The 57,004-nt window shown below is 45.4% G+C and carries 51 protein-coding genes, 28 tRNA genes and 1 pseudogene (1 of these 80 cut by a window edge); 20 read left to right on the forward strand and 60 right to left on the reverse strand.

Translation table 11 applies throughout. From position 1 onward, the window contains the following. The first annotated feature begins 252 nt into the window (after positions 1-252). Positions 253-1,587, forward strand: a complete 1,335-nt coding sequence (locus QT992_RS18255) for a hemolysin family protein (protein ID WP_333336933.1) — start codon at positions 253-255, stop codon at positions 1,585-1,587. Positions 1,588-1,857: 270 nt separating this feature from the next. Here the strand turns inward: QT992_RS18255 and QT992_RS18260 are convergent, their stop codons facing one another. The 13 genes from QT992_RS18260 to QT992_RS18320 form a co-directional block, all read right to left on the reverse strand. Next, entirely contained in the window at positions 1,858-3,189 is a 1,332-nt protein-coding gene (locus tag QT992_RS18260) for a hypothetical protein (protein WP_333336935.1), read from the reverse strand. Positions 3,190-3,195: 6 nt separating this feature from the next. Further along, entirely contained in the window at positions 3,196-4,521 is a 1,326-nt protein-coding gene (locus QT992_RS18265) for a hypothetical protein (RefSeq protein ID WP_333336937.1), read from the reverse strand. Between the two features lie 13 nt (positions 4,522-4,534). Next, entirely contained in the window at positions 4,535-5,770 is a 1,236-nt protein-coding gene (locus tag QT992_RS18270; RefSeq protein ID WP_333377422.1) for an SGNH/GDSL hydrolase family protein, read from the reverse strand. A gap of 4 nt (positions 5,771-5,774) precedes the next feature. Next, complete coding sequence (locus QT992_RS18275) at positions 5,775-5,939, reverse strand: DUF5989 family protein (protein ID WP_190657062.1); 165 nt, start codon at positions 5,937-5,939, stop codon at positions 5,775-5,777. Further along, entirely contained in the window at positions 5,940-6,347 is a 408-nt protein-coding gene (locus QT992_RS18280; protein ID WP_333317110.1) for an SxtJ family membrane protein, read from the reverse strand. Positions 6,348-6,552: 205 nt separating this feature from the next. Then, positions 6,553-8,529 carry a carbamoyltransferase gene (locus QT992_RS18285; protein ID WP_333377424.1) on the reverse strand — a complete coding sequence of 659 codons (1,977 nt, stop codon included), beginning with the start codon at positions 8,527-8,529 and terminating at the stop codon, positions 6,553-6,555. 169 nt (positions 8,530-8,698) lie between these two features. Then, positions 8,699-9,184, reverse strand: coding sequence for a hypothetical protein (locus tag QT992_RS18290; protein WP_333377426.1), 486 nt, complete (start codon positions 9,182-9,184; stop codon positions 8,699-8,701). A 321-nt stretch (positions 9,185-9,505) separates the two neighbouring features. After that, a complete protein-coding gene (locus QT992_RS18295) occupies positions 9,506-10,426 on the reverse strand; it encodes an NAD(+) kinase (RefSeq protein WP_333317104.1) in 921 nt (306 codons plus the stop codon). A 463-nt stretch (positions 10,427-10,889) separates the two neighbouring features. Continuing rightward, on the reverse strand, positions 10,890-12,704 hold the full coding sequence (locus tag QT992_RS18300; protein ID WP_333336946.1) for a hypothetical protein: 1,815 nt from the start codon (positions 12,702-12,704) through the stop codon (positions 10,890-10,892). Between the two features lie 85 nt (positions 12,705-12,789). Further along, positions 12,790-17,172, reverse strand: a complete 4,383-nt coding sequence (gene cobN, locus QT992_RS18305) for a cobaltochelatase subunit CobN (protein ID WP_333377428.1) — start codon at positions 17,170-17,172, stop codon at positions 12,790-12,792. Between the two features lie 345 nt (positions 17,173-17,517). Beyond that, positions 17,518-18,378, reverse strand: a complete 861-nt coding sequence (locus QT992_RS18310) for an EamA family transporter (protein ID WP_333377430.1) — start codon at positions 18,376-18,378, stop codon at positions 17,518-17,520. Next, positions 18,375-19,112 carry an ABC transporter ATP-binding protein gene (locus QT992_RS18315; RefSeq protein ID WP_333377432.1) on the reverse strand — a complete coding sequence of 246 codons (738 nt, stop codon included), beginning with the start codon at positions 19,110-19,112 and terminating at the stop codon, positions 18,375-18,377. Before QT992_RS18315 ends, QT992_RS18310 begins: the two co-directional genes overlap by 4 nt. 152 nt (positions 19,113-19,264) lie before the next feature. After that, entirely contained in the window at positions 19,265-20,077 is an 813-nt protein-coding gene (locus QT992_RS18320) for an ABC transporter ATP-binding protein (RefSeq protein ID WP_333377434.1), read from the reverse strand. Positions 20,078-20,248: 171 nt separating this feature from the next. On the opposite strand from QT992_RS18320, the pseudogene QT992_RS33645 reads away from it, so the two are divergent. The 7 genes and pseudogenes from QT992_RS33645 to QT992_RS18350 form a co-directional block, all read left to right on the forward strand. After that, positions 20,249-20,428, forward strand: a pseudogene (locus QT992_RS33645) (DUF4258 domain-containing protein); the annotation flags it as partial. Positions 20,429-20,432: 4 nt separating this feature from the next. After that, complete coding sequence (locus QT992_RS18325) at positions 20,433-20,681, forward strand: type II toxin-antitoxin system MqsA family antitoxin (protein WP_333317091.1); 249 nt, start codon at positions 20,433-20,435, stop codon at positions 20,679-20,681. A 191-nt stretch (positions 20,682-20,872) separates the two neighbouring features. Continuing rightward, positions 20,873-21,739 (forward strand): HEAT repeat domain-containing protein, encoded by an 867-nt coding sequence (locus tag QT992_RS18330; RefSeq protein WP_333377437.1) that lies wholly within the window; start codon positions 20,873-20,875, stop codon positions 21,737-21,739. A 46-nt stretch (positions 21,740-21,785) separates the two neighbouring features. Further along, a complete protein-coding gene (locus QT992_RS18335) occupies positions 21,786-22,226 on the forward strand; it encodes a hypothetical protein (RefSeq protein WP_333377439.1) in 441 nt (146 codons plus the stop codon). Positions 22,227-22,442: 216 nt separating this feature from the next. Then, a complete protein-coding gene (locus QT992_RS18340; RefSeq protein ID WP_333377441.1) occupies positions 22,443-22,631 on the forward strand; it encodes a hypothetical protein in 189 nt (62 codons plus the stop codon). A gap of 4 nt (positions 22,632-22,635) precedes the next feature. Beyond that, positions 22,636-23,409: a Uma2 family endonuclease gene (locus QT992_RS18345; RefSeq protein ID WP_333317087.1), complete on the forward strand. Its 774-nt coding sequence runs from the start codon at positions 22,636-22,638 to the stop codon at positions 23,407-23,409. A 72-nt stretch (positions 23,410-23,481) separates the two neighbouring features. After that, positions 23,482-25,350: a tetratricopeptide repeat protein gene (locus QT992_RS18350; RefSeq protein WP_333336955.1), complete on the forward strand. Its 1,869-nt coding sequence runs from the start codon at positions 23,482-23,484 to the stop codon at positions 25,348-25,350. 340 nt (positions 25,351-25,690) lie between these two features. On the opposite strand, the gene QT992_RS18355 is transcribed toward QT992_RS18350, so the two are convergent. Beyond that, on the reverse strand, positions 25,691-26,326 hold the full coding sequence (locus tag QT992_RS18355; protein WP_333336957.1) for a L,D-transpeptidase: 636 nt from the start codon (positions 26,324-26,326) through the stop codon (positions 25,691-25,693). 670 nt (positions 26,327-26,996) lie between these two features. Here QT992_RS18355 and QT992_RS18360 point away from each other — a divergent pair. Together QT992_RS18360 and QT992_RS18365 are read left to right on the forward strand one after the other, a co-directional pair. Then, positions 26,997-27,497, forward strand: a complete 501-nt coding sequence (locus tag QT992_RS18360; protein WP_333317081.1) for an autotransporter — start codon at positions 26,997-26,999, stop codon at positions 27,495-27,497. Between the two features lie 233 nt (positions 27,498-27,730). After that, the gene (locus QT992_RS18365) at positions 27,731-29,164 is read left to right on the forward strand and encodes a sorbosone dehydrogenase family protein (protein WP_333336959.1); all 1,434 of its coding nucleotides are present in this window, start codon (positions 27,731-27,733) and stop codon (positions 29,162-29,164) included. A 65-nt stretch (positions 29,165-29,229) separates the two neighbouring features. Here the strand turns inward: QT992_RS18365 and QT992_RS18370 are convergent, their stop codons facing one another. The 6 genes from QT992_RS18370 to QT992_RS18395 all read right to left on the reverse strand — a co-directional run bounded on the left by QT992_RS18370 (position 29,230) and on the right by QT992_RS18395 (position 33,012). Beyond that, on the reverse strand, positions 29,230-29,685 hold the full coding sequence (locus QT992_RS18370) for a DUF6575 domain-containing protein (protein WP_333317077.1): 456 nt from the start codon (positions 29,683-29,685) through the stop codon (positions 29,230-29,232). 11 nt (positions 29,686-29,696) lie between these two features. Beyond that, positions 29,697-30,128, reverse strand: a complete 432-nt coding sequence (locus tag QT992_RS18375; RefSeq protein WP_333317075.1) for a hypothetical protein — start codon at positions 30,126-30,128, stop codon at positions 29,697-29,699. Between the two features lie 174 nt (positions 30,129-30,302). Continuing rightward, on the reverse strand, positions 30,303-30,869 hold the full coding sequence (locus QT992_RS18380; protein ID WP_333336961.1) for a DUF924 family protein: 567 nt from the start codon (positions 30,867-30,869) through the stop codon (positions 30,303-30,305). Between the two features lie 143 nt (positions 30,870-31,012). Next, positions 31,013-31,369: a peptidoglycan-binding domain-containing protein gene (locus tag QT992_RS18385; RefSeq protein ID WP_333317070.1), complete on the reverse strand. Its 357-nt coding sequence runs from the start codon at positions 31,367-31,369 to the stop codon at positions 31,013-31,015. Between the two features lie 129 nt (positions 31,370-31,498). Then, complete coding sequence (locus tag QT992_RS18390; protein ID WP_333317068.1) at positions 31,499-32,137, reverse strand: ThiF family adenylyltransferase; 639 nt, start codon at positions 32,135-32,137, stop codon at positions 31,499-31,501. A gap of 47 nt (positions 32,138-32,184) precedes the next feature. Next, positions 32,185-33,012, reverse strand: coding sequence for a hypothetical protein (locus QT992_RS18395; protein ID WP_333317066.1), 828 nt, complete (start codon positions 33,010-33,012; stop codon positions 32,185-32,187). A gap of 150 nt (positions 33,013-33,162) precedes the next feature. Between QT992_RS18395 and QT992_RS18400 the strand changes: the two genes are divergently transcribed. Beyond that, on the forward strand, positions 33,163-33,555 hold the full coding sequence (locus QT992_RS18400; RefSeq protein WP_333317064.1) for a DUF4189 domain-containing protein: 393 nt from the start codon (positions 33,163-33,165) through the stop codon (positions 33,553-33,555). Between the two features lie 135 nt (positions 33,556-33,690). Here QT992_RS18400 and QT992_RS18405 read toward each other — a convergent pair whose 3' ends face one another. Then, a complete protein-coding gene (locus QT992_RS18405; RefSeq protein ID WP_332983160.1) occupies positions 33,691-34,038 on the reverse strand; it encodes a hypothetical protein in 348 nt (115 codons plus the stop codon). Between the two features lie 457 nt (positions 34,039-34,495). Here QT992_RS18405 and QT992_RS18410 point away from each other — a divergent pair, with 457 nt between their 5' ends. Then, positions 34,496-34,750, forward strand: coding sequence for a DUF433 domain-containing protein (locus QT992_RS18410; RefSeq protein ID WP_333336964.1), 255 nt, complete (start codon positions 34,496-34,498; stop codon positions 34,748-34,750). Positions 34,751-34,823: 73 nt separating this feature from the next. On the opposite strand, the gene QT992_RS18415 is transcribed toward QT992_RS18410, so the two are convergent. From QT992_RS18415 to QT992_RS18455, 9 genes are all read right to left on the reverse strand, one after another. Further along, entirely contained in the window at positions 34,824-36,017 is a 1,194-nt protein-coding gene (locus tag QT992_RS18415) for a hypothetical protein (protein ID WP_333336966.1), read from the reverse strand. Between the two features lie 63 nt (positions 36,018-36,080). Next, on the reverse strand, positions 36,081-37,520 hold the full coding sequence (locus tag QT992_RS18420) for a hypothetical protein (protein WP_333377454.1): 1,440 nt from the start codon (positions 37,518-37,520) through the stop codon (positions 36,081-36,083). 166 nt (positions 37,521-37,686) lie between these two features. Beyond that, positions 37,687-38,193: a hypothetical protein gene (locus QT992_RS18425; RefSeq protein WP_333377444.1), complete on the reverse strand. Its 507-nt coding sequence runs from the start codon at positions 38,191-38,193 to the stop codon at positions 37,687-37,689. A gap of 301 nt (positions 38,194-38,494) precedes the next feature. Further along, a tRNA-OTHER gene (locus QT992_RS18430) sits at positions 38,495-38,643 on the reverse strand. Further along, positions 38,603-38,803: a hypothetical protein gene (locus QT992_RS18435; protein WP_333184028.1), complete on the reverse strand. Its 201-nt coding sequence runs from the start codon at positions 38,801-38,803 to the stop codon at positions 38,603-38,605. Before QT992_RS18435 ends, QT992_RS18430 begins: the two co-directional genes overlap by 41 nt. A 124-nt stretch (positions 38,804-38,927) precedes the next feature. Next, on the reverse strand, positions 38,928-39,128 hold the full coding sequence (locus QT992_RS18440; protein ID WP_333336969.1) for a radical SAM protein: 201 nt from the start codon (positions 39,126-39,128) through the stop codon (positions 38,928-38,930). 179 nt (positions 39,129-39,307) lie between these two features. After that, positions 39,308-39,508 (reverse strand): hypothetical protein, encoded by a 201-nt coding sequence (locus QT992_RS18445; RefSeq protein WP_333317054.1) that lies wholly within the window; start codon positions 39,506-39,508, stop codon positions 39,308-39,310. Positions 39,509-39,556: 48 nt separating this feature from the next. After that, positions 39,557-40,519: a GNAT family N-acetyltransferase gene (locus QT992_RS18450; RefSeq protein ID WP_333377446.1), complete on the reverse strand. Its 963-nt coding sequence runs from the start codon at positions 40,517-40,519 to the stop codon at positions 39,557-39,559. Between the two features lie 227 nt (positions 40,520-40,746). Next, positions 40,747-40,820, reverse strand: a tRNA-Lys gene (locus QT992_RS18455). Between the two features lie 276 nt (positions 40,821-41,096). Here QT992_RS18455 and QT992_RS18460 point away from each other — a divergent pair. Then, complete coding sequence (locus QT992_RS18460) at positions 41,097-41,261, forward strand: ribbon-helix-helix domain-containing protein (protein WP_333145292.1); 165 nt, start codon at positions 41,097-41,099, stop codon at positions 41,259-41,261. Positions 41,262-41,338: 77 nt separating this feature from the next. Further along, positions 41,339-41,569: a hypothetical protein gene (locus QT992_RS18465; RefSeq protein ID WP_333033740.1), complete on the forward strand. Its 231-nt coding sequence runs from the start codon at positions 41,339-41,341 to the stop codon at positions 41,567-41,569. A gap of 544 nt (positions 41,570-42,113) precedes the next feature. On the opposite strand, the gene QT992_RS18470 is transcribed toward QT992_RS18465, so the two are convergent. The 27 genes from QT992_RS18470 to QT992_RS18600 form a co-directional block, all read right to left on the reverse strand. Next, positions 42,114-42,198, reverse strand: a tRNA-OTHER gene (locus QT992_RS18470). 100 nt (positions 42,199-42,298) lie between these two features. Further along, positions 42,299-43,132, reverse strand: coding sequence for an HNH endonuclease signature motif containing protein (locus QT992_RS18475; protein WP_333336972.1), 834 nt, complete (start codon positions 43,130-43,132; stop codon positions 42,299-42,301). A 103-nt stretch (positions 43,133-43,235) separates the two neighbouring features. Next, positions 43,236-43,308: transfer RNA gene (locus QT992_RS18480), tRNA-Ala, on the reverse strand. Between the two features lie 61 nt (positions 43,309-43,369). Then, a tRNA-Ala gene (locus tag QT992_RS18485) sits at positions 43,370-43,446 on the reverse strand. Positions 43,447-43,453: 7 nt separating this feature from the next. Continuing rightward, a tRNA-Arg gene (locus QT992_RS18490) sits at positions 43,454-43,527 on the reverse strand. Between the two features lie 354 nt (positions 43,528-43,881). Further along, a tRNA-Arg gene (locus QT992_RS18495) sits at positions 43,882-43,954 on the reverse strand. Between the two features lie 6 nt (positions 43,955-43,960). Then, positions 43,961-44,031, reverse strand: a tRNA-Val gene (locus QT992_RS18500). A 5-nt stretch (positions 44,032-44,036) separates the two neighbouring features. Next, a tRNA-Gly gene (locus tag QT992_RS18505) sits at positions 44,037-44,108 on the reverse strand. Between the two features lie 179 nt (positions 44,109-44,287). Continuing rightward, positions 44,288-44,358: transfer RNA gene (locus QT992_RS18510), tRNA-Gly, on the reverse strand. 5 nt (positions 44,359-44,363) lie between these two features. Further along, positions 44,364-44,440, reverse strand: a tRNA-Thr gene (locus tag QT992_RS18515). A 700-nt stretch (positions 44,441-45,140) separates the two neighbouring features. Then, positions 45,141-45,214, reverse strand: a tRNA-Leu gene (locus QT992_RS18520). A gap of 138 nt (positions 45,215-45,352) precedes the next feature. Next, positions 45,353-45,425 (reverse strand) — tRNA-Pro (locus QT992_RS18525). A gap of 4 nt (positions 45,426-45,429) precedes the next feature. Continuing rightward, a tRNA-Leu gene (locus QT992_RS18530) sits at positions 45,430-45,510 on the reverse strand. Between the two features lie 23 nt (positions 45,511-45,533). Beyond that, positions 45,534-45,610 (reverse strand) — tRNA-Leu (locus QT992_RS18535). Positions 45,611-45,639: 29 nt separating this feature from the next. Further along, positions 45,640-45,713: transfer RNA gene (locus tag QT992_RS18540), tRNA-Gln, on the reverse strand. 5 nt (positions 45,714-45,718) lie between these two features. Then, a tRNA-Gln gene (locus tag QT992_RS18545) sits at positions 45,719-45,797 on the reverse strand. Between the two features lie 10 nt (positions 45,798-45,807). Next, positions 45,808-45,882 (reverse strand) — tRNA-Asn (locus QT992_RS18550). A gap of 6 nt (positions 45,883-45,888) precedes the next feature. Beyond that, positions 45,889-45,961: transfer RNA gene (locus QT992_RS18555), tRNA-Phe, on the reverse strand. 4 nt (positions 45,962-45,965) lie between these two features. After that, positions 45,966-46,052: transfer RNA gene (locus QT992_RS18560), tRNA-Ser, on the reverse strand. 8 nt (positions 46,053-46,060) lie between these two features. Next, positions 46,061-46,134: transfer RNA gene (locus QT992_RS18565), tRNA-Tyr, on the reverse strand. 34 nt (positions 46,135-46,168) lie between these two features. Continuing rightward, a tRNA-Tyr gene (locus tag QT992_RS18570) sits at positions 46,169-46,250 on the reverse strand. Positions 46,251-46,263: 13 nt separating this feature from the next. After that, positions 46,264-46,338 (reverse strand) — tRNA-Lys (locus QT992_RS18575). Positions 46,339-46,343: 5 nt separating this feature from the next. Next, positions 46,344-46,417 (reverse strand) — tRNA-Glu (locus QT992_RS18580). A 6-nt stretch (positions 46,418-46,423) separates the two neighbouring features. Next, positions 46,424-46,498 (reverse strand) — tRNA-Trp (locus QT992_RS18585). Between the two features lie 3 nt (positions 46,499-46,501). Then, positions 46,502-46,576 (reverse strand) — tRNA-Met (locus tag QT992_RS18590). 102 nt (positions 46,577-46,678) lie between these two features. Further along, positions 46,679-46,752: transfer RNA gene (locus QT992_RS18595), tRNA-Cys, on the reverse strand. A 208-nt stretch (positions 46,753-46,960) separates the two neighbouring features. Then, a tRNA-Asp gene (locus QT992_RS18600) sits at positions 46,961-47,034 on the reverse strand. A 497-nt stretch (positions 47,035-47,531) separates the two neighbouring features. Between QT992_RS18600 and QT992_RS18605 the strand changes: the two genes are divergently transcribed. Next, positions 47,532-48,356 (forward strand): biotin--[acetyl-CoA-carboxylase] ligase, encoded by an 825-nt coding sequence (locus QT992_RS18605; protein WP_333317046.1) that lies wholly within the window; start codon positions 47,532-47,534, stop codon positions 48,354-48,356. 347 nt (positions 48,357-48,703) lie between these two features. Here the strand turns inward: QT992_RS18605 and QT992_RS18610 are convergent, their stop codons facing one another. Both QT992_RS18610 and pdxA read right to left on the reverse strand, forming a co-directional pair. Beyond that, positions 48,704-52,315: an OmpA family protein gene (locus tag QT992_RS18610; protein ID WP_333336976.1), complete on the reverse strand. Its 3,612-nt coding sequence runs from the start codon at positions 52,313-52,315 to the stop codon at positions 48,704-48,706. Positions 52,316-52,435: 120 nt separating this feature from the next. Then, positions 52,436-53,533 (reverse strand): 4-hydroxythreonine-4-phosphate dehydrogenase PdxA, encoded by a 1,098-nt coding sequence (gene pdxA, locus QT992_RS18615; protein ID WP_333317042.1) that lies wholly within the window; start codon positions 53,531-53,533, stop codon positions 52,436-52,438. Positions 53,534-53,603: 70 nt separating this feature from the next. On the opposite strand from pdxA, the gene petM reads away from it, so the two are divergent. The 5 genes from petM to QT992_RS18640 all read left to right on the forward strand — a co-directional run bounded on the left by petM (position 53,604) and on the right by QT992_RS18640 (position 56,424). Next, the gene (gene petM, locus QT992_RS18620; RefSeq protein ID WP_172189541.1) at positions 53,604-53,708 is read left to right on the forward strand and encodes a cytochrome b6-f complex subunit PetM; all 105 of its coding nucleotides are present in this window, start codon (positions 53,604-53,606) and stop codon (positions 53,706-53,708) included. 197 nt (positions 53,709-53,905) lie between these two features. Beyond that, complete coding sequence (locus tag QT992_RS18625; protein WP_333317041.1) at positions 53,906-54,883, forward strand: NmrA family NAD(P)-binding protein; 978 nt, start codon at positions 53,906-53,908, stop codon at positions 54,881-54,883. A 1-nt stretch (position 54,884) separates the two neighbouring features. Continuing rightward, positions 54,885-55,802, forward strand: coding sequence for an NAD(+) kinase (locus QT992_RS18630; RefSeq protein ID WP_333317039.1), 918 nt, complete (start codon positions 54,885-54,887; stop codon positions 55,800-55,802). A gap of 216 nt (positions 55,803-56,018) precedes the next feature. Further along, entirely contained in the window at positions 56,019-56,237 is a 219-nt protein-coding gene (locus QT992_RS18635; protein ID WP_333053554.1) for a hypothetical protein, read from the forward strand. After that, complete coding sequence (locus QT992_RS18640) at positions 56,230-56,424, forward strand: hypothetical protein (RefSeq protein WP_333317037.1); 195 nt, start codon at positions 56,230-56,232, stop codon at positions 56,422-56,424. Before QT992_RS18635 ends, QT992_RS18640 begins: the two co-directional genes overlap by 8 nt. Positions 56,425-56,774: 350 nt before the next feature. On the opposite strand, the gene QT992_RS18645 is transcribed toward QT992_RS18640, so the two are convergent. Then, a protein-coding gene (locus tag QT992_RS18645; protein ID WP_333316797.1) for a DUF2281 domain-containing protein crosses the window boundary here: on the reverse strand, positions 56,775-57,004 show its 3' portion. Its footprint extends 10 nt past the window's final position; only the last 230 of its 240 coding nucleotides appear in the window; the start codon falls outside the window, past its right edge; the stop codon is at positions 56,775-56,777.

Consider the following 57,004-nt stretch of genomic DNA (forward strand, 5'->3'; position numbering starts at 1 on the left):
CCGACCCCGAAAGGGGATTTAATTCAATGTAAAGCCGTCCTATAAGGACGGGGCTTCAGACCCAGTTTTTTGGTGACTGCACCCAAAGACGGATACCCTGCCACGTACTCAAGTTGTGAAGATCGAAGAATTTTAGACATTAGGGAAATCCCCCAGATACTGGCGGCGTCGTCAATCTAAAATCTAAAATCTAAAATCTAAAATCGACTAACCGGGCACAGCGCTTCGCCGTTACTACCGAAAATTTTAGAAATGTCCCCAAGTACCGATATTCTGATTGTTCTCCTGCTAATTTTCCTCAATGGCTTGTTTGTGATGTCAGAGATGGCCATCATCTCTGTACGGAAGGTGAGACTGCAACAGATGGCCAACCAAGGTTCAGCCAATGCCCGCGTAGCCTTGGATCTGGCTAATGCCCCCAATCAGTTCTTGCCGACAGTTCAAATCGGGATTACGATGCTGGCCATTCTGTCGGGCGCTTTCGGAGAAACGACGATTTCTAGAAGGGTAGAGCCTTTGTTGCGGCTGATTCCTGCCCTCGCGCCCTACTCTAAGACGATCGCCTCAGTAGTAGCAGTTTTAACCATCACTTATCTGACCTTAATTATCGGCGAACTCGTGCCGAAGCGGCTGGCACTCAACAACCCGGAGCCGATCGCCTCAAGCGTAGCAATTCCCATGCGAATGCTCTCAAAAATTGGCGCTCCTGCGGTTTATCTGTTAAGTCATTCCACTGACTTAGTGATGCGACTGATGAGGATATCGCCCTCGACAGAACCGCAAGTTACAGAAGAGGAAATTAAAGTTTTAATCGAGCAAGGAACAGAAGCCGGAACCTTTGAAGAAGCCGAACAAGATATGGTGGAAAGAGTGTTTCGTTTGGGCGATCGGCGAGTCAGCGCCTTAATGACCCCGCGTCCCGATCTTACCTGGCTCGACCTCGACGACTCAGTGGAAGAAAACCGCCAAAAAATGCTCGGCAGCGGTCATTCTCGGTTTCCCGTGTGTCAGGGAGGGCTCGACAACGTTGTCGGTTTAGTACACGTTACTGATATGCTGTCTCGGAATTTAACTGGTCAACCGCTAGATTTAAGCGCTTCTTTACGACGACCGTTATTTGTACCGGAAAGCACGCGGGGTTTAAAAGTATTAGAACTTTTCAAACAATCTAGCAATCAAATTGCTTTGGTAGTAGACGAATACGGCGTCATTCAAGGATTGGTTACAGTCAACGACATTTTAGTCGAACTCGTTGGCGACTTTCCCTCGATTGAAGATGCTGACGAGCCGGAAGCCGTGCAGCGTGAAGACGGTTCTTGGCTGTTAGACGGAATGCTAGCAGTCGAAGATTTTTTTGAGCTGTTTGGAATCGAAGAGTCAGCCGAACACAAAGGAAGTTACCACACAATGGGCGGTTTTGTGATTACCAATTTGGGCAAAATTCCCACAGCAGCCGAGCATTTTGAGTGGAACGGTTTGCGCGTGGAAGTAGTCGATATGGACGGGAATCGAGTTGATAAGATATTGGTAATGCCGATCGACTCAGCGGGCGATCGCTCCCCCAGCCAGCCAAAAACCCAAAACTAAAAACCATGTAATTTTAATCCATCGACATAATACCCGTAGGGGCGGGTTCACCAACCCTCATCGCCGGAAACAAACAATCTCAAAAACCCGCCCCCACCCAACGATAAATCATCACCTACATTTAGGAATTAAATATAAATATCAGGTTGATGTGAATTATTGGTGAGTGGGGCGGGTTTTTATATATTGTTGGTTATCGTTATATATTGTTGGTGAACCCGCCCCTACGAGTTAGCAAATTGTACAATAACGAATCAACCAGACATAATATCACTTCTTGTTTTTTCTTTCATCCTTCCGCAAAGCTTCCAGAATAGAACGGCCCACATAATTGCTAAAAACTACCTCTCCAGCTTGATTGTAGTGGCAGCAGCTATCTACATAAACAGCATCTTTAGTCTTGTCAAAAACATTGACAGCATTCACTAGATTGATATTATTTTTTTCCAATGTAGGAAACTTCTTGAAAAGAGCCGGATATCCAATTTGCACAGCTTTAGCATAAGGAGTATCCTTGTTAAAAGCAATCTGCTTTTCGGCTTCACCAAACACCCTTTTCGTCTGATAATATTGATTAGGCTGAAGAACATGAAAATAAGGCACCTTACTAGCAGACAGCACTTTTTGCATAAAAATTGAACTTTTCGCCCAATTCTGGGCCATTTGTTCAAAAGCAGCATCATCTTTTATAACAGAATTGTTAAGATTGATATAAACCACGCTGCCGCCGTCATCTTTTTTTTGTTTAGTCCGTTCTTTTTCAAACTTAATGACATCTGTTTTATAATTATTCACTAAATTTTGAACGTAAACAGAAGTCAAAGCATCGCACGCAGCTAAAGAGCAGTTTTGCAAACGTTCCAAACCCTGACTAATCCTAGCTTTATTTTCTTGGATTCTGATAGTTGCTTTCATCGCTTTTGTAGAAAGGCTATTATTCGCCAAGCTAGTCAGCGGCAAAATATGCTGAATACTTGGCATCGCCAAATCGACTTGATTTTTATTGTTTAAGTTAGAAAGTGCTACTTCATTAAAACCATCTATATTGACGACCATATCCAGTTCTTGCCCTAAAGCCAAAAAATAGTTTAAAATTAATAATTGCTGGGGTTGTTTGTAGCCTCCGGTAGCAAAAGACAAAATTACAAATTCTTTATCTTTCAAACCAGGAAGCTGCTTGAGGTATTGAGGTAAAATTTTATTTTGAACTTCAAATACTGCATAATTAGAAGCCACAGAACCGCCAAAAACTCCGATAATAAATTGATTTTTCTGGTTTTTTTTCAAAGGGTAATCGTAAGGAGAGATAAATCCGTAATTGTTAATTTTAAAACCAGGGCGAAAATCGGGGCCTGGTTGTTGAATAAAGCCGAAAAAAGGATGAAACCTTTCAACAATAGACTGATTCAGCCGCACTCCTTCTAAATTAATTCCTAAATCCGACTTATTTTGCACCTTTTCTCTAGTATAGAAAAATTGCTTGTGCTTGACAAAATACCATCCCAATGAACCGAGTTCCAGGAAAACCAGTAAAAGCGCTAAGTTAATCAAAGTTATCTTGAGAACTTCTTGTCCCTTTTTGAGAAATTTTAAATCTTTCATAAACCTCTATTTCGACTCCCTGACTACTTTAATAATAGAACTGGAAACATAATTTGCAAATACTTCGTCTCCGACTGAATTATAGTGGCAGCACGCATCTTTGTAAACAGTCTCTTTGGTATTGTCTAAAATATTCACTGCACTAAAAATATTAACCCCAGCTTTTTGCAAATCATCGACTTTGGACAACAACACCGGATAACCTTTTTTCACCCCTTCAATGTAAGGACTCTTCTGGTCGATCGCGATTTCGTTTTCCTTGGCGGTAAACGCTCGCTTAGTGGGATAATACTGGTTGGGCTGGATAAAGTGAAAATACTTAATCTTTCTACTGGATAAAATTTGATTCATCCCGATCGACGATTGGTACCAGATCGATGCCATTTTGTCAAAAGCAGCGGCATCCTGCAAAACAGAGTCAGCTTTGGGAATGTACACTATACTGCTATTTGCCGTGTCTGGGTTGGATGGTTTGACTTGCGAATCGTACTTGACAACTGCTTGCTGGTAATTGTTGACTAATTGTTTCACCTGTAGGGAGGTGACAGCGTGACACAAAGCAAGTTGACAAGTTTGCAATTTGTCAATACCTGCTTTCAATTGTTTTTTGTTTTCGTTAATTTGCACGATCGAGCTCATCGCTTCCGGCGACAAGTTGTTGTTCGCTAAACCAGTCAGAGGCTGTATGTGCTGAACGCTGGGCATTCCTATTTCAACTTGAGCTTTGTTGTTTAAATTTGACAGTGCTACTTCGTTAAAACCGTCAATATTGATGACTAAATCTAATTCTTGACCCAAAGCCAGAAAGTAATTTAAAATTAATAATTGTTGGGGCTGTTTGTAGCCGCCATTGCCAAAATTTAAAACAATAATTTCTTTGTTGGCAAATTCTGGATAAGTCTTCAATTTGTTAGACAATCGGCGATTTACGTATTCAGAAACTGCAAAATTATTCGCCACTGAACCCCCAAAAACTCCGATAATAACTTGATTTTTATTGGTTTTAACAAAGGGATATTCGTAGAGGGAAAAAAAGCCGTGTTTGTTGACTTTTAACTTTAATTTTTCATTGGTGAAAGCACCTTGTTTTAGGACGTAGCCAAAAAGTGGGTGCAGTCTTTCTACGATAGATTCATCAAGTCTAATGCCGAGCCTTTCAATATCTTCTACTACTTTTTCTTTGGTTTTAGTTCTGGTATAAAAAAACTGCTTTTGGTTGACAAAATAAAAAGCTAGCGATAAAGCTTCCAGACAAATAAAGGCGATCGCCAAATTAGCCGCGATTATAATTAATATATTTTTGCCTTTTTCGAGCGCCGTTGAATCTTTCATGAAATTTGACTAATTACGGTTGTTTTTTGGGAAGTAGAGACTGCTTCAATTGTTGGCACAAATTTCGGTTAATCAGGATACTGGCCAGCCGGTGTCCGAGTTCATTCCAGTGACCCCCACAGGGTACAGAATTCTCAAAACCGTGGGCGCAGACTTGATATTTTTCCGTGTAACTTTGGATCTGTTCGGATAAATTCAGTACCCGAAAACCCTCGCGCGCGCCCAATTTTTCCAGTCGCCTATCGGGATAAAACAAATCCTGAATGTTGTTCTTTCTCATAAAATTTTTTCGCCTCTCGGCATCGGGTCTAACTTGGATCGGATCGCCGATCGTCACAACCAAGAAATCAGCCTTTTTCTGCACGACTTCATTCCGCATCGTCACAATCAAACCCTCTGTCACCCTCCAAGCCTCTTGCCAAGCTGCATTCTGAGGTTCCTTGAGGTTTTGGGTACTTAAAGCGGTAAAATCCTCAGATAACTCGCGCTTTTTCCTTTCTAAGTCTACTTTTTTAATAACCTGCAAAATGCGCGAATTGTTGACGATCAAACTGGGCATTCGGTCTACGAAGGAAACTGCTCTTTCGTTGCGATCGATCGGCGCCCGATTGCGAAAAGACATATCCGGTACTAATTTGCCACTAGCATCATAAGCAAAAAATGGTCGGTAAAGGTCATATTCCAATTGCGGCGAATTGTTAATCACATCATTCCCAATAAAAAAAGCAAGAATTACAATATCAGGATTGTAATCCCACACTTTTTTTCGCAGCATTATCAATGCTTGAGCTGTACTGTAGCCCTGCACCCCGAAATTCATGACCTCAACATTTTTCCGTCCCTTAACAGCTTCGCAGTTGCCTAACTTTCGTTCCAATTTTGACCAGAAAGTTTGTTCGACAGGTACGTGAATTGCTTCGGTGAAAGAATCGCCCAAAACCGCAACGCGCAAAGTATTTGGAGGTTTTGCTTTTGTATGTTCACGATCATCGCGCAAACCCTCGCTATTCACCTGCACAAAACTCGCACCTTCCTCATTCCACTCCCCCGACGCACCAGGTTTCAGCTTCCAGCCCAAATTCGGATCGGCAGTGTGAAAACCAGTCGGCGCCGAGTCTGCGAAATCTCCTATTTTGGGATAGCCTTCAATCCTCGCTACCCGCAATCCAATTTCACCAATTACCACCCCCATCAATAAACCGCCGAGTGTCAAACCCAAATTGACACCCAAATTTTTCAACTTGCTCATTATTTCAAAACAGCGTGTAAATAAATGGAGCAATCACAGAACCCTGACTCAATACAATCAAAGCTCCCAAAAAGACTAAAGTCACAATGAGCGGCAACAGCCAATACTTTTGGCGTTCTTTCATAAACGCCCACAAATCTTTGAGAAAATCTAAAGTTGCTTCAAACACTTAGAAAGGACGCTCCATACTAACTTTTGTTCGGGCTTTACTTGGGACGCGGTAAGTATCCATTTTAGGATTGAGTTTTCGGCGCATTGCATCTTCGCCGAAAATGTTTTTGATCACTCCCATCGGCCAAATTATCAGGTAAAAAACTATCCCTAGGACGATCGGCGTTTCGATTTTGTTAAGAATAAGTCCAAAGCGCATCCACGCGTGATAAACGGGATTCAGCGATTTCGGCGCCACCAATGCTAGCAGCACCATCACTCCGCAGATTGCCCAAGGCCACCAAGGTAGAGAATGCCGCCGCAGTAAAGGTACTGCTAAACCGAACAGCACTGCAATCAAGCCGCCAATTAGCAGCCCGAAATCGCGCAAGCCTTTTTTGTCGAGTTTTTTAATTTCGTCGCTCATTAGTCAGTTGTCAGTTGTTAGTTGTCAGTTGTTAGTTGTCAGTTGTTAGTTGTTAGTTGTCAGTTGTTAGTTGTCAGTTGTTAGTTGTCAGTTTTTACTTGCCTGCGTTTGCTAATAAGCAATAACCAGTAAACAAGAATTATTAATAACCACTGTCAACTGTCAACTGTCAACTGTCAACTGTCAACTGTCAACTGTCAACTGACTAATCTAGTTCAAATTCATTTTTCCAAGCATCATCTTGTTTCCAAGGAATTTGTTCGGACTTGGGAAGCAAGTAATTTTCCAAAACCAGATAGTCCATTTCGGTTCGCATGAAACAGCGGTAAGCATCCTCTGGAGTGCAAACAATGGGTTCGCCTCGCACGTTGAAAGAAGTATTTACCACAATAGAACAGCCCGATCGCTTTTCAAAATGGCTGATTAAGTCATAGTAGCGAGGATTGGTTTCTTTGTGAACAGTTTGAATGCGAGCCGAGTAATCGACGTGGGTAACAGCCGGAATCTCGGAACGCGGAATGTTGAGCTTTTCAATGCCAAACAACTGCTCTTGTTCCGCAGTCATGGGAATGCGGAGACTGGATTTGACAGGTGCTACTAATAGCATATAAGGGCTAGAATGGTCAATCTCGAAATAATCCGCAACTCGCTCGGCTAAGATTGACGGCGCAAAAGGTCGAAAAGATTCCCGATATTTAATTTTCAGGTTCATCACGGACTGCATTTTAGCACTGCGGGGATCGCCCACGATCGATCGACCGCCCAGAGCCCGCGGCCCAAATTCCATCCGCCCTTGGAACCATCCCACCACATTTCCCTGTTCCAAAATTTCCGCCAACTGCGGCATTAATTCGGCATCATCCAATCGGTGATAGCTGGCTTTGACAGCATCCAAATATTCGAGAATTTCTGCGTCAGTAAACCTCGGCCCCAAATATGAGCCCCGCATTTGATCGTGACAAGTTAAATGAGCAACAGACTTCGCCACAGTTGCTACTGCTTGGTTGGCAGTGAGAACTTCAGTCCTCTCCTCAACCGCTGCGTTTGTAGTGACAAGCTCAGTTTTGAGGGATTCTATACTATTTGCTGTCGAGTTCGCGCTCACAGTGCGAGTTTGTTCGCAATACTGATACCAAATCGCCAAAGCCGCGCCCAAAGCACCGCCAGCATCTCCCGCCGCCGGCTGAATCCAAATATCTTTGAAAATACCTTCCCGCAAGAGTCTGCCGTTAGCAACACAGTTGAGAGCAACGCCGCCGGCCATACAAAGATAATCGACATCCAATTCTTTTTTAACTGTTCTGCACAGCCGCAAAACAACTTCTTCGGTAACAACTTGAATGGAAGCTGCAATGTCCATTTCTCGCTGAGTCAATTTTCCTTCAGCTTGACGCGGCGGCCCTTCAAATAGTTCGTCAAACTTCTTGTTTGTCATGGTTAAGCCAACTGTATAGTTGAAATAATCCATGTTCAAACGAAAAGTTCCGTCATCTTTGAGGTCGATTAAATAGTTGAGAATCTTGTCTACATACTTGGGTTCGCCATAAGGAGCTAAACCCATGAGTTTGTATTCCCCAGAGTTGACTTTGAAGCCGGTGTAATAGGTGAAAGCTGAATAAAGCAAACCCAAGGAGTGGGGAAAATCGATTTCCCACTGAGGTGTAAGTTGGTTCCCGTCTCCCAACCAAACCGAGGTTGTGGCCCACTCGCCCACGCCGTCGAGGCACAAAACGGCTGCTTTTTGAAACGGGCTGGGGAAAAATGCGGATGCTGCGTGGGATTGGTGGTGTTCGGTAAATAGCAGAGATGGCAGTTTATTCGTTTTGCAGTTTGCTATTGCTGCCAAATCTCTTTTGAGCATGGTTTTGAGGTAAAGCTTTTCTTTGAGCCATATCGGCATGGCGGCTAGGAAAGAGCGAAAACCTTGGGGTGCGTAGGCTAAATAGGTTTCGAGAAGGCGCTCGAATTTGACTAAAGGTTTGTCGTAAAAAACTATTCGATCGAGTTCCCGCAAATCTATGTTCGCTTCTTTCAAGCAATAAGCGATCGCATTCTTAGGGAATCTGGCGTCATGCTTTTTGCGGGAAAATCTTTCTTCCTGCGCTGCTGCTATAATTTCTCCGTCGCGAATTAAGGCTGCGGCGCTGTCGTGATAATACGCCGAGATTCCAAGTATGTTCATCGCTCTCCTCACAAATCGCAATGCGTTTGCTTTTGACTATTTAGAATAGCTAACGATTATAGCTGCTTCAGGGCTGATTGGGAATTGAATTTTGCGATCGCCTCTAATTTTACCTGGATCGATGTCGGTGGGCCGCCCTCGGACGATCGGCTGTTAGAGAGCATTTAAGCTAGCGCCGGCGTATCCTGCGCCCCCAAGCTCTGAAGTAAGTTACTACCGGGAATTGATAAAATTCACCTATCAACCACAGCACAATGCCTAAATGGGACAAAAAAGCTAAGCCTGTCCAAGCTAGGGGCAGCCACGACAACCGGCTGCCGGGAACCGGGGGAAAATAGTAAGCTGAAAGTCCCAGCAAGGTGGTGGGAAGGAAAATTAGACCCAAAGCCGCTGCCAAGTAGGGCCATCCGAATTCTACGCCTTCGAGGTGGGCTCCTATCCACTGTTTACCATTCCAGTGCCAGCTTACGGGCGGTTGGCGATCGGCCATTTGGAGCGATTGTCTTTCAACGCTTGCGGTATAAATGTGCTGGCAGAAGTTGCAAGCTAGGGCGTCCATCAGTGCTAGGGTGGAAATTTGACCGGTGCGGCACACGGGACAGGGATATGTATCTTGAGGGTTGAAAGGTCGGGTTGATTTTTTGGAAATCTGCATAGATCAGGCTGTTTGTCAAGATATTGAGCGATCTTAACAAAGTACAGAGATTATGGGTTGGGTAAGGTGGGTTTTGCCTGTAAAATAGCATCCTGTAGGGGCGGGTTTTACGAATAATATTTAATGACCGCAAACCATCTATATAAACCCGCCCCCACACAACTAATAACCCATATCAACCTTTCTTTCGGTCGAAGCATAAAAATGTAAATTGCGATTTATCGCCTTGTGGGGGCGGGTTTATGAGATTATTGATTTTAGGCGATTATTGTTGGTAAAACCCGCCCCTACAGATTAATAATTAATGGTGGATGATTGGGATTAATTGCGGTGATTGTTGCTGTACCGAATTCTGGCTCCTGCCCAGTGAAGTTTTTCCCTCAAAGTGTTGAAATAAGAATAGTTTTCCCGCAAAATGATAAACTTGGCTTCGCAGTCTGCCCTCCGCACGTCTACGCGCTGTCCTGGCCAAATTGCAGTACCCAAAATGCCGTCTGTCCAGAGTTTGGTACTGAGTTCGTAATCTGCTAAAGGCCAAATGCTGACGACTGAACCGGGCGGGAGTACGATCGCCCGACTAGATAAACTCAAAGGGCAAATCGGAGTAACTGCGATCGCCTCCATTCCAGAGTGCATTATCGGCCCGTTGGCAGATGCGGTGTAGCAAGTCGAACCGGTGGGTGTTGCCACAATTAAACCGTCGCCTTGATATTGATCGACTACTTCGCCGTCAACTTCCATTTCTAGAATACAGCTCGGCATTCGATCGGCTGAAGCAGGTTTGACACACATTTCATTTAGTGCCAAAAATCGATCGCTTTGGGGTTCGAGATTGGTTCTGTTTCCCTCAAAAACTGTTGCCTGCAACATCATCCGCGTCTGCACAGCATACCTGTCTTCCAAAAGTCTGTCCCATATCTCCTCAGTATTTTGGAAATCATCAAAAGACTCGGTTAAAAAACCCAGATGTCCCCCCACATTGGCTGCCAAAATCGGGATGCCGTCAGCAGCCAAATTCCGCGCCGCAGCTAGGGCCGTACCGTCGCCGCCCAGCACCACCGCTAAATCAATGGGGCTGTTACTAGAAGCTAAAAACACCGGATACGGGTTATCTTTGGGGCCACTCGGCCCCATTAAAACCTGACACCCGCGACTTTCTAATTGGCGGGCACACTGTTCTGCCCACCGCTGGCTGAGGGTATCTCTGGCTTTGTGGGCGATAATTACTTGTTTTAGTTGCACAACCTATCGATTTTAGATTTTAGATTTTAGATTTTAGATTATTAGATTTTAGACTGAATTGCCGCGACCGGGACGATCGCAGTGCACATCGATTTGAGATTTTCGATTTGGGATTTTAGATGATTAGATTTTAAACTGAAGTGCCGCGACCGGGACGATCGCAGTGCACATCGATTTGAGATTTTCGATGTGGGATTTTAGATGATTAGATTTTAAACGCAAGTGCCGCGACCGGGACGATCGCACTGTACTCGGAAAAATATTATTCCGATGCCACAGGGCATCTCCCCTCGGAGACTCTCCCTCTGGTTTATAGCAATTCCAAAAAGTCCTCCCATTTTGGGAAAGCTGCAAACCCTTATCTCATCAGTCATTTCCCATACTTTAATCGAAAATCGAAAATCGAAATCAGTCATTCCCAATTCTTTAATCGAAAATCGAAAATCGAAAATCGAAAATGGTTTTACCCCTCGGTGCGGCTGGATTTGGGCCGCGGCCAGATAATGCTGGAATCGGCCGCGAGTAGGCTAGAAACTGCGCTCGCCCCAAAGCGGTTGAGGTGGCTGGGGTCCAAAAAATAGTCGTTGCGGCCCGGCCACCGCTGCGACAAGTCGCGGAAAGCGAAGCCTTTTTGCCGCGAGAGTTGCTGCATTCGCTGCCGGAACTGCTGTTCTGCCCGCAGGCGAGTTCCGTCTAAGTAGTCGTCGGTGAGGGGCAAATTGACGAAAATCAGGGGAATTTTTCGAGCTTTGGTAAATGCTACAACTGAATTAAAGGCTGCTGCTTGTTTGCCTCCGAGGTTGAAGTTTTCGTAGTCGCGATCGTACTGGCCTGAAACGTAAGCGCGTTGTCGATAATAAGTGTTGGGATTGTACTTGCCCGACATAGCCATGAATCCGTTGGAGTCGATCGAATCTGCCAATTGGTTAAGTTGTCTGATGGCTACTGTTGTCGGCCGCGAGACTGGAATCACTTGTGGTTTTTGGGTGGCTGCATCCGCTGCGATCGGTTTTAACTCATATCTTGCAGCATTCTCAGCAACGGGCAAGATGCCCGTTCCACTAGAGAGGGATTTGATTGTGGGGAGTAGGGGTTGGGTGTTAGCAACGGGCAAGATGCCCGTTCCACTAGATAGGAATTTGATTTTGGGGAGTAGGGGTTGGGTGTTAGCAACGGGCAAGATGCCCGTTCCACTAGAGAGGGATTTGATTTTGGGGAGTAGGGGTTGGGCATCTTGCCCGCCTGCTGCATTCTCAGCAACGGGCAAGATGCCCGTTCCACTGGACAGGAATTTGATTGTGGGGTGGGCCCCAGATCCCGTCCTGAAAGGTCGATCGACAGATGCCAATGCTTTGCGGAAAGTATTTTTAGCGCAGGGCTGCGGGAATCTGTAACACTGGGGAATCACATTTGGTTCATCCGACGGCAGTTCGGGGCGAACGCCTGCGGCTATAAGTTGGCTGCCTTCAGAATCGACGATCGAATTAAAAGTGCGATCGTCCCGGCCGCTGTTAAATGCGCGCACACCATCCGCCCAGACAATCATTTGAGGCAAATGATCCGGCTTCAAAAGCCGCCGCAGTTGAAAGTCAACTACTTGTGCAGTTGCGCCGTTGACTGAAAAGTTAAATACTTTTAAGCCCGGACGGCCCCTTTGGGCCAAAGATTGTTTTAGCTGTTTGGGATCTACGCCCTGCAATGCGCGGGAACTGCCGACAATCAAAACATCTGGTGGGCCGACTGCGGCAACGTAGGATAGGTAAAGTTCGAGTTGTTCGTTGAGTAAATCGCTGCTGAAGCTGACTGTACTGGCTTGCGATCGGGTTGCGCTCGCTTGCTGTTGGGAATAAACCAGGTTTCTCATGTACTCCACCACTTTTTTCTCAGCAAAAGCCCGCCTGGGACTGCCGGGGGGAACCGCTTGCATCCAGGCGACGGCCTGCACCCACAGGGCTGCTACTTCGTCCCAGTCTTCTTTTGAATTGGCTGATTGAGCCAAATTAGAAGCTTGGGTGGCAAAGTTAACTGACTCCGTGAAGGCGTCGTTTTGCGCGCAAGAGGGAAGGCTGAGGGATTTTCTGGTTTTGTTGCGGTTTTGAGCTAACAGAGACGTTGGGGACTGCGCTAGGACGGCGGATTCCTCGATCGAACCCGATGGCGCTGCGGTGTTGGGCGGCTTCGTTGACGAACATCCCAAAGTTACGGCTAATACAGCGGCGGCGGCGCAGGTACGTTTGAGGATGCTGGTGCTGATGCTAGCAATGTAGCGGCGAATCATAAAGCTTTCAGCGATCGCGAAACATTACTAGATATTATCGCAAGCGGCCATTCCTCGGCAGCCGCGATGGTGACGTTTTGAGTATTTATGTATGGGATTCGATGACTGCTTCGGCTTGCAGGGCGATCGACCTCAATTTATCCAATGTATCCTGGTTCGCACTCTGCCACAACCCCCGCTGACGAGCTTCTAGCAATCTTTCCGCCATATCTCGCAGTGCCCAAGGATTGTTTTCTTGAATAAATGTTTGCACTTTTTCATCAAAAATGTAAGCCTCTGCGATTCCTTCATACATAAAATCCTCTACACAATTTGCCGTAGCATCGTAAGCAAACAAAAAATCAACAGTTGCTGCAATTTCAAAAGCACCTTTATAACCGTGTCGCATCGCACCTTCTATCCATTTGGGATTCACAGCCCTGCTGCGATAAACCCGCGCAATTTCTTCTCGCAGTTGCCGCACTTTCGGATTTTCAGGAATCGAGTTGTCGCCGAAATAGGTTTCAGGATTTTTGCCTTGCAAATTGCGGATTGCGGCCGTCATTCCGCCTTGGAATTGATAATAATCGTCGGAGTCGAGGATGTCGTGTTCGCGGTTGTCTTGGTTTTGCAGAACTATTTGCATTTGGCCGAGGCGTTGTTCAAATGCTTCGGGTGCAGAACATCCCCATTCACCCCCCCTAGCCCCCCCTTGTAAAGGGGGGGGACAAGAGTTGGAATTAGCCCCTCCTTGTAAAGGAGAGAAATTAGATTGAGCCCCCCCTTGATAAGGGGGGGTTGGGGGGGTATTCTCTGGTTGTAAAGGAGAAGAATTAGATTTAGCCCCCCCTTGATAAGGGGGGGTTGGGGGGGTACTTGTATAGGCGTAACTGCTCCAATTAATGTAAGCTTTTGCTAAATCGCTGTCGTCTGTCCAGTTTTGAGCTTCAATTATGCCTTGAAGTCCTGCGCCGTAAGCACCTGGTTTTGAGCCAAAGACTCGAAATTGCGATCGCCCTTGCGCCTCTTCCTGACTCAAACCTGTAGATTCCCAATACAAAATCTCTTCCTTAACTTGTGCGGCTAAAGGGTTGTCTTCTGCAGATTCGTCTAAATCTGCCACAGCTTTTACCGCACTATCAAACAAATCAATTAAATTAAAAAAAGCATCGCGGAAAAAGCCAGAAATTCGCAAAGTAACATCAACGCGCGGTCGCCCCAAAACAGAAACTGGCAAGATTTCAAAATCTACAACCCGGCGCGAAGGGCCATCCCAAACTGGTTGAACTCCTATCAGCGCCAAGGCTTCGGCGATGTCGTCTCCCCCCGTCCGCATGGTGGATGTTCCCCACACTGACAAACCCAAAGTTTTCGGATATTCGCCGTTTTCTTGGGTGTACCTTTCGATTAAAGTTTCAGCAGCAACTCTGCCAACTCTCCAGGCGGTTTCTGTGGGAATGGCGCGGATATCCACTGAGTAAAAATTGCGGCCGGTGGGCAATACATCTGGTCTGCCGCGAGTGGGCGCGCCGGATGCGCCGCTGGGTATGTGCCTCCCATCTAGTCCGCGCAAAAGGTTGGTAATTTCTTGGTTTGTTTGGAGGAGTGATGGTAAAAGATAGTTATTGATCCAGTCTAATTCTTGTTGGGTGGATTCTCCTATTTGGATATTTTTTACCGCAGATGAACGCGGATTAACCCGAAGGTTTTCGATTAAGTTATCTACTAATTCAGCGGCTTTTTCTTCGAGTTCGGCTGTTAAATCGCCTGCTGTGCGCTGCTGAATTATCGACGTTGGATCGCAGGTTAAGGGGTCGAAATCGTAGCCTGAGTCTTCTGCTAGGGCGCGGGTTAAGCCCGATCGCCCGTTGGTGGGATGGCGGGCGATCGCAATTATCAAATCTCTCAACTGTCTACCTTCGGGACACTGCCCGAAAATGTGCAATCCGTCGCGAATTTGGGATTCTTTGAGTTCGCAAAGATAGCCGTCTGTGCGGGTAATAAATTCTGTAAATTCCGATTTATTTAGTTGTATTCCTAAGTCTTTATCTAAGTTTTCTTTGTTGGTGAGGGCGAGAATGCGATCGCGAATCATGGGCAATCTGGACGGATCTAAACTTTGGGCTTCGCAATACTCATCAATTAAGGTTTCCAACTGCTGCAAAGGCCCGTAGAGTTCGGCGCGAGTCATCGGCGGTGTCAGGTGGTCGATAATCACGGCTTGCGATCGTCTTTTTGCTTGGGAACCTTCCCCCGGATCGTTGACAATGAATGGATAAAAATTCGGCATCGCGCCTAACGCTACTTCTGGATAACATTTGTTAGACAATGCTATACTTTTACCGGGAAGCCATTCTAAATTGCCGTGTTTTCCAGCATGAATTATAGCGTCAATTCCCAACTTTTCGCGCAGCCAGTAATAGTAAGCTAGATAATTGTGAGTTGGTTCTAAGTCGGGTGCATGATAGTTCAAACTAGGGTCAATTTCATATCCCCGCGATGGTTGAATTCCTACAAATACATTACCGAACTGAATCCCCGGAATCGGAAAAGACGTATTGTTACTTATAAAGTCTTGTGCATAGCTTCCCGGAATCCCCCATCTTTTACAAATCCCATCTTGCACTTCCTGCGGCAAACTAGCAAAATATTCTTCATATTCTGCCAAATCCAAAGATTGATGAACAGGCCGCAATTCGCGTCCTTCCGGGTCATTTGTCACGCCCGAAGTCAGGAGTTCAATTAACTCGTTGCCGCTAGCGGGGATGTTTTCAATTTGATACCCAGCTTGCTGCATAGCTTTGAGGATTTCGACACAGCTAGCGGGTGTATCTAAGCCGACGCCGTTGGCTAAGCGGGCGTTGCGAGTGGGGTAATTTGCTAGAATTATGGCGATGCGTCTGTTAGCGGCTGGGGTTTGTTTCATTTTCACCCAATTCGCGGTTAAATCTGCTACAAATGAAATGCGATCGCCCGCTGCTACATAGCCTACTACATCTGTTTCTAATTCGCTGTTCCAAGTCTGTACGGCTTTAAAAGAAACAGCCCTAGTAATGATTTTTCCGTCTACTTCCGGCAATGCTACATTCATCGCCACATCCCGGGGCGAAAGTCCCTGAAGTTCCGTTTCCCACTGTTCCAAACCGCCACCGCTGAATATTGCTTGCAATACAGGAACATCTAAGGATTTTAAGCTGTTTTGTTCCGGTTCTTGACTGCTGAAACCGGAGACTGCAAAACTTGTGGTATTGAGCAATAATTGAATTGGTTCTGATTCTTTTGGTTGAAAATACTCTAGCAATTCTATTTGCAAATCTGGTTCCCGCAGAGAAGATACAAAGACGGGAACCGGTACTAAGTTTCGCTCTGAGAGAGCTTGACAAAGTGCATCAATTGGTGCTAAGTTTCCTGATAAGTAATGAGCGCGATAAAATAAAATTCCAACCGTAGGGGCGGTGCCCCCGTGCCCGCCCTCCCCGTGCCCTTTAGGGAGTGTTTCCCAACCCGGAGATCCCCCCCAGCCCCCCTTAAGAAGGGGGGAGGAAGAAGTTGTCAAAGTCTCCCTGGTTAAGGGGGATTTAGGGGGATCAGCGTCGGTTGGTAAACCCGGAGATCCCCCCCAGCCCCCCTTAAGAAGGGGGGAGGAAGAAGTTGTCAAAGTCTCCCTGGTTAAGGGGGATTTAGGGGGCTCTGAATCTGGTGATAAACCCGGAGATCCCCCCCAGCCCCCCTTAAGAAGGGGGGAGGAAGAAGTTGTCAAAGTCCCCCTTGTTAAGGGGGATTTAGGGGGAGCAGCGTCGGTTGGTAAACCCGGAGATCCCCCCCAGCCCCCCTTAGCAAGGGGGGAGGAAGAAGTTGTCAAAGTCCCCCTTGTTAAGGGGGATTTAGGGGGATATGAATCTGGTTGTAAAGTTGCAAAACACGCCCGCGCCTGTCCGCCCCAATCATAAATTCCGACGCGGGAAACTGTTTGAGGTAGGGGTGGATTGTAAGCAGTTTTCAGGCAAGTATCGGCTGCAAATTTGAGTGCGTTAACAAAGTTTTGGACTCCGCCTTCTGTGAAGTAACGCCACAGTTTATTGACTGCTGATAGCGATACATTTGAATGGCTGATTAAATCGGGATCGGGACTGTCTTCTCCCGGCATTACAATCAGTGAGGCGTTAGTTTTTTGCACCGTTTCTCGCAGAATTTCTAACCCGTAAGACCAATAAGAACGCCCTCCTAAAAGTCTTAAGATTATTACCTCTGCGCGTTCTAAAACTTCCTCGGCATAAGTATCAATTGTTAGTTGTTGCTGCAACTGAAGCAGGTTTACTGCCCGCACTTTGGGGAATTTTGCCGGCATTTTGGATGCGGCGGCTGCGAGTGTTTGAATGTCGGTGTCAGCAGCACTAATAAATACTATTGGTGCTGGGGTTTGCTGAATAAAAATTACTCCTTCTGCTTGAGGGTTCCAACCTCCGGGTGTGGCTGCTATTTTGTGCATTAATTTTTTTTATCTTAATAAATAGTGAGAGAAAGTGCGATCGCCTTGAGTATAACATGACTTATAGATAAATAAAGGCTAGGGCTTGTTTCTCAACCCGGACATCCCCGCCCAACCGAGAGAGGGCGGGCACGGGGAGTAGGGGTCGCACCGCCCCTAAATTCGGGGGGAGAATGAGCGTCAATCGATTTTAGATTTTAGATTTTAGATTTTAGATTTACTTGCGCGAGATAAATGCGGGGGCAATAAGTGATTTTCGATTTTCGATTTTGGATTGATTCCACGGATAAATCACGTGGCGAATACCCTCAAGAAATTCGTGGTCAAAGTCCGGGAAATCTCAACCTATAAACTGATAAATAAAACTCCCAAAATCATGATTCCGGCCCCTAATAATCTTTGTTGAATATCTTTTTCCTTAAAAATTAAATGACCGAACAATACACCCATTAACACGCTAGTACGCTTAATCGCGATCACTTGCACTACGAAAGTTAATGTCAAAGCTTGCATTTGAAAAAGCACTCCAATAGCATTGAAAGACCCCATAGCAGCTAGCATTGGTAATTGTTTGAGAATTTTTCGCCCTGGATTTGGGGTTTTGTGCAATAAAACTGGCAGTAGCAAGACACTGATTGTACCAAACAAAGAGAATAACCAAAAAATAGGGGAGGAATTTGTAACTCCTATTTTGTCAAAATTTGAGGCAATACTCCATAGCAATGCGACGATTAACATCAATTTTGGCCCTGGTTCATCCAGGAGTGCTTTGAATGGGGCTAAATATCCTTTAGATTTCTCTTTTATATTTAATAAATAAGAGCCTCCTACGATTAGTAAAATGCCAATATAATCAAAAAGTTTGGGGTATTCACCGACAATTAACGGTGAAGTTACCAACATAAATAATGGTGTCAAAGCTACCAGCGGTAGTGTTAGGGATAAATCTGATACTTTGATGGCTTTGATGTAGAGGAGGGATGTGACAGCGTTGATGCTACCTCCGATTAATAGGGCGAGCCAAAATTGAGAGTTTAATGTCGGAATTCCTGTATAAACTACCCAGGGAATCAAAAAGATGACTGAAAAAAATGAGAGAGACCAAGCGACGACATATTCGTCACTTTTTTTGAGGTTTTGTTTCCCAAAAACGTCTTTGACGGCTTCAAAAAAAGCGGTCAAGAGTCCTAAAATTAACCAAGTCATCCTAAATATGCGCTCCTGACTCGCTCGTCGTTTAGCAAATCTGCTCCAATACCTGTGAGAGTAATGTTACCAGCTTCTAGCACGTAACCCCGATCGGCAATTTGCAGTGCTAAACTGGCGTTTTGTTCGACTAAAAGAATTGTAACGCCTGTGGAGCGGAGGTTTTGAATAATTGCAAAAATTTCTTTGACGATCGCAGGTGCTAAGCCTAAACTGGGTTCGTCTAATAATAGCAGCTTCGGGCGCGACATCAGAGCACGGGCGATCGCCAGCATTTGCTGTTCCCCGCCGCTGAGGGTTCCTGCTAGCTGACGGCGCCTTTCTGCTAGGCGGGGAAATATCTCAAATTGGCGCTCTAAATCGGCTTTTACTGCCGCCGAGTCCGATCGAATATAGGCCCCCAATTCTAAGTTAGTTAACACCGTTTGCTGCGCCAAAACCCGCCGCCCTTCTGGACTGTGGGCGATTCCCAATTTCACAACTTCGTGAGCTTGGCGGCGACTAATGTCGCGCCCGTTATAAATAATTTGTCCTTGGTGTATATTAACTATTTTAGAAATCGCTCTCAGGGTGGTACTTTTGCCCGCACCGTTGGCACCAATGAGACTGACAACCTCGCCTGCATTAATCGTGAGATTAATATTTTGTATGGCTTGAATGCCACCATAATTTACAGAAAGATTCTTGAGTTCTAAGAGGATGTTTTGGGTTTTTTCTGGCGGGGTGTCGTGCATTTTGTGTGACTTTGAGGTAGATTCCGATTTACCGTTGGGTGGGGGCGGGTTTATGAAATTATTGGTCTTAGGCAGTTATTGTTGGTGAAACCCGCCCCTACAGAATGCGTGATAATGGTGCAAGGTGTTAGTTTTATCTAATTTCGCTATATCTAACTTTCATCTCCCAAATAAGCTTCAATCACAGCAGGATCGTTCCTGACAATAGCAGGCTCGCCCAAAGCAATAAGCTGACCGAAATGCAAGACGGCAATGCGATCGCACAATCCCATAACTAGCGGTACATGATGCTCGATCAATATTACAGTTAAATTAAATTGTTGGCGCACTTCGCGGATAAATTCGCTTAATTTGTGCTTTTCATTGGGATTCATCCCCGCTGCTGGTTCATCTAACAAGAGTATTTGCGGTTCTAGGGCTAAAGCGCGAGCAATTTCTAAGCGCCTCTGGTCGCCGTAGGGCAAGTTTTTGGCTTGTTCGCCCGCGCGATCGCCCAATCCGACTAAATCCAACAATTCTAAGGCTTTCCGCTGGGTTTTGCGTTCCATTGCGTTAGATGCTGGCAAGCCGAAAATCCCCGCCAGCACCGATAAAACTGGATTGCCCGATCGACTGTGGATGTGTCGGGCGATCGCCACATTTTCCAAAGCAGAAAGTTCCCCAAACAACCGGATATTTTGAAAAGTCCTGGCAATACCTTTATTGGCAATTTGATAAGGCTTCAATTGGGAAATATTTTCATTTTGATAAATCAGGTTGCCACTAGAAGCAGGTATCAGTCCAGTCATTAGATTAAATAGAGTTGTCTTGCCCGCGCCGTTAGGGCCGATTAATCCAAAAATTTCGTGTTTTTCAACTGTAAAAGATACGTTGTTTACAGCAATTAAACCGCCAAAGCGACGGGTTAATCCTTTGGCTGCTAAAACAGGATTGCTGGTTGAGAGGGTAAGGGGTTCGGAAATCATCAAATATGATAAAATAGTGATTATCTAATTAGGCCTTAGACTTAAGTATAAATGAAAGTAGAGGAAATTCAAGCAATAGTTCGCCAAAATCTCTATGTTTACACAGGTCATGGAGATATCGAGCGTCAGGCTGATGGGTTAACCTTTACTCAGGTTTAGGAAGCTTTACTCAACGGAGAGATCCTTGAGCAATATCCTAACACTGGTCGAGGTGAAAGTTGTCTAATATTAGGTTATGCAGGTGAGATTCCTATTCATATAGTCTGTGGTTGGCGCGGTGAAAGAGTAGCAATTATAACTGTATATATTCCCAGTCCCCCCAATTTTATTAACCCTAGAGATAGAGGATAGACCCATGCGAGAAATCCGATGCAATACCTGCGGTAGCAACCGCTCTGAGGAACGTAAAATTAATTACCTTTACAGTCATCAAGGTAAATACTTGCTAGTTCCTAACACGCCAGTAGAGATTTGTCTTGAGTGTGGCATGATTTATTATGATGCAGCAGTTCTAAAGGAAATTGAGCGCCGTTTCTTTGCTATTCATCAACAGAATGAAAAGCCGGATTCATATATTGAAATTCCAAGCAAGAGTTACACGTAAAGAATTGTTTTTTAGGGGGAAAACCGGAATGTTCTTAAAGTCCCCCTTTTTAAGCAGTATTTAGGGCGATCGATTTCACCACGGACAAGCACAAATTTAGATGCCCCGGAGTCCTGAAACAGTTTGATGAGAATGTATACACAATTATTCAAATGGCTGAGACGGCTCATCAAACACAAGGATTCTAGCCCATGACTAAGCACTGCCGACAAAGATTAGCTGCCGTAATTGCCCTCTCGTTTCTATCTTTCACATCGCCTTTGCTGTTGACTCGCAATGCTGCGGCTGGAATTGGGGACGAACCCACAGCTAATCCCAAACAGATTGCCTCCCTCACCGACAAGTTAAAGACTAACAATGAAACGGCACTTGATGCAGCTATTAAGCTGTTACGAAAAAGAGGTGAACCCGCCATCCCTGATAGGATGGAAGCTTTGCAGGATCAGAATTTGTCAGTCGGCCAGAGTGCTGCTGAGGTTCTAAGACAAATTGGTCTTCCTGCTATTCCTGCCTTTGTCAAAACCTTGAAAGACTCAGATGTGCCGGTTGGTGCAGAAGCTAAAATTGCACTGCCGCAGCTAATTCTGTTGCTGAAAGACTCCGATGCAACTGTGCGTAGCCGTGCAGACTATGCTTTGGGCAGGATGGGTGCAGAAGCTAAAACTGCTGTGCCGCAGCTAATTCTGTTGCTGAAAGACTCCGATGCCACTGTGCGTAGTAGTGCAGCCAATGCTTTGGGAAGTATCGGTGCAGAAGCTAAAATTGCACTGCCGCAGCTAATTCTGTTGCAGAAAGACTCCGATGCAAACGTGCGTAGCCGTGCAGACTATGCTTTGGCAAGGATGCGTGCAGAAGTTAAAACTGCTGTGCCACAGCTAATTTCCCTGCTTCAAGACTCAGATGCAACTGTGCGTAGTAGTGCAGCCAATGCTTTGGGAAGTATCGGTGCAGAAGCTAAAACTGCACTGCCGCAGCTAATTGTCTTGCTGAAAGACTCCAATCCAAATGTGCGTAGTAGTACAGCCTCTGCTTTGAATAAAATCCGTGCAAAAGCTTAAACTGCACTGCGGCAGCTAATTGTCTTGCTGAAAGACTCCAATCCAAATGTGCGTAGGTAGTGCAGCCTCTGCTTTGAGGATGATTGGTGCAGAAGCTAAAACTGTTGTGCCGCAGCTAGTTCCGCTGCTGAAAGACTCCGATGCAAATGTGCGTAGCCCTGCGGCCCCTGTCTGGCTAAGTATTGCTCTTCACCTTCGAGAAAAAGCAAAAACGCTAACTTCGCCGGAGTTAAATCAGGCTGTGTCAAACTTAGAATCAGCCTTGAAAATTTTGGCACAACCTGAAGCTAATTTCTCACAATCAACGATCGCAAATCTCCGTGTATACATCAATGCTCTCAAAGCTGAACAAAGCAATCGCCCCTTCATCAAATCACTTCCCAAACATCCCTACATCTGGGGAATTTACATATTTGTCCTCTTGGGAACCTTTGTCATCAACCCACTGCGGCCGATCAAAATCTACGAAACCTTAAAACCGAAATAGCCGGCGACAGAAACATCACCGTTTAGCTAGCCCAACTCTCTGGCAACCCACTCATTGCCAAGAAAAAAGGCACAACAGACGGCAATTTACCCGCTAATATTTTTGAGTTAATGCTGCACTATTTAAACCAAATAAACCGCAGCGGAACAGAGGATAAACTCAGCGATTACACCGCTAGATATTAACGACCAAGATGAGAGTCAATGGCAAGATTTCTTGAAGGTAGCCGACTCCCAAAATTCATCAGAAGCGATCGCAGGCTTTCTGTTAGCAGTGAAAAATTGCTATCTCGATAAAATTCCCGGTGCAAAAGATACCGACTTTCTGCCGCAAGAAATCACATCGCGCTATAATATTACAATTACCGTACCGCCTCAATCTCCTCAAGCCGTCTCGCCTGGGTAATCTTATGACGATGTACGTACCGGATTCGCAGCATTCCCAGACAAAAGTCCTCCCTACGATGTACGATCTACCCAGTGAAGACCCGGAGGAACCCGGTTTGCCTGACGAATTCCACGACTTTCAACCCGAACTGCTGCGCCTAACCTGCCGCCCCGCCAACCATCCGCCAGAACAAATATTTATAGCGACAGACCTCAATCTCTACTACGATTCTAACCATCTCAATTGGTACAAAAGACCTGATTGGTTTGTCGTCTTGGGGGCTCCGAGATTTTATCGAGGTGACGAATTGCGCCTCAGCTACGTGATGTGGCAAGAAAATGTCAGTCCTCTGGTAGTAGTAGAACTGCTGTCACCGGGAACGGAAGATGAGGATTTAGGAATTACAGAAGAAGCACGAAATAAACCCCCTACTAAGTGGCGAGTTTACGAACAGATTTTGCAGATTCCTTACTACTTTGTTTTTAGTCGGTACAACAATCAACTGAGAGTATTTCGCTTGATTGGCAATCTTTACCGGGAACAAGTTTTAACCGAGTCGCGCTTCTGGATACCGGAATTAGAATTAGGTATAGGTTTGTGGGAAGGTTGTTATCAAGGTTGTTCGAGGTTGTGGCTGCGCTGGTACGATGCTAGCGGCGATTGGGTTCTGACTCCAGAGGAATTTGAAAGGCAGCGAGCGGAATTAGAAAGTCAGCGAGCGGAATTAGAAAGTCAGCGAGCAAATCGTTTAGCCGATCGCCTCAGAGCAATGGGCATTAATCCAGATGAGCTGTAAAATTAAGTAGCAGCATGAAATGGTGCAAGCTGCAAGCGCTGTCGATAAAAACTTATTAACTAAAAATAAATTATGCCAGACTCTACCTCATTGCGCGATCGCTACTTAGGCCTAATCGACAAAATTGTCGAAATCACCCTCAAAGGTCAAATTCGCTCCAAAGAACAAGTTTATCAAATGCTGGTGCAAGACATTAGTACCGGTACTGGCGAAATCTTTGAACGCTGTTTCGGCGAACGCCTTGATGCCGCCGAAAATCAACTCAGAAATGAAAAAGACGAAATCAAACAAGCAAAGGCAAATCGCAGCCTCCGAGCGCTCAAAACCATCCAAGGAGAATGGGAACGCTGGCAGAAAGATAACCGCGTCGATCGCGCAATTGCATCCTCAATCCAACAAATCGTTAGTGCCGAATCTAACGCCCGCCTCCTGGCATTATTGCAAGTAATCGATCCGAATAAAGAACATCCGCTGACTCTGGCTCAATTGCAGCAATTAGCCAAATCTCTGCACCAACAAATGCTGCAAACTGCCAATCCCGAAACCGAACAAGATTTGCAGCAAATAACCGCCGGCATCGCTAAAGGTTTAGAATCTTGGCAGCGTTTGGAACCGGAACTTGTGGGCTGGATTTATCAGCCGCAGCAGCTAGGATTTGCCGGTAGTCCCGAAGAAAATGGGCCTTGGGCTTTTTGGGCCAAAAAAGTTAACAGTCCCTTTCCCCAGGCTCTTTTGAAGACTATTGCGCTCGGTGAATCTGTAGTTCAATTCGCAGCCCAGCAATCGAATTTAGATTTAGGCATATTGGTGGAAGTGGCGATTATTTTGCAGTGCTTGCAGCGGGCGTTGGCGACATGGTTTGACAAGCAAGTTTACGATTCCAAAGTGTCAACAAAAGCTTCAATTTCTACTTACATTACTTTTGCGGTAATTTGGAGTCAGCTAGCTAGTGGGTTTAATAATTCTACCAAGAGTGGGGAACAGTTGGCAAATGCTTGTTTTCAAGTAACTTTGCAAATTTTGCGTGCTTTTTCTCAGCGAGAATACTTTCCGCTTTACGGCGGGATTTTTGCTTCATTTGATGGTAAAGCTCTGCGGCATACTTTGGATTATTTAGACGAACCGCTGCGCCGAGTTGAAGGCACTCAAGCGAAAGCTCGGATTCTGACGCTTTTGGGTTATTCGATGCAGGCGGCTGGGGCTTACGAGCGATCGCTCTTGCTGCACAAGCAAGCGCTGGAAATTGCCCGTACCGAAGGAGACAAAGCTTGCGAAGTTGCCAATCTCAATCACATCAGCCGCAACTATGTTGCTCAAAAAAATTATCAGGAAGCGATTAATTACAGCCAGCGGGCTTTAATTATGGCACGACAAGCGGGAGAAAGGCAAGGCGAGGCAAATGCTCTAGCTAATTTGGGTTACAGTGAAGTGTTTCAAGCGCGGCAGTTGGAGGAGGTGGAACCGGAGGTTTATGAGAGTGCGATCGGTTATTTGGAACAAGGTTTGTTGCTATCGGAAAAATTGGGAGACAGGCAAAGTCAAGCTTTTTGTTCCAGCAGTCTCGGTATTGCTAAAATCGCCCTAGAAAATGCTGAAGGTGCGATCGAATATTTGCTCAAAGGTTGGCAAGCGGCTCAATTCTCAGGGGATTTATATTTGCAAGGTCTGAATTTGGCTTACTTGGCTCAAGCTTATTACAGAATCAACTCACTAGAAAAAGCGATATTTGCGGGCAGTTTGGGGATGTATACTTTGGAGCAAATTGGTGCGATGGAGTGGCGTCAATCTGCTGGTTTGTTGACTATTTTGCGGGGTCAAATGGGGGCGGAATCTTTTAAACAATCTTTGGCGAAAAGTCGAGCGAATATCATTCCGGCGATCGGTGTTGATGGCTACGATTACATCCCGGAGTTGCTGGAAAAATATCAGCAATCTATTTAATATTATGTCCGATCGATTAACCATAATATCCCGGACGGGCGGGTTTTTGAGATTGTCAATTATTGGCAGATATTGTTGGTGAACCCGCCCCTACCTGATTTCGGGCGAAGCGAAGCGGAGGGAATCGACCGGACATGATATAACTCTTTGTTGTGGAACAGGCCGAAAAGCCTGTTGCTGAGAGAGGTGCAAAATGTAAGTTTTAACTCACCCAATAGCTGCCTTATCAATTAATCTTTCATGAGCGGGCAGGATGCCCAGCCCACAACCAAATTTAAGTCTTTGTGGAACAGGCATCTTGCCTGTTCATGTGTTTTGATGCACCCCAATCTCCAAATAATTAAGGCTCAACTATCACCGGCGTTCCAACTGCGACTTTCTCAAATAAAGCCTGTGCGTCTTTATCAAACATTCTGACGCAACCGTGAGAAGCCGCCCCCCCGATCGACTCTGGATTCGGAGTACCATGAAAACCAATCACATTCTTGCCATCCGTCCAAAACCCCATCCACCTACTCCCTAATGGATTGTCTGGCCCCGCAGGAATAAGTTCTCCTGTCCAAGGATTTTGCCAAACTGGATCTTTGATCATTTGCATCACTTTAAAATTGCCTGTAGGAGTTTCCCAGCCGCCTTTTCCCACAGCAACCGGGAAACTGGTTTGCACCTTATTTTGTCGGTAAACATAGACCCGGCGTTCTCGCAATTTCAGCACTAAACGCACTTCCTCAATAGGATTTACCGCAGGATTTGGTTCCTGGGGAATATAACGAAATGGTTCTCCCAAGGGCGGCAGTTCTGGGGCTCCGAGATTCGGCAATTGTGTCTCGGATGTGGGCCGCTGCGCTGCGATCGCACTATTACTTGAATTAGCCACAACTTCGGCAGTCGCCTGCTGCTGTATGCCGATCGACAGCGCGGCTGCACTCAAGCTAAGCACAATTAGCTTATTAAATAAAAATTTGCTGTTCACCATTTTTTTGTTCGCTAAACTCCTAACCAGCAGTTCCTACAAAGTTCCTATCTAATTATCCGCCAACCGCACCCGATCGGAAAAATTTTGAGAGGGCTTTTTGACGGCAACTGCGCTGCACAGTTTTTAGTTGAAATTCCACCACTGATAACTTGTAACTCAACACAAAGCTTAGGCAATAATACCAAAACCACAAGGTTTTTAGAAGCTGCTCAGTGGAGTTCCGCAATAGAATGTCGTTAAAAAACCCGGTTTCTGCGTAAATCTTGCAAGAAAATGATTAAATTTTCCCTCCGACTAATTTGATTTTTTAGGAATGGCCAGCGGGCGATCGAGTATTCAAACTATGGCGCTGCTGTCTCCGGCAAGCACAATCTGTCTTTAGGTAGAGTTCCTCCCAGCAACAGTTAGGTCTGCGGAAAAAAACTGCAACGGTCGATCGAATAAACTCAATATATCACGGCAACACTCTAGAGATGCAAACCGCTGAACTTGTTGTAAATCGGGAACTTATGATGTAAAATTTAGTCTTTCAATACTTGTTCGATAATCTTTTTTTGAGATTGTCATAAATTTCCTACTCTGGGGATTAAACTGGATTAGGTATAGAAGTTGGGACTTTCGTGCAGCGGAAGCAAACCCAACCCTGAATAGCAGTTAATGTGAGGTTTCAATGCGTCTTCAGAACATCAAATTATTGACAGGTGCAACACTGTCGGTGCTAATTTCGGCGGTCTCAGTAAATCCTGCGATGGCTAACCCTGCAACTCAAATAGCCCAAACGCAGACCACCACAACAGCAAACACTACAACCATTGTCGGTTTTGTCAAAAGTATTGTCGGCGATGTAGTAACTATTCGCGAAGAAAGCGCGCCGTACAGGACTCTCAGGGTTCAAAGATGCGTCCTGAGAATTATTGGCCTAGTACCGGGAATGAAAGTCAGAGCCACCGTCGCCGGCTCTCAGATACAAAATATCGCCGTGATCCCCGATTATAAGGTGGTAGCCACAACGGTTGCTCGTCCCGCAACCCCAGCACCGGCACCGCGTCCGGCTCCAGAACCGCCACCGCGTCCGGCTCCTCGTCCGGCTCCGGCTCCGGCTCCCCGTCCGGCTCCCCGTCCAATTCCGGCTCCGGCTCCCCGTCCGGCTCCTGTGAGAGGACTTTGGTAGAGCTAGGTTATACCATTTGAGATTTTCGATTTTCGATTTTCGATTGGGAATTGGCAATGACAATCGAGCAATTTGATCCGGGGCCCCCGGATTCATTCGTGGGGTCGCGTTCTTCAATTCTAAAATCTAAAATCTAAAATCTAAAATCTAAAATCGATTGACCGATCGAGCTCAAAGTTTGGAGCACCGGCCTACAGTTGCATTGTTTTGTACAACTGGTATCAGTAAATGGAATGAAGCCACCGCGCCGGCGGTGGCTTAGCTGTTTAATAGCAGTTAGAATAATAGAATTGTCCAGCAATTGTGGAGAAATCGCTGCTATGTATTACCTGCGTTTCTTGCTGCTAATTCTGCTGTTGCCGATGATTGCGTGCGATCGAGCTACAGATGCGATCGCCCCTGCAGTTGGCGACAGCGGCCCCGTGTCGCAAATTCCCTCCCGTGCACCGCTGGGAAATGTTGGGACAAATCAAATTGTACCGACCAAACCGCTTTCGCCGCAGCCAATCCGTATTGTTGCAACTGCTTTGCCGCAGCCAGGAGCCAGCGAAAGCGCCTCAAAACCTCCTCAAGTAATACCGATTCCCGCATCGCCATTGCTGCGAGTGCCTCCTGGCTTTGTCGTTAACGTTTTTGCTGACAATTTAGACGCTCCCCGATGGCTGGCTTTGACGCCGACAGGCGATGTTTTGGTAACAGAAACCCGGCAGAATCGGATTACCCTGTTGCGAGATGCCAACGGCGACGGGGTTGCTGAGGTTCGCAAAACTTTTGCAAGTGCCCAAAACGGGTTAAATATTCCCTTTGGCATGGCTTTTGCCGATCGCTATTTTTTCCTCGGAAATACCGCTGAAGTCCGCCGATTTCCCTACACAAAAGGGCAGGAACAATTAACAGGTACTGGTCAAAAAATTGCCGATTTACCGGGCGGCGGCTACAACCAACACTGGACGCGAAATGTTGTCGTTTCCCCCGACAATAGCAAGCTTTTCGTCTCAGTTGGATCGCAGTCTAATGCCGATGTCGAACCGCTGCCGAGGGCGTCTGTTCAAGTCATGAATTTGGACGGCAAGAACCAGCAAATTTTTGCTTCAGGGTTGCGAAATCCGGTGGGATTGGATTTTCACCCAAAAACCAATCAACTCTACACCACAGTCAACGAACGCGACGGTTTGGGAGATGATTTGGTGCCGGATTACTTGACAAGAATTCGTCAAGGCGAGTTTTACGGCTGGCCTTACACTTATTTTAAGCCGAATTTGCTCGACCCGCGCCACTCCAGAAATGGCAATAGCGATCGACCTGATTTAGCGGCTAAAACATTAATGCCAGACGTGCTGTTTCAGGCGCACTCGGCGGCTTTGGGGCTTCAGTTTTACGACGGCAAAACGTTTCCCAAAAGATTTCTCAACGGCGCATTTGTGGCGTTTCGCGGCAGTTGGAATCGCAACGCTGGAACTGGTTATAAAATCGTGTTTGTACCTTTTAATGCGGCGAACGGACGCCCTCAAGGTTATTATGAGGATTTTCTGACTGGTTTTCTGACAGATCCGTCGGGCCCTAAAACTTGGGGGAGGCCGGTTGGTTTGCTGGTTTTACCTGACGGAAGTTTGCTATTTACCGAGGAAGCGAACAACCGGATTTATCGGGTGCAGTATCGCCGCTGACGATTGGGCGATATATTAGATACCGACTTTTTCAAGAAGTCGGGGCTCTGGTTTTTTAGTCAGCTTCAAACCTTGCTAAGTTGAGATTCGCCAGAAATTTTTTGAAAAATTAATAACCTATCTTCTTCCGCCGTTTCGCGATTTAAATCAGACAGTTCGTAATAGGAATCTGTTTCGGGCAAGTAGATTGTCGGTAAATTTTCCGGGAGAATTAAATAAGTGTTTTTCACCTGTAAATCATTGTCTATATCTAATGAATATAGAAATCCGTCAACAGGATTTACAATTAACTCGTGCAATGAAACTTGTCCCTCTATGTAAAGCTTGAGAGTTAGTTGTGCAACTCTGAAAACCAACCAGCGATTGTACAAATTATCTACATCGCACCAAGAATAAAGATAGCTATCGCCGTATTCATTCTCAAAAAGCGATAGTAGCGGGCCGTCGAAATACTCTAAATTGACTATGCTCCTGAGAGTTAGAGGAAATTTACTTAGTTTAAATCCTATTAATTGTTCCATTTTTTTGTACCTTACAATAAACAAGATGTTATTACAAATTTTGCTGCTAAATCAGCAGTAGCAAATTCATGTAGGCTCAAGTGACCGTTATCATCTATTTTGGAGACAACTCCATCTGTCTTGTCGATCGATCCTGCTGCTATGTGAGTCCCCAGAGAATCGCGCAGTTTTTTTCTTTTTTTTGTTAGTTTTAAATAACGTTTTTCGGCATTTTCCCTGGTATCAAATAATGATAGCGCATAACCTTGACATCTGGTTGCTTCAGTTTCTGGTTTTAGGTTGCGCTGCGGAGTTATTATCAGCACTGGTTTAAAGTTATTAATAGATCGTTCATCATTGGGTTCAAATACAAATCTAAAAGCCAGCATTTCTTTAGGTTGATAGTCCTGTGGCGGGCATTGAGTTGAAAGCTTATCTATATATTCTTGGTGTTTGAAACACATATTGATAATTTTAGTAGCCGATTTGATTTAAAATTTTAAATGTTAGCCGAAAATCGCTATTTTTTATATCAATTGTAATCCGTGCTTTTTGCTGTAAAAATAGTGGGTATTCCTCTTAACTATAGTATTTTTCAGTCTGTACAGCAAATAACCTAAAAATTTTGCGATCGCGCTTTAAAATCCCGAACCGGGTTGTTTGAGAAACTCGGCTTCTTCGGGAGTTGTTTCGCGTCCGAGAATTTGATTGCGGTGGGGAAATCTCCCAAAACGCTGGATTATTTCCAAATGCTGCATCGCGTATTCAATGACTGAATCGCTGTCAGGTTCGCCGCTGAGTTGGCGAAAGAGTTCGACAGATTTTTGCTGGTTTTCTAAGTTTTCGCTGTGTTGAAAAGGCAGATAAACAAACCATTTTTGTACATTCAGCAATTCGCGATCGAATTTATTATTAACAGCGTATTCGGCGGTGGCTAAGGCTTTGCTGTCTGTGGCGAATGCTTGAGGTGTTCCGCGAAACATATTGCGCGGAAATTGATCGAGCAGTATAATTAATGCTAGGCAGTTGTCGGGGGAATCTTGCCATGAGTCGAGTTTACCGGAGGCGGCTAGTTCGTATTTGGGCAGAAAGCCCGATCGCACTTGGGCATCAAAATCCGCATCTTTTTCAAACCACTTCTTTTGAACTTTGCCAAACTCAGGAGAGTGCGATCGACCAAACCAAAAATCTAAAACTTCATTCATTAGCAATCTAGTATGCGATTGATTGTTGATTAAAGCTTCTGTGTCTGTAGTTGCACAAAATGCGCTATCTGTCCAACTACAAACCGCAGCGATTAATGATTAGCAAAGATGACTTAGGAACCTTTGTTGTCCGGTGCTTAAAGTTACAAACTAGCAAACAGTCTGTCCCAAGTTTTGCCTCCCACAACTCCGTCTACAGGAATATCCGCTTGTCGCTGAAATCTTTTCACTGCATCTTCGGTTGTCGGGCCGAAAACGCCATCAATTACGATCGGGTGTCGCGACAAGCCCCGCGCGTTCAACAACTTTTGCAGTTTCTTCACATCGTGTCCTTTCGAGCCGCATTTTAAAATCCTTTTATGGTGTTTCACTGCTGGTTGATGGCAATCATCAGTGTAGCAAACTGCGGAGCCCGCTGCATAGTTGGCTCTACTTGTGCCCGTCAAAACTAATAGAGCGAGAATTGCTAGTAAATAATAAAAAGTCTGTGTTCCGGCCATACTTTCCCTGTTAATTTTTCAAGCGTTTTTTGCAAGTTGGACGATTGTTTGAGGGTGAGAAACCGGGTTTATAGGATGGGGGCATCCAATCTTGATTAACCGGGTTTCTGGCAACAGTCAACCGACATTCTACAATATAAGTGGCTTTACTGCAAAATCTCCGATCGTGCAAGTTAAATTTTGTTGCTCTTTGGTAGCAGCAAAGGTAACAATTACTTCGCAGGCAACTGCAACCGTCAGCATTACCAAGTTTCGCGCCAGCGGGTAATCGCAAACGTCATCATTCGCCGCTGAAGGAACCCGATAGTGTTGGTTCCAAATTATTTCGGAGTAATCGGCAGCTAATCCGACGTGCACGCAGGGAAGGGAGACACTGGCACAGTAATCCTTGACTGCTTGCCGCCCGACACTGTTATCAAAAGTATCGATGACTGTGGCGCCCTTGGCAAGCAGCCGATCGGCATTTGCGGGTGTCAATTCTTTTGAGTGCGCGTCAATGCTGACTCCCAAAGCGCGGTAGAGGTTGTTGGCGAGAATTTTGGCTTTGAATGCGCCGATGTCCGATCGATAATAGGGTTGAGTGGAAAGGTTGCGTTCCTCGATGCGATCGCGATCGATGACTTTTAACTGACAAAAGCCCGATCGCGCCAGACTTTCTGTAATATTCGCACCCAAAGCGCCCGCCCCGCACACCGTTACCGGGAAATTTTCGATCTGCGACATCACTGCCGCACTTCTGTAAAGTTGTTCGTGAAAAAATATACTCATGGTCAGTAGTCAGTAGTCAGTAGTCAGTAGTCAGTAGTCATTATTTCCTATCTATCTTCAACTACTCCAACTAATGATTGCAAGTCGAAGTCTTTGTCCAATCCGCTGAGACAAATGCCAGCACTCATAACTGTCAAGTCATTTTTGGCGATCGCAGAAGTGTGGTGTTCTCCCGTTCCGCTAGTCCATTCAACCAGCCAATAATTTTCGCGATCGAAAAAATCCCGCAATTCACCGCCGCCCATTTTTAGCGCCCGCTGCAAGCGCTTTTCTGCCCGCACTTTCGGATCGAAATCTTTAATATTTCGGGATACCAATTCGTAAACAGTTCGCATTTCCGGCGTCATCCCTTTAAAGCGAACTTCTTGAGGCAAAATCAACTTTTTTAAAGCTGCTTTCAACTTCTCAGATGGCAGCGGATCGGCGCGCCTGTCAATCTCTTCAAACCACAAACAATGACCGTCCCACCGCGCAACAATCGGTTCAAACTGCGAACCTTCTGTTACTAAATGCACTGGTACGGGTTTCGCAACACCCGTGCGCTGTTTAGCATCAGATTCGTTAACAGGATAAGCCAGCCAAGTTTGCCCTTGCAGCACGCAAGCCAAGTGCAAGCGAACGGGGAGGAGGAGTTGCAAATACTCGCTCACTTGCGCCAAACTCGGCTCCTCAATTACCGCAGCTATTTTCTCATTAATAGGCTTAAAAATAGCCCATCCTTCAAACTTGCGCGGCTGCGGTTGAAAAGTATAAACCATTGAGCTAATTCTTGTCCGCAGGCTTCCCCCGCGCACGCAGGGAGCCAGAAATTGGGTATCGAGTAACTCCGCTTCTAGGGCTGCGAGTTGGCTTAAAATTTTGTGGATATCTCGCACTGGATTGACCTCCGCTATATTACTTAGTTGTATCTAATCCGATTTTAAATTAAGCGATTATAAAATTTCCTCTAAATATTGACATAATAAATATTCACCGATAAAATAGAGGAGCTATCCAATTTGGACCTGGTAAATAATCAAGTAAATATGCTAGAAAACCTTTTTTCCAAGTTAGCTTTAGTGACCGTTTTGACACTTCCTATGTTGGGATATACTCCAGCAGCTAATGCTCAGAACACCTATGGAGCTACTGCTTATTCTCCGACTTCTGACGCCACGGGTATTAGTTGGGATCATGCTACAGAGGAAGAAGCACTAAACGCAGCAGTAGCCGCCTGCAATGAAAAAAGCGGAGGTGCTAACGACTGCGAAGCGCTGACTTCTAATCGCAATAATTGCGGAGCGATCGCATTAGGCAAAGGAGGAGCAGGTGCGGGCTGGGGTGACGATGAAGAAGCAGCACAAGCTCAAGCTCTCGCCGCTTGCAGCGAACTAGAGGGTGGCCGTTGTCAAGTGAAGCTTTCAGCTTGCAACGAGTAATTAAACTGATAAAAATCGGTCGGAGCTGTTTATATTTTCGCTGGTAAAACAGCTTATAAAATGGTAAGTGTAAAGTGCTCTTCGGCGCACCTTACACTTACCATTCGTCTAAAAGTAGAGTGCACCATGTGCACCTTACAGTGAATCTCCTACTTCGGAAGTAACTGCATCAGGTGGCAGCAAACTTTCTAATCTATCTTTAGACCAGTATTCCGTAGGGTAAGCAAGTGCAATAATATCAGAGAGTCGAATCAGCCACGTAACTTGTCCGTAAGCATCGATATGTTCCGCCTGTTCGTTAGGGGGAACTATCACCAAAAGTTCCGCAAACTCCCCGAACAAATTAATCGGGATGCCGCCGAAACTGCTATTATTTGTTTTAATCCAAACTTTACTGCCTCGATCGAGAGCTTCTTGGAGTCGCTGGCAGAGCAAACTGGATTTTTTGACCTGGGATTTTTTGGCTTTCGACTTTTTTCCCATAGTTTTAAGAAGTTAAAGTAGTTGTATTGTGGATTGCACAGTGGGTTGCACAGTGGGTTGCACAGTGGGTTGCACAGTGGGTTGCACAGTTCGTTGAGACAGTGGGTTGAGATTTAGTGCGAGCGCGGTTTGGTATTGAAACGGACTGAAGCAAAAAGGGATCTCGCCCCGTCGCTACCCCATTACTCTAGTCTATAAGAAAGTGCTGTACTGCGATCGTAATAACAATTTAATCGCAAAATCGCGAAATGACACCAGTTCCCAAAAAATGCGACTCTACCCAAGCTTCAAACCCTTAATTTATCAGTGCTTCCCAATCTAAAATCTAAAATCTAAAATCTAAAATGGTATGACCTGCGGTGGCACTGTTACAAAGTCAGTCAACGATATCCGTGTTTCTACTGTGTCCAAATGCAGTATAATCGGCGGAATCTTCCCAAATCGTTTAAGTAAAACAATGGACTGGCGAAAGCTCATTCATCCAAACCCGAAAGCTTCAACAAGTCAACCAGCAGCGCCAGAAACTCGATTGTCTGTAGAATTTTTGCTAGGGCTCTTTGCTGCGGGATGGACTCAACAGCAGGTGTTAGAAAAATATCCCGCACTGACTTCGGAAAAGTTGCGCGATGCTTTGGCGGGTGCGGATTCCCAGTTAGTCTCCTCCATCGCTAATCCAGAATTACAAGAAATTATCGCTCAAACTAGAGAATAATTTACAATGCTAACACCTGAAGGATTGCGGGCTGTTTTTCGTTTGCTGCTGAATGTCTCCGTATATAAAAGTTCTACTTGACGCGATAATTCCAGGTTTGGATAGCTAAATCTATAAACCATCCTAAATTAAAGTCTGTCTCCTTTTGGTAAATTTCCCACCATTCCCTAGTAGTGCTATCAATAGGTGGAGTAATTCCTTTAAGGAGATACAAAAGTAAGAAAAAAGTATTATGATTATAACCTAGTGCAGCTTGCGTCAAGTACATATTAGGTTTACACCATTTTAACATTCCATGCCTAGTCATTCCTGAAAATGTATTAGGTTGAGGTTGCTCTTTTAAGTTGATAGTATCTTTGGTACAAACAACCCATTCTATAGAAGAATTGGGAGAAAAAGGGTTGCCTACTTTTTTCAAAACAAATCCAAATCTAGTTATCGGTGTTTTGATATTTTTATTAACGGCGGTTGGCAACCAAAGAAATAAAAAGATTCCGTTAGTAGTGTGAGTTATTTCTGCCACTTTTTTGTGATTCACTCCATCCCCAGTTCCATACAATATTTTTCTGTAAGTGGTACTAACCATTTCTTTTACTTTTGGCTGAGACAAAAGCAAAGTTCGCAACTTCAGAAAATCTGTATCATAGTCTGGTGGGAGCCTACCTACAAAATTGCGAGTAAAAGCAGGTAAACTGCTACGATCTAAATTAGGAGAGATTTCTGGCAACCCAAATACAGGGTAAGAAATCTCATAAATTTGACTTAATAGTTTAAATTGACCTGAATTATGATGATTTTGTACAGCAAATTCCCAAAAAGAAAAATCTTCTTCAAATTTTGAAGCTTCTTTGTCTGTGTAATTATCAGCGTGAAAACTCGGTGCGATAGCTATCATTTTCACTGGCAATGAATAGTCAATTTTATCCTCAAAGCATTTATTGGTGATAATAGCTTTACGATACCGAGTTAGCTGCGAAACTAATCCTCTATCTTCTTCATTTTTCAACTCAATAATTATCGGCTGATTTTCGGATTTGGTACAGCACAATAAATCGCATCGCTGCATTTTTACAGTATGCTGCCTTTTGATTTTAATTAGCGAGGGAAATATTTCATCAAATTTCTCATCTATATAATCTTCCAAATCCATCTCGGATTGAAATTTGATTTCACCACCACTATAAATTAACTTGCGATTAGCAGTTTTTACCCTCTCATTAAACCTTTTACCTTGGGTTGATAGATGTTTTGCTTTGAGGTATGGCACAGTAGCTATCCCATAAAATGAGCATTGCCCGCGAGCTTAACTCACGAGCCATGCCCAATTATATCACTTGTCATCCCTCACTGGCAGCGACGTGTCCAGAATTTCCATCAACAATTCCAGCCGCGAAGGACGACTCAACATCGGCACTAAATTCGGTAAGGAGTAATAATCGCCCGCAAACGTAAAGGTTTCTACCGATACTTGTTTGTTCTTCAATTGCTTCTGGACATATTCGCACCAAGAACCAACTCGCACAATCACAACATCAGGAATTACCCCCAAACTGCGACAGTAATTCTGATAAGCATCTGCAAAATAAGGTGCAGCGTTTTCGCCTTCATCTGTTACGATAATGAATTGCTCGACAACCTGCTTTTTAATCCGCATTGCTTCCACCGCGCAACCGCAACTTGTGCCGCCGCCAGCGCGAATGTGCTTGAAAGCGTGTTCCCAGTCTGTCAATTCGCTGCCGTTTGCTTGCACTGGATACGGCATCGTGTCAAAGGCATAAACGAACAGTGCAGCCTCGGAAATGCCGGAAATCAAAGCAGCAAGACGCTTGCCAACTTCGATCGCACTTTCCATTGAACCCGACTTGTCAATCAACAAACCGGTTGCTTTCGCAATCTTGCCGCGCTTCTTCACCTGTTCGTTTGTCACCGCTTCCAGCTTCGCCGCCGTTGCTGTGTCGAAGTTCGCGCCCGCGCCCGCAACACTCGCTTTGTAAGCAGAAACCCGATCGCACTTTGCCGCTTCATCCAGCTTCGAGTCAATCAACTGCTTGACTTCCGGGTGATCCATCGCGCCGCGCGACTGAATCGATTTCAAATTGTTGATGACTTCCTGCGGCGACATCGAGTTAATCAGCGCGGCCAAAATTGTTGGCGTTAGCTGTCCGATCGCACCAACTGCGATCGTATACGGAATCTTGTACTCAACAATCAAATTCGCCTGTTCCGCAGGTGTCGCCGCCTTTGCTAACTGCTTCAAAACGAATGCCAGAGAGTCTTCCGGCGGATTGTCTTTAAACAGAATAGCATTAGCGCGATCGCTCGGCTTGACGTGCAGCGTTGCGTACAAATGCTTCATCGCCTTGCGGTTGCGGATGGCGGCGCGATCGAAAAACTGCGGATTCTTTTCCCGCGATTTCAGATAGCGAGTGACAGCAGTGCGCGCACTCCGAGGCACCTTATTTTGATGCTGCTTCATAAAGTCCACAATCCGCGAAACCTCGTAGGGAGGGAACTCTTGCAGCATCATAAAACCGGCATCTCGGTGTTCCGTCAGCGCCGAAGTCAGCAAATTTCCGGCAAAAACTTCCTTGTGATCGCGCACGTCGCCGTGACGTTGATACCACACTGCTAAATGACCGTAAAAAATCGGGTCTAATTCGATAATTAACTTGTGAATTTCTGCTACTTTTTCTAATTGACGGTGCGGAGTTGTGAGCAGACTGTTGAGCATTTCCAAACGCAAATCGCGCTCTGCTGTATTCATATTCATCGGTGTCACCTAATATTTTGCACCTTGCGCCTTAGTCCGCCAGGGATTGAAATCCCTGGCTCAAAGCTTAAGTCCTCTTAAGAGGACTGAAATGCGTGTTTAAAAATGTATTTTCTGTGATTAAAAACCAACAAAAACAAATATCTTTAGTCCTCTTCAGAGGACTTTAGCTATTAGACAGGGATTTCAATCCCTGGCGGACTATTTCGGAGTCGAGTGACTTCAAATCTGGTTCAACCCAATTAATCCGAGCTTCCCAAGACATCAGCCGATCGCGCGTGTAGTAGCGAAATGGTAAAGTGCGTGAAGCGGAGCTATCCCGTAGGGAATCGGCATATTTTGCAATCAAACCGTTAGCCAGATGTACGATCGAGCGATTTTGACTTTCATCGGCGAGATATCGGCGAATAGTTCGCACCCAAAACAGGGTTAGCGTTTCGTGATACCCGCTGTTTTTTGTGGTTTCAATTCCTTGAGCCGAGTTGTAACGTTTAATGCCATTGCGAATCGCATTTATCGCTTCTTGCTCCGAGTCATAACACAGATACCACAGAGCAACAGTTAAATGTGCTTCGTGCGTCCATTGACTTCGCGACAGGTTGCCTTCTTGGAAAGCATGAATCAGACTGTCTATCTCCTTGGGCGATCGGTAAATTGCCAGTCTTTTTCTCATGGCTAATACCCAATTTATTCTTGAGGACGGAAGTCTTCAATACAAACAGGATTATTTAATTATTATCCTGAATTAACAACAAAAGGTTATAGCGCATAAAAAGTCACTTCGCGCAAGTTAAGAAAGCCGTTGTTCATACGCAGGAGTAGCACCTACGACTTCTATTTTCAGAGAAATGCCCAATCAAGAGCTAGTATGTAGGCTTCCTTTGTTGGGGCGCGAAGTGGAACTTTTAAGCGCCGGATAGATATAAAAAATTCAGCTATAAAAGGCCGCGCACAAGTCAGAGAAGCTTTAGCCTCGCGGCAAGTAGGAATTGAACCTACAATTCGATTTTAAGTCGAACGTATCCAGTTTGTAAGCTTCTTTAGTTGGGGTGCGCTGCCTGATACGTGCTTTAAGTGAATTTCTAGCCGTAAACAGCTTCTGGGCGGACAATTAAATCACCGCTGGGACGGCGATCGAGAACGTAAGACTCGAAGCGAGATCCCTTGACATCAAAATGATTTGCCAGACGTTCCTTAATAGCCTTGTCGCTCATTCCTGCCGCGATACCCAGTTGGTTTTCTGCCAGATCGTAGGAACGTCCTTCAAAACGAATGTGAACCATTACCGATACCTCCTAGAGCAATTTTGGATTTTGGATTAGTAGCTTATCTGCTCTTGAATTTGGCTTTTTGTGAGACGCGGGCAAATTGCCAGTATCGGTAAAGATTCACGAAATCTGATAATCTTTACTGAAAGAAGCGCCCTTCTAAATGATAAGCTTGTTTAATTTTGCGGATTTCCTCAGCCTTTTTGGTTGATTGAAATCTGGCTGAACTTGTCTGTTCTGAATCCGCATCAAATTCGTGGCAATTAGACTGATTTCGTACAATATCTGACTCGCGCCGAGTCAGTTTGTAACCGAACAGTCTCGTATAAAGTAACAACATGACCATCGAGTCTATGTTACAAGACTTTCAAATTGATGTTGGTTGAAATTTTGAGCAATATTTAGTTGTCAAGGTTCAGAATTTGCACGAAAAATACAGGTTTTTGCTTGTCCTGCGCTTTCCATATTTATATACTACATACATACTACAGAAATGTCAAGGGGGTAGCAAAAGTTTTTTTAGATAAAACTTACACCAGTGGCGAGAAACCTGGTTTTTTCAGGAAAATATTTCGTTGCTACCCGCATATCCGGTAAAAAACCGGGTTTCTTGGGTCGGAGTGCGTAAGTCCTGAGATGTTGCACCATTCTCAATAAGCTTTTTATGAACAGGCAAGATGCCTGTTCCACAAAGAGTGAATTTTCTTGTGGAACAGGCATCTTGCCTGTTCTTGAGAATGGTGCAAGATGTGAGTAAGTCCCTATCAATTAAACATCCTTAACATAGGAAATGCTGTCGCGAATATTGTGAAAGCCGACTGATTCGTAAAGTCTCATCGCACCTGATGAATTTTCAGCATCGACGCCGAGAATAGCAGTAGCGACACCGGCAGCTTTCAGCCGATGCAAACCAGCCAGCAACATCGCTCGTCCCAATCCCATTTTGCGGAAGCCGCGCCGAGTGCCGAGACAAGCAATCCAGCCTTCATTGCGCCCGGTACGATCGCACTCTTCCACACAAATCTCGCAGTAACAAAAACTGACAAATGTGCCGTCATCAGCAACAGCAATCAAGTCTAAATCATTTCTGTAATCGGCTTTAGCTAACTCGTGCTTATATTTATCCACCGTTAAATCGTGATGATTCCAGTGATCGATAAACGACTGGTTGAACATTTCTACCCAAGCTGGGGCATCCTGTTCGCCGGGGAACTGACGCAGCGCGAAACCTTCGGGGAAGTGCGGTTCGGGGATCGGTTCAGAGAGCGATCGCGCCATTCGGCAAAAATAGCGATCGACCTTGAAACCATTACTTGTCAGCACAGAAATGCGATCGCAATCCTCAGCGCGCGCGTAGGTTCGCAGCTTCACGCGCCCGCCCCGCATTGCAGACACCTCGCGCATCCGCACTTCACCCCAGGCGATCGCGGCTGCTTCCACATCGCCTCCGCGCGCGTCGGGGTGGACGCGAAACCACAGCCAACCGTCAATTACTTCCCCAGGCTCAGAAACCGACAACTGAGCAAAACCGATTAATTTTCCCTCCGCATCTTCCCAAAGGCGGATATCGCGGGCTTTGTCTAGGGACGGCGCGTTAAATTCTTGTTGTAGTTCCGAGATGGAAGTGCCTTCATCGAGCCGATCGACTTCTTCGCAAGTATTGATTAAATGGGCGATCGCATCTAAATCGCGATCGCCCGCATAGCAGCGCGCCGAGAGATTTGCCATCATAGCTAATCACCATTTCCTGTTGTTATTCAGTTTAAAAATAGCTTGGGCGATCGCACTTTTATCGATCGGGCGGGTCGATTGACATTAAAAATCCGACAACGCAAACACTCACTGTAATCCCACCGCTACCGCCCTTGGCTGCTATCGTGAGCGCAAAATGGGCGAAAAGGGACATACTAGAGACAGTTTAAAGTCTCAAAGCCTTGTGAATAGTAGGTTATTGGGGATGGGAGTAGAAGGACTTGAACCTTCGACCTTGAGATTAAGAGTCACCTGCTCTAACCAACTGAGCTATACTCCCGCATCTAGAATAGTATAACACAATATTTTAATTTTCGCATATTTCACCTTTTTTATTAAGTTGTGTGGTTACTGGGTGCTTCTGAATGTAACCAATAGATCCAATCGCTCCCTTGGTTAGAGATTTGCGATCGACCTTTTTATTTGTTAGCGCACAGTTTCGCAGCAGCAGCCATTTTATCGCGCTGCGCCCGCATCCCTACAGACGATCGCAGCAAGGTGCGATCGGTACTCCGAAAGAGGATAAGCTGGTGTCAACTAAACATGACTGCTTGAAATGGCTGACAAAGAAGAGACTGCTGTGATTAAAGTCACAGTTCCCAAGCGTTTGCACGAAAAACTGAGAAAAATCTCCCAGCAGACAGGAGTTCCTATGTCCACTCTGCTAGTCATGGCGGCCGTCAAGGAATACAACCTCGTGGACGAAACTGAGGATAAGTAACTATTAGTATCCTCTGAGTACCCTTGAAAGGTACTGTATGGTATATTTCAGGAATAGTCAACCCTGGAGGTGTACTTGTGACTCAAGATGAACTCGAAGCCCTTGTCGATGAACTCGGCTTAGTGTCAGTCGTTAGCCTGCTGGCAAATATCTGCCACAACAAAGCCCGACAAACCTTGTGCCTGAAGGGACAAGGGGCTACTCCTTATACCGCTTGGAACAGCAACGGCTTCTTGCTGAAGCAGTTGATGACCAGACTGCGGCCAATCGGCAGCTACGATCGCGATTTAGACCTCAAGAACAACTGAGGTTCTGAGGTTCAACCCGTGCAAGTGCGTAAAGCATTGGTTTTAGTCGGTTAACAGCCGAGTATGTATGCTTTAACTGTTAGGGCACGGGTTGAAACTCTTCGATTTGGACTTGAACCTTGAATGGAGAGGACGGGACTCGAACCCGCATCGATCGACAGCAACTTTCAGGAAACGCGCTTCCTTACTGCCCGCAAGCAGATGAGAACTGCCCCCATCTCGGACTGTTAATTCCTTTCAGTGCCTCCGCAACCCGCTGCCAGTTTGCGTTTTCAGGGAACGTCGCGAAGCAACTTTTTACCCTACTCAACAAACCCGATCGTCCTTTTGGGAGCCGCTTTTCCAAAGTTTTTACGGTGCCATTCCATTTAGGCGACCTCCCCATAATTTGGCTCGCTGTATAATAGTAAATCTCGTGAAAATAATTAGCCCTCATACTCGATAATTTATATATAAAATCATAAGAAATCCACCGAGGAGGTACTGCCCCTCCTATCCCCGCGTTATCAGCACGGTGTCTCGCTTTTCGACTTCCGGTGGTTAAAAGGAAGATGAAGGAATCGAACCCTTACAGTTACCTGTACCCCAGTTTTCAAGACTGGTTGCCAACCATTTAGCGGCATCTTCCTTATTAATCATGCTATGATTGAGTCTGAAGTTAATCTACCAGTTTACTTAACTCTCATTGGATATCGATAGGAGTCGAACTACAATTTCGGTAATTGCAAATTAGCTGCTTTCCTTTTGGCATTGCATACCTGTATGATTTCGACTCTGTTTTGCCCAGTAACCCCTAGTAGGTTTCTCAATGTCATAAGCTTTACACCATTTCTCCACTGCTTTGTCACTCACACCAAAATCTATAGCTATATGAGTAGTTGGTTTTTCCCAGACTAGCTTTTGCAAATCCTCTTTAGAAGGACGCTCAACTTTTCTGGAGTTAATTCTTGGAGATCCACATTTCTTCATTCTTACTTTTATTTCTTTTTTCCCATTGGCACAATCATTTATCCTCCCATTTTCTGAAGCAATATGTGTCTCTAATACTTGGTTGTCGATTGCCTGCTTTACTCTGGGATTTTTGTTACCCCAATTTTCTGTTTGTTGATGGCAATTTGGACATAAGAACCTGAGATTTTCTAATCGATTGTCATCGTGAACTCCATTGATGTGATCTAAGTGCAAAGCTAAGGGCTTATCTCTCCACTGGTCAATCCCGCATTCATTACATTTATAATCCCAACCTTTTTGAATTAATCTTTTAGTCAACTTGGGGCCACCATTATAAGTTGAACACTCTACAAATACCTCCTCATCAGGATATGTATTCTTAGTTCGATTCTGCCAAATTGCAGGATTACTACTAGCAGTTTCTCCCTTAGCCCAAGAAGCCCCAACAAAATGTTGAGTAGAAATTCCTAAGTTTTTAAGATGCGAACTAATATTCCTGCGATTCCCTCCTGTTTTTCCCAAACCCAATTTTTTAAGCACCTCAGTAAGCGTAATGCTTTCCCTGACGATTGGCTCTAAAAGCTCCTTGGTGTACTTAGATTTTTTAGGCATTTGTAGTGTTTTCAGTCTTTACTAAACAATATAGCGCGATAATGAGTACGTCGTTAGTTGAAATAACCAACGTCTCGATCGCTTCGACTTCAGACACCGAAAGTGGAGTCAAGGAGAATCGAACTCCTGGCCTCTTGCGTGCAAAGCAAGCGCTCTACCAATTGAGCTATGACCCCGCGTAAAAGATTCACCTGTGGAGTAAATCTAAAATCTAAAATCTAAAATCTAAAATTGGTGTGGTGGATTGCGATCGGATTTGAACCGATATCTTTCTAACAGCCAGTTAGATGCTTTACCAATTAAGCTACGAACCCCAGACAGCAGGAGCGGTAGGACTTGAACCCACAACATTCGAGGTAGAAGCTCGACACTCTATCCAGTTGAGTTACACTCCCGTATTTTTTGTTAATGTGCGATTCCCTACGGGATAGCTGCGCTTCACGCATTTTGACGTGCAAGTTATCAGAGCATTGCGTTTTCTCAGTTACTAGAGGGACTCCGCCGATGAGTTACTACACACTCTTTAAAGGATGGCTACCTTCAAGCCAACCTGCCGGGTTCAATGCACTCCTCGTTCTCAAACGCCCGCTGATTTTGACAGCGTTACCTTTCCTCTCGTACTAAAGTATGTAGGCTCCAAAGATTGGGACACGCAAAGGGCGTTAGCGAAGCCCTCGAAGAGGATCGCTCTTAATATAAAAAATTATCCATTCAATGGAATCAACCTCCTTAAATTAAAGCAAAAACAACGAGAGTGGCAGGACTTGAACCCACAACATCCGCGTCCGAAGCGCGGCGCTCTATCCATTGAGCTACACTCCCATAAATTGGTAGTCCTGACAGGAGATTACCCCGCGTCTGCTTGTAAGGCAAACGCTCTACCATCCAAGCTCAGGACTACAAAAGCGGATGATGGGACTCGAACCCATGCGCTGAGAATGGCATACTCAGATGCTAGCCTTTACATCACACCCGCAAACCGATTTTAGATTTGAGATTTTGGATTTAACTGAGATGTTGCACCCTTGTCAATAAGCCTTTTGAACAGGCAAGATGCCCGTTCCACAAGAAAATCTACTCTTTGTGGAACAGGCATCTTGCCTGTTCTTGAGAATGGTGCAAGATGTGAGATTTAACAAACTTTTTGTTTACCCAAGCGGATAACGAGGCTCGAACTCGTGCCTAGAGTTTGGAAGACTCGAATGCTACCGTTACACCATATCCGCAATTGTGGGGCTGGTGATAGGAATTGAACCTACAACCGACTGATTACAAATCAGTTGCTCTGCCTAATTGAGCTACACCAGCACGCCAAGCATACGGCGAGATTTGAACTCGCAAAAAGGCTGTATGAAACCCTCATGTTGTTAATTACATCACACCTGCATTTTTGGTGGCGGGGGCAGGAGTTGAACCTGCTATTAAGAGGCTTATAAGAAATATCCTGAAAACCGTGACTTCAGTCCGGGGATGAAAGGAATTTACAGGAGTTATCCTGCCTACTGTCTTAGTCTCAGCCTGAATCCAAACTCTAATCTTTTCAATTCAAAAAACTTTCTTAAAAACCCGGACAAGGCCGGACAACATGGTATATTGAAATAGTCAAGGTTAAACTCCTTTGCCATCGTGAAACGGGACATGAGACACACTTTTAGGCATAAACCGGGGGACAAAGTGCGGCGAGAACACTCTAAACAGCCGGAACCGAAAACGTAGGTTTCAATTCCAGCAAATAAACTTTTTCACGCTCAGATTGTTAGGTAGGGTAGGGCATACCCGAACTCTAGGTAAGTATCCTAGTACGCTTTTGGAGATAGACCCCCTGAGGTGTTTCTGAGTTAGGCTCTTCAATTGGTGGTATCCCCACGGTTGAAAGGTTTAAATATTGCCGCAAGGACAGAACATTTGAAGGTCAGTCGCTGAATTAAGAATCCCCTCGACTTCAGTCAGGGGAGTGTCAAGAGACCTCCAAGCCTACCCAGGCTACTTCACCCGCGATGTCACCAAATACCCCTGACTGGCATCGAACCAGCACTAACTAGATCCTAAATCTAGCGCCTCTACCGATTGGGCTACAGGGGCAAAACCGATTTTAGATTTTAGATTTTAGATTTTAGATTTGAGATTGAATAAAACCTCATACCCCTGACAGGCCTCGAACCTGCAAAAAACACTCGTTTTGAGCGAGTGATGTTTTCCAATTACATCACAGGGATAAAGTCGGGATGGTTGGATTTGAACCAACGACTCCATGCTCCCAAAGCATGGCTTCTGGCCGCTGAATTACATCCCGTTCATGCTCCTCGTGAGACTCGAACTCACACTCAAAATAAAACAGATTTTAAGTCTGCCGCGTCTGCCAATTCCGCCACAGGAGCAAGTAGAAACTTAGTTAAAAATTTGGTACTCCTAGTGAGATTTGAACTCACACAACACAATTTTTGAAATTGCGGCCTCTGCCAATTGGGCTACAGGAGTGTAATTTATCTGCTTGGGTAATAGCAGAACTGGGAAGGCAGGGATCGAACCTGCATTTTGCCGCTTTCAAAGAGCGGTGCCATACCGATTAGGCGACTTCCCAATAATTGGGTACCGGGGTAGGCTTTGAACCTACATAAACTCCTATTTCAGAGATAGGCGACTTTACCAATTTGTCTACCCGGCAATTTAAAAAATGGCTGCCCCAGTAGGACTCGAACCTACAACCTAGCGGTTAACAACCGCTTGCTCTACCATTGAGCTATAAGGCAACGCAATCCCCCAAGTCAGTATCGAACTGACGACCTCTTGTTCTTCACACAAGCGCTCTACCAACTGAGCTATCGGGGGAAAACGGAGAAGGAGGGATTTGAACCCTCGACGGCTGTTAAACCGCTCTTTCTTAGCAGGAAAGCGCCTTAAGCCACTCGGCCACCTCTCCTCAGCGAGCGAGAACGGAGGGATTTGAACCCTCAATCTTCAGTTTTATTAACTGAGATGTTATCCGGCTACACCACGTTCTCAAGATTGCAACTGCATATTAAATGCAGCTACAAATGGGTCGGGCTGGAATTGAACCAGCAACGCTTTAAGCTACTGTTTTACAGACAGCTACCCACACCAATAGGAGGGCCGACCCAAGATAGAAATTTTGGTAGGTCGTCGAGGAATTGAACCTCGATCCATCCGCTTAAAAGGCGGCTGCAAAACCATTCTGCCAACGACCCACGAGAAGTGCTGACGGGAGTTGAACCCGCAATCACTTGGGTGAAAACCAAGCGGCTTAAACCATTTGCCTACAGCACTATAAATTGGCACAGGAACTGAGATTTGAACTCAGAATTCTGGTTTTGGAGACCAGAGTGTTGCCAGTTACACCATCCCTGCTTTTGGTGGCAGCGACGGGATTTGAACCCGCCTTGACCAAGGTATGAACTTGGCGCTTTACTATTAAGCTACGCTGCAATGTCACTTTCGCTTCGTTCCTTTTCAAAGTTAAAAATTTCAATTAAAAGACTGTTAGTTTAATCTTTTAATTTCTAATTTTTAATTTCTGATTGGGAACAGAGGTTAGGGCGGGATTTGAACCCGCGAAAATCGGTTTTGCAGACCGACGCTTTGAGCCACTCAGCCACCTAACCTGGGAGTCCCGACGAGGTTTGCACTCGCAATCTTCACGCCAGAGGGGGAGACGGCTTGACTTTTGCCTACGGGACTTTGACCACCGCCGAAAAACGGATACTTGCTTTCCGACAGGAGGTGTGGATTTTAGACCAAAGTTCCAATTCCGAGATTCTTCTCCTGTGGAGTAAATCTAAAATCTAAAATCTAAAATCTAAAATCGACTTACGGGAGTAACGAGACTTGAACTCGCAACCTTTCGCTCGACAGGCGACTGCTCTGACCGGTTGAGCTATACCCCCGCGAAAATGAACAATTTTCTGTCCTTGAATTACTCAAGTTGGGACGGGGTGGCGGTTGATTCCGCGTACTACAACCCGATCGGGCTATTGTTGCCGGAGTCTACACCGCCGATGTCCACAATTATGTGACACGATTAACTTCCTATTCTGTTTTCAAGGTTCATCTTGCTCGTGGGGGTAAGGCTTTGAAGCTCTTTCCCCTTCGCCATACATTTATACTACATTGCGTATTACAAGACTGTCAAGGGGGTAATACAACTTTTTTTTAAATTGGGTTTTTTAAAGGGGTGTCGATCGCTCCAGCCAACCCTCTGCGTCCCCCAAAACCCTTATAAATTAAGAGATTTTGCGGCTAAACTGATGTTGTGGCGTAAGGTAAATCTGATGCTGACACTGTACTACACTCCAATGTCTCTGAATTCTCGCCGTCGCGCGAGGTGGCACTTCTGGAAAATGCGATAATCAGCTTTTAAATATCAAATACTACAAATCCAACGTTGTCTGAATTGCCCTTAACTCCCGTGCCCGCATTGCCAGAACCCGATCGCCCAAACCTGCATCACTGGCTACACTCCTTGGATACCTGTCCCAGTACCAACAGTTGGGCGATCGCCCGCGCGGCCCAACTCCACCACGGAGATGCAGTATTTACGAAGCGACAAACCAGCGGGCGCGGCCAACACGGGCGCACCTGGCACGCCCCAAGCGGTGTCGTGACTGTTAGTTTTGTACTCGAAAACCTCAACCCCAATCTGTTGCCCGGACTCAGTTTAGCAGCGGGTTTAGCGGTGATTTACGCGATCGAAGATTTGGTTCCCGACTGTCGCGATATGCTGCGCCTGAAATGGCCAAACGATGTCTGGATCGATCGCCACAAATTAGCCGGAATTCTCTGCGAAGCCACTTCGGGCAATGCTTTGGGCAAAACTCGCGCCGTTGTGGGAATTGGACTCAACCGCTGCGTAGATTTCGCGGCTGCGGGATTGGATGAAAGGGATCTCGGCAAGGCGGTAAGCTTGCATTCTATTGCTAGTACAGTACCAGATGAACTGTGTTTGGTCGATCGACTGCGACACTATTTACTCGAACTAGCCGATATGTTTTCTACCACAGACAAGCCAGTCTCCAAGTCCGGTTTAGCGCTACTTTTGCCGGAATTGCGCCGCCGCGATGCGTTGATTGGCTGCCCCGTGGCGATCGAACTTTCCTCAGAAACCATCTGCGGAGAAGCCGCCGGCATTGACGGCAGCGGCCGCTTGCTAATATGCTTGGCTGGCGATCGAATACAAGCCTTTACCTCCGGGCGAGTTCGATTAATTTAAGAGGAAGAAGTCATTAGTCATTAGTCATTAGTCATTAGTCAGTAGTCAGTAGTCAGTAGTCAGTAGTCATTAGTCATATCCTGTCGATTACCCGAAATCAGGTAGGGGCGGGTTCACCAACAATACCTGCCAATAATTGACCATATCAAAAACCCGCCCCGACCGGGATATTATGGTTAATCGATCGGACATGATATCAGTAGTCAGGAGTCATTAGTCAACAGTCATTAGTCAACAGTCATTAGTCATTAGTCATTAGGGAAAATTCCCCATTAACAATGCCCGATGCCCGACGCCCGATGCCCTGTTTGCCCGATGCCCCATGCCCAATTCCCCATTCCCTATTTCTAATTTATCACCTCAAATACTACCAATCTGCTCAGCCACAGCGGTTGATTGGCCTCCACACCTTCGGGACGACCCTTAGTAGAAGCAACTTGTATTCTGTTGCCATTTATCCCTTGTCTAACCAAAATATTTTTCACATTTGTCGCCCTTTCCAGTGCCAACTTTTGATTTTCGGTCGGACTGCTTTTAAAATCGCTGTAGCCCACTATCCTTAAATTCTTCGTGCGATTTTTCTCCATATATTCCTTGACTTTGCTAAGCTTTTCTGCTACATCTTTCGCCTGCAAACTGGCCGAACCTGCACCGAAATACACGCGAACTGGCATTATTATCTTTGGTGGCGGTGGAGTTCCTATTATCACTGTATTTGTTACAGACTTCACCCCCGGAATTTTCTCAAAAGCTTGAGTTATTTTCTGAGCATCTGGCACTTGGCTCACACTGCCTGCAACGGCGACTTTTCCCTCTGCATAGCGAGCTGAGATATTAATACTTTCTACTTTATTCAAAAGAGCAGCAGTCCGCTTGACATCGGCTTCTACTAAAACCGGATCGGGAGGTACTTCAACGGCTATAATTTTATTGTCAATTCTTAATTTTGGAGCCGCTTGCTGAGCTATTTTTTCCGCTTTCGAGCGCAGCTTTTGATTCGGCACTCGTCCCGAAATCTGCAATAATTTATCTTTAACATCTGCCGCGATACGATAAACCGATAACTCTGGAGCAGATTGTAATGCTAAATTCGTATCTGCTTCTAAGCTCGCTTCAACTCCGCTGCGGTATTGATGAATTCCCCAAGGTACGCCAATTAAACCTAACGCTGCCAAACCGATCGTGGGTAAAATTGGACGTTTACGAGATTTAACTTTTACCTCTGTATCGATTAATTTTTGCAATTTCGAGTTTACTTCGGGTGGCACAGTTGCTGGATCGCCGTTAAATGACTGAAGTTTATCTCCGTATTCTTGAACAATATTGTTGAATATCGATCGCATTTTATACTTAAACCACTGGCGGGTTTCTCCTTGCATCACTACTGCTAGATAACACGAACCAGCTACTTCCAATACTATCTTAGATGTGCCGTATTCTATAGCATCAATTTCTGCAATATTTCCCGACTGAGATATGCAATCGTTGACAAAAGATCGAATAGCAGTCAGCATCCCTGCTACCATGTCTGATTCTAGCTGTTCGCGTTCAGAATGCTGCACTGCTGAAATTACTAATCCCGATTGTGTTTGAATTAAAAAAACAGCTTTAACACTCAGTGGTGTTGTTTCTTTCATCAGCAATTCTGCTTCAGAAATGCCCTGTAATTTGGCTTTGATTTTGCGACTAATTCCCTCTGGACTTAAAGCTGATTCGAGTTTTTCATTAATCTCCCCCATCATCTCGGCGATGTATTTTAAAATCGTGCTGCCCACGATCGGATAAAGTGCATCCGACATTGCTTCTCGCTTGAGATGAATTTGCTGTTTGATAGCGGCGGCCATTTCCGGCGCGATCGCCATTGCAATTTCATCGGGCGATTCACTCATTCTGTGGCTGATTCCCACAGTCAGAGCCGGCGATATGGCTACTCCCATCGATTGTCTATTTTCTCTGGTTTTGGTATTAATTATTTCATCAATTATCGGACTTATGGTTTCGACAAATGATTTTCTCGACTCATTAATTGTTTGGATCATCATTTCGGGAAACATGATTTTAATTCGGGCGATTAATTCTTCCCGATCGCCTCCCCATTCCGCATCAGTAATTTTGCGATCGAGTTCCCCTACTTTATCGTTGAGTCTGTAATTATAACTTACAACTTCATCTAACAATGGTAAAATAGATTCGATGACCGACTTTTGTAGTTGGGCGTGATGGCTAACCATCAGCTCGTCAATCAAAGGTTTCAGTAAATCGGTAAACAAGTCTGTCGATTCATAAATCCGGTGTTCGATCGCCACAATCTGTTGTTCGATCTTCCCAAGTCTTTGATCGATCTTTTTATTCTGAATGATGGCATCGACAGCCGGGGCGATCGCAGATTCTATCTCTAGCTTTGCTTCCCCGATGCTTCGGGACAGCATTTCTACAATCACTGGCATTATTCTTGCCATCAACCCTTCTATCTCGGCTAAAACTTGCTGCTGAACTTCGACAATCTTAGTTTCATTATTTAATATTTGTGCTGCAATACCGCTGTTTTGAATAGCCGTGTTGACACCAGGTGCGATCGCCTCTCTCACCTCTAACTTTGTCTCCTCAATTTTCCGGTTCAGCGACTCAATCATTAACGGCATTAACCTTGCCATTATATCTTCCGGCTGAGTTTTTTGCTGTCGTTGAAGATTATTTAGTCTACTTTCTACGTCGCTCAATTTGCCTTGAACTTCTCTTTGAAGAATTGCTGATTCTATCAAAGGTTGGATCGTCGCTGCTACTTGTAATTTTGATTCCTCGATTTTCTGATTCAGCAAATCAGTTATTGCCGGCATTAGCATCGCCATTATCTCTTGTGGCTTCTGAGTTGGCGACTGTTGCGTAGCCAGTCGGCGTTCGATGATGCTCAATACTTTTTCTTCTATTTCTACCCAAGCTATTCTTACCTGTACTGAGGGGGCAACAGCTTCTACAACCTCTAATTTTAATTCACTAATTTTGCGGTTCAGTAAATCGCTAACTACTGGTACTAGCTGCTTGATTAAATCTTCCGGTTGCTGCTGGTAACGCTGCTGAATATTTGCTACTCTATCTTCAATTCTTACTACCTGTTCTTCAAGTCCGTTTTGATTGTGAATTACTTGATTGACTCTCGGTGCGATCGCCGAAGCTACCTCTAACTTAGACTCCTCTACCTTACGGTTGAGCAGATCGCCCACTACTGGCATCAGCCGTTGGATTAAGTGTTCTGTATTCGGCAGTGGCTGCTGGTTCAAGTTAGCAATTTGATTTTCCCAATCTGCTAATTTGGCCTCCAACTCGATCGGATTAATTTTATTATTGCTCGCGAGTGCGATCGCCTTTTTTAATTCCAACTTCAACCCATCTAATTCATCTCTCACTAATTCAGGAATTAACGGTTTCAGTAAAATCATCAACTCTTCGGGCTCAGACATCAACTTCTCAAAATTTTCTAACCTTTGTTCCACGCTCAAAACATTACTGTAAAATTCCGGTAAATCCCTTTCAAACAGCAGTTGTTGCAACTGTTTAAACTGCTCTACTGCTTGTTCTAATTCTTCTTCCGAGTGCCGATTTTTTTTAGCTACTTTCCCCGCTATAGATAAATCGGGTTCCTGATTATTGTTTTCTCGTCTTTGAGATGGGATCTCTTCCTCGTTAGTCAATACTTCCGGTACAATACTCGGTGATTCGATCCGAAAAGACAATTGTTTGCGCCGATTTTCCTCATCCTCCAACCGCTGCACGGACTTTTCCGAAAGCGGTAACTTCAGCTCGCTTGGTTCTTTTTTTGATTTCTTTAATAACTGAAATTCAGTTAGTATGGTTAGCAATTCCTGAAGTTGCTCTCCAGCTTTAGAACTTGCCAGAGTTGCATCAGAAACCTCTTTTTCTGACTGATATATTTTGCCTGAATTATCATTAGATTCTGCCATACTGCGCTACCAATAGTTGATTTTAATCTGCCGAAGGAAATTACCAGCTTGCTTGCCGCCTCACCCCAGCGAAAATCAATAGGAATGACACAATTGTTCCAAGCGTCAGGCGTACTAAAGCTATCGCCCTATTTTAACTGCTGCTCTGCGACTAGCCAACTGGGCCGCCAACTGCAATGCTGCCTTCATGCTGGAGGCATCTGCAAGCCCTTGACCTACAATATCAAAAGCTGTGCCGTGATCCGGAGATGTGCGGACAAAAGGCAAGCCAATTGTAGTGTTGACTGCTTTATCGAAAGCCATCAATTTTACTGGAATCAACCCCTGGTCGTGGTACATTGCCAAGTAACCGTCGTGAGCTTCTGTGGCTAAACCGTACCAAACTTTAGCCGGTTTTACCCACAGGGTATCGGGGGGGACTGGCCCGTCTAACTGCACTTGAGGAAAGCGATCGCGCTGCGTTTCCAACCAAGGTATCATCCAGTCTTGCTCTTCATTTCCCAGTTTGCCATTTTCGCCGCTGTGAGGATTTAAGCCAGAAATCGCAATTTTTGGTCTTTCTAGCCCAAAATCTTCCCGCAAACAGTCTATCAGTAATTCTAGTTTTTCACTCAGTAATTCTGGAGTCAAAGCATCGGGGACTTGACGCAGGGAAATATGTGTGGTAGCGAGTAAAGTTACGAGCGTCCAGCCACTGTGTGGAGATGTGGCGGCAAACAGCATTCCGAACCGCTGCGATTTTGCCCTTTCTGCGAGGAGTTCTGTTTGTCCGGGATAATTGTAACCGGCCGCCTGCCAGCAAGTTTTGGAAATCGGGCCTGTGACGATCGCGGAGAATTCGCCGGCGATGGTACGGGCGATCGCACTTTCCATGTAAGCAAAGCTAGCCGCCCCGCTAGCTGCACTCCCGACACCGGGGACAATTTCGCCCCACTTGCTGTCTGGTTCGATATCAATAATATTTAATATGTGGGGATTTGCCGCTTGTGCTGCGGGATTGCTCGATCGCAACTTATCGTAAGTTTGCTGCAAAACTCTCCTAGAGCCTATAACCGTTACCCTCCAAGCAGCAGCGGGATCTGCCAAGGCCTTGAGAATCACTTCCGGGCCAATTCCCGCCGGATCTCCCAGAGTTACAGCTAGTTTTGATTCCCGATCGAGACTCAAGGCAGTTTTCTCCAACAAAATACAGGAATTTCGGCACTGAAATTTTAGCATTCATGTACCTGGTTGCCCCAAATTATATTATCTTTATTGAATGCGATCGCCCAATTGGACATCTAAAATTATGAATCCTGAAATTTTCAATGCAGCCTTTTTGTCCTTTTCCCTAATTTTCGTGGGTATAGGTGGAGGCTTTCTCCTGCTCAAATTGCAAGGCGGCGAAGAATAAGTTTTTTTCAACCAATCCTTCAGAAGCCTTCTACCTTCTGCCTTCTAGAGTCTACTTGCTGCCGAAAGTCAGCCTTGTGCCGAATATCTCAAGCCTAAAATGAGAAAATTTCAGGTTTTTGTTAAGTTTTTATAACAAACTTAACAAAAACCTGATACCATCTTATAGAAAGTTTAAGATTCATAATTAATCCCTAGATGACTTTATTGATTTTAGGTGCCACCGGCACTCTCGGCCGCCAGATAGCCCGCCGCGCCCTAGACGAGGGCTACCAGGTGCGCTGTTTAGTCAGAAGTTACAGAAAAGCTGCATTTTTGAAAGAATGGGGCGCTGAACTCGTACCGGGGAACCTTTGCCAGCCAGACAGTCTGCCTCCGGCCCTAGAAGGCGTCACTGCTATCATCGATGCAGCAACAGCCAGTGCAGCCGATTCTGTCAGCATCAAAAGAGTAGACTGGGACGGAAAAGTATCGCTGATCCAAGCAGCAGCAGCAGCAGGCATCAAGCGTTACATATTCTTTTCCTTTCTCGACGCGGAGAAATATCCCCAAGTCCCCTTGTTGGAAATCAAGCGCTGTACCGAATTGTTCTTAGCAGAATCCGGTCTAGACTACACAATCTTGAGACCTTGCGGCTTTTTGCAAGGACTGCTGAGCCTGTATGCAATGCCGATTTTGGACAATCAGGCAGTCTGGCTGCCCAACAAGCCATCCGCCCTTGCCTACATGAACACTCAGGACGTTGCTAAATTTGCCGTCCGCGCCCTTTCCGTTCCCGAAACCGAGAAAAAAAGCTTTCCGGTGGTGGGAAATCGCGCTTGGGATGCTGACGAAATCGTGCGGTTGTGCGAACGGCTGTCAGGGAAGCAAGCCAAAATTACGCGCACCCCAGACGCCTTGTTGAAGGCTACTCGTCAATTTGCTAAGTTCTTTCAGTGGAGTTGGAACGTAGCTGACAGATTGGCTTTTTCAGAAGTTTTGGCCGCCGGAAAACCCTTGAAAGCTCCGATGGATGACGTTTACAGTGTTTTCGGACTCGATCCCAAAGAAACTACTACTTTGGAGTCTTATCTGGAAGAATACTTTAATCTGATTATGAAGAAGCTCAAGGAAATAGAGTACGAGCAGCTTAAAACTAAAAAACGGAGTAAACAAAAAATGCCCTTTACATTTTAAAGTGCCGAAAGCTGGGATTATATACAACGACGTTAAACCTGTGGCTTGTCGCATCGCCGCAGAGTTGGAAGACAAGCTGACTGCCCGCGGCTGGGAGGTTTGCTCGGTTTCTGGTTCGGGAGGAATTCTGGGCTATTCTAGCCCCGATCGCCCCCTGTGCCACACTCAGATAGAACAACTCGTCCCCCCCGGTTTTGACAGCGACATGGAGTTTGCAGTGGTTTTGGGCGGCGACGGTACGGTGCTGTCGGCATTTCGCCAAGTCGCTCCGATTGGAGTGCCGCTGCTGACTGTCAATACCGGTCACATGGGCTTTTTAACAGAAACTTACCTGAACTTGCTGCCGCAAGCTTTGGAAAAGGTAATCGCCGGAGAATACGAAATAGAAGAAAGATCGATGCTGGCGGTGCGACTGTTTCGAGAAAACGACTGCCTCTGGGAAGCCCTTTGTCTCAATGAAATGGTGCTGCACCGGGAACCGCTGACTTGTATGTGTCATTTTGAAGTGGCGATCGGGCAGCACGCCTCTATTGACATTGCCGCAGATGGGGTAATTATCTCGACTCCCACGGGATCGACAGCTTACGCCCTTTCTGCCGGTGGGCCTGTCATCATTCCCGGAGTGCCGGTATTGCAGTTGCTGCCTATTTGCCCGCATTCAATGGCTTCGCGGGCTTTGGTGTTTTCCAACACTGAGCCGGTCAAGATTTTGCCGGCGAGTCCCACCCGCCTGGTAATGGTGGTAGACGGTAACGGCGGATGTTATGTTCTGCCCGAAGATTGGGTGCAAGTCGAGCGATCTCCGTACCCAGCCCGCTTTATTCGGGTGCAATCTTTTGAGTTTTTCCACATTTTGCGGGAAAAATTGGGATGGGGCTTGCCTCACATTGCTAAACCGAGTTCCGTTGAGTTGCCTTGATATTTGTTGGTAATGAGCGGAGGGCTAAAGTCCCCTCACTTCGGCTACGCTCAGTACGTCGCCTTTTAGGGCGGCTTTTTCTTTGTTTTTGGGCAGGATAAAGTTTGATCGGAATCTCCTACGGAATCCTTAATTCTCGATCGAGATTCCGAATCATCTCCAAACTCAGGCAGCGTTTATGATAGATGTATTCTCGTACTTCTGGGAGTTTAAACCATGTCTCTCGCTGAGTTAATACCTTTGGTGAACAATCTGAGCCAGTCAGACAAATTATCACTCTTCAAACTCCTAGCAGTGCAAATCCCAGACGCTGAACTACAAGTCATCTTTTCTGCATCAGAGTATCCGGTTCGATCGCTCTACGATGCAACGGAAGCGGCAAACATTATGATGCAGATGATTCGAGACGATCGAGAGGCATCTACTCATGCCTAGTTCGATCGAGTTTCCCTTTTCTGATGATGAAGCATTACCCACGATTCCCATCACTCTGATTCATGCAGGCTTTTCTGTCTCGGCGAATGCACTGCTAGATACTGGGTCTGCGGTCAATCTATTACCTTATGACATTGGTCTGCAATTGGGTGCAATTTGGGAGGAACAAACTGTCCGCTTGCCATAGGCTGGAAATCTGGCAACGGTTGAGGCGCGGGGTGTATTTGTAGATGTTCAAATTGGGAATCTGGAACCCGTTCGCCTAGCATTTGCTTGGGCACAAGCCTCTCAGGTTCCCTTAATTCTCGGGCAAACCAACTTCTTTCGAGAATTTGATGTTTGTTTTGTGCGATCGCGAGGCACGATCGAAATTATTCGCTTCTAATAAGCATCGATGCAGAACTCGGAGTTTTATTTAGCTTAACTCTCGATCGAGCTTCCGAATCATCTCCAAAGTCAGGCAGCGTTTATGAGATAACGCTCCCAATCAGTGATTGTTTTTATATAATTCGATGAGAATATTGGTGTCACACAAAATCATTGATTTTCTTTGCCCCATGCGTCTTTGCGAATGTCGTCTATAGTGATATTTTTTTCTTCCCAGATTCCGGCTAGCTCAAAAAAGGATTGTTCTTGATTGGAGTCATCTTTTTTTGGTTCTATCGTTTTAGTTTGGCTGGCTTGAAATTCTAGAAATTCGATAAATTCAATAACTTTATTGCGTTGTTCTGGGGAAAAAAGTTGGATTTTTTGGATTGCCATTTCTA

This window comes from Microcoleus sp. T3_D1 (genome assembly GCF_036700405.1).
Classification (GTDB): Bacteria; Cyanobacteriota; Cyanobacteriia; order Cyanobacteriales; family Microcoleaceae; genus Microcoleus.

Bases quoted from the DNA above. Each gene is read 5' to 3' on its own strand.
- QT992_RS18255 (WP_333336933.1), top strand. From the start codon at position 253: ATGTCCCCAAGTACCGATATTCTGATTGTTCTCCTGCTAATTTTCCTC.
- QT992_RS18260 (WP_333336935.1), bottom strand. From the start codon at position 3,189: ATGAAAGATTTAAAATTTCTCAAAAAGGGACAAGAAGTTCTCAAGATA.
- QT992_RS18265 (WP_333336937.1), bottom strand. From the start codon at position 4,521: ATGAAAGATTCAACGGCGCTCGAAAAAGGCAAAAATATATTAATTATA.
- QT992_RS18270 (WP_333377422.1), bottom strand. From the start codon at position 5,770: ATGAGCAAGTTGAAAAATTTGGGTGTCAATTTGGGTTTGACACTCGGC.
- QT992_RS18280 (WP_333317110.1), bottom strand. From the start codon at position 6,347: ATGAGCGACGAAATTAAAAAACTCGACAAAAAAGGCTTGCGCGATTTC.
- QT992_RS18285 (WP_333377424.1), bottom strand. From the start codon at position 8,529: ATGAACATACTTGGAATCTCGGCGTATTATCACGACAGCGCCGCAGCC.
- QT992_RS18290 (WP_333377426.1), bottom strand. From the start codon at position 9,184: ATGCAGATTTCCAAAAAATCAACCCGACCTTTCAACCCTCAAGATACA.
- QT992_RS18300 (WP_333336946.1), bottom strand. From the start codon at position 12,704: ATGATTCGCCGCTACATTGCTAGCATCAGCACCAGCATCCTCAAACGT.
- cobN (WP_333377428.1), bottom strand. From the start codon at position 17,172: ATGCACAAAATAGCAGCCACACCCGGAGGTTGGAACCCTCAAGCAGAA.
- QT992_RS18310 (WP_333377430.1), bottom strand. From the start codon at position 18,378: ATGACTTGGTTAATTTTAGGACTCTTGACCGCTTTTTTTGAAGCCGTC.
- QT992_RS18315 (WP_333377432.1), bottom strand. From the start codon at position 19,112: ATGCACGACACCCCGCCAGAAAAAACCCAAAACATCCTCTTAGAACTC.
- QT992_RS18320 (WP_333377434.1), bottom strand. From the start codon at position 20,077: ATGATTTCCGAACCCCTTACCCTCTCAACCAGCAATCCTGTTTTAGCA.
- QT992_RS18325 (WP_333317091.1), top strand. From the start codon at position 20,433: ATGCGAGAAATCCGATGCAATACCTGCGGTAGCAACCGCTCTGAGGAA.
- QT992_RS18330 (WP_333377437.1), top strand. From the start codon at position 20,873: ATGACTAAGCACTGCCGACAAAGATTAGCTGCCGTAATTGCCCTCTCG.
- QT992_RS18335 (WP_333377439.1), top strand. From the start codon at position 21,786: ATGTGCGTAGGTAGTGCAGCCTCTGCTTTGAGGATGATTGGTGCAGAA.
- QT992_RS18345 (WP_333317087.1), top strand. From the start codon at position 22,636: ATGACGATGTACGTACCGGATTCGCAGCATTCCCAGACAAAAGTCCTC.
- QT992_RS18350 (WP_333336955.1), top strand. From the start codon at position 23,482: ATGCCAGACTCTACCTCATTGCGCGATCGCTACTTAGGCCTAATCGAC.
- QT992_RS18355 (WP_333336957.1), bottom strand. From the start codon at position 26,326: ATGGTGAACAGCAAATTTTTATTTAATAAGCTAATTGTGCTTAGCTTG.
- QT992_RS18360 (WP_333317081.1), top strand. From the start codon at position 26,997: ATGCGTCTTCAGAACATCAAATTATTGACAGGTGCAACACTGTCGGTG.
- QT992_RS18365 (WP_333336959.1), top strand. From the start codon at position 27,731: ATGAAGCCACCGCGCCGGCGGTGGCTTAGCTGTTTAATAGCAGTTAGA.
- QT992_RS18370 (WP_333317077.1), bottom strand. From the start codon at position 29,685: ATGGAACAATTAATAGGATTTAAACTAAGTAAATTTCCTCTAACTCTC.
- QT992_RS18375 (WP_333317075.1), bottom strand. From the start codon at position 30,128: ATGTGTTTCAAACACCAAGAATATATAGATAAGCTTTCAACTCAATGC.
- QT992_RS18380 (WP_333336961.1), bottom strand. From the start codon at position 30,869: ATGAATGAAGTTTTAGATTTTTGGTTTGGTCGATCGCACTCTCCTGAG.
- QT992_RS18385 (WP_333317070.1), bottom strand. From the start codon at position 31,369: ATGGCCGGAACACAGACTTTTTATTATTTACTAGCAATTCTCGCTCTA.
- QT992_RS18390 (WP_333317068.1), bottom strand. From the start codon at position 32,137: ATGAGTATATTTTTTCACGAACAACTTTACAGAAGTGCGGCAGTGATG.
- QT992_RS18400 (WP_333317064.1), top strand. From the start codon at position 33,163: ATGCTAGAAAACCTTTTTTCCAAGTTAGCTTTAGTGACCGTTTTGACA.
- QT992_RS18405 (WP_332983160.1), bottom strand. From the start codon at position 34,038: ATGGGAAAAAAGTCGAAAGCCAAAAAATCCCAGGTCAAAAAATCCAGT.
- QT992_RS18410 (WP_333336964.1), top strand. From the start codon at position 34,496: ATGGACTGGCGAAAGCTCATTCATCCAAACCCGAAAGCTTCAACAAGT.
- QT992_RS18420 (WP_333377454.1), bottom strand. From the start codon at position 37,520: ATGAATATGAATACAGCAGAGCGCGATTTGCGTTTGGAAATGCTCAAC.
- QT992_RS18425 (WP_333377444.1), bottom strand. From the start codon at position 38,193: ATGAGAAAAAGACTGGCAATTTACCGATCGCCCAAGGAGATAGACAGT.
- QT992_RS18435 (WP_333184028.1), bottom strand. From the start codon at position 38,803: ATGGTTCACATTCGTTTTGAAGGACGTTCCTACGATCTGGCAGAAAAC.
- QT992_RS18440 (WP_333336969.1), bottom strand. From the start codon at position 39,128: ATGTTGTTACTTTATACGAGACTGTTCGGTTACAAACTGACTCGGCGC.
- QT992_RS18445 (WP_333317054.1), bottom strand. From the start codon at position 39,508: ATGCCTGTTCCACAAGAAAATTCACTCTTTGTGGAACAGGCATCTTGC.
- QT992_RS18450 (WP_333377446.1), bottom strand. From the start codon at position 40,519: ATGATGGCAAATCTCTCGGCGCGCTGCTATGCGGGCGATCGCGATTTA.
- QT992_RS18460 (WP_333145292.1), top strand. From the start codon at position 41,097: ATGGCTGACAAAGAAGAGACTGCTGTGATTAAAGTCACAGTTCCCAAG.
- QT992_RS18475 (WP_333336972.1), bottom strand. From the start codon at position 43,132: ATGCCTAAAAAATCTAAGTACACCAAGGAGCTTTTAGAGCCAATCGTC.
- QT992_RS18610 (WP_333336976.1), bottom strand. From the start codon at position 52,315: ATGGCAGAATCTAATGATAATTCAGGCAAAATATATCAGTCAGAAAAA.
- pdxA (WP_333317042.1), bottom strand. From the start codon at position 53,533: ATGCTAAAATTTCAGTGCCGAAATTCCTGTATTTTGTTGGAGAAAACT.
- petM (WP_172189541.1), top strand. From the start codon at position 53,604: ATGAATCCTGAAATTTTCAATGCAGCCTTTTTGTCCTTTTCCCTAATT.
- QT992_RS18625 (WP_333317041.1), top strand. From the start codon at position 53,906: ATGACTTTATTGATTTTAGGTGCCACCGGCACTCTCGGCCGCCAGATA.
- QT992_RS18635 (WP_333053554.1), top strand. From the start codon at position 56,019: ATGTCTCTCGCTGAGTTAATACCTTTGGTGAACAATCTGAGCCAGTCA.
- QT992_RS18640 (WP_333317037.1), top strand. From the start codon at position 56,230: ATGCCTAGTTCGATCGAGTTTCCCTTTTCTGATGATGAAGCATTACCC.